Annotated in this window: 78 protein-coding genes and 1 tRNA gene (1 of these 79 cut by a window edge); 14 read left to right on the top strand and 65 right to left on the bottom strand. The window is 69.1% G+C overall.

Annotated features, from left to right (window positions below; translation table 11 throughout):
* Window positions 1–543: the 3' portion of a DICT sensory domain-containing protein gene (locus IR170_RS15205; RefSeq protein ID WP_193665442.1), read on the top strand. Its footprint begins 405 nt before the window's first position; the window shows 543 of its 948 coding nt (coding positions 406–948); its start codon lies off the left edge, out of view; the stop codon is at window positions 541–543.
* A gap of 94 nt (window positions 544–637) precedes the next feature.
* Window positions 638–1813: a glycosyltransferase 87 family protein gene (locus tag IR170_RS15200; protein WP_193665439.1), complete on the top strand. Its 1176-nt coding sequence runs from the start codon at window positions 638–640 to the stop codon at window positions 1811–1813.
* 16 nt (window positions 1814–1829) lie between these two features.
* Here IR170_RS15200 and IR170_RS15195 read toward each other — a convergent pair.
* Window positions 1830–1902 (bottom strand) — tRNA-Lys (locus IR170_RS15195).
* Between the two features lie 224 nt (window positions 1903–2126).
* Here IR170_RS15195 and IR170_RS15190 point away from each other — a divergent pair.
* The gene (locus IR170_RS15190; protein ID WP_193665437.1) at window positions 2127–3194 is read left to right on the top strand and encodes a tyrosine-type recombinase/integrase; all 1068 of its coding nucleotides are present in this window, start codon (window positions 2127–2129) and stop codon (window positions 3192–3194) included.
* Here the strand turns inward: IR170_RS15190 and IR170_RS20535 are convergent.
* Window positions 3118–3378, bottom strand: a complete 261-nt coding sequence (locus IR170_RS20535) for a DUF3263 domain-containing protein (protein ID WP_193665435.1) — start codon at window positions 3376–3378, stop codon at window positions 3118–3120. The genes IR170_RS15190 and IR170_RS20535 overlap by 77 nt on opposite strands.
* Before the next feature lie 390 nt (window positions 3379–3768).
* Between IR170_RS20535 and IR170_RS15180 the strand changes: the two genes are divergently transcribed.
* Entirely contained in the window at window positions 3769–4209 is a 441-nt protein-coding gene (locus IR170_RS15180; protein WP_193665433.1) for a DUF6221 family protein, read from the top strand.
* A 190-nt stretch (window positions 4210–4399) separates the two neighbouring features.
* On the opposite strand, the gene IR170_RS15175 is transcribed toward IR170_RS15180, so the two are convergent.
* The 15 genes from IR170_RS15175 to IR170_RS15105 form a co-directional block, all read right to left on the bottom strand.
* Complete coding sequence (locus tag IR170_RS15175; protein WP_193665431.1) at window positions 4400–4660, bottom strand: hypothetical protein; 261 nt, start codon at window positions 4658–4660, stop codon at window positions 4400–4402.
* Window positions 4657–4812 carry a hypothetical protein gene (locus IR170_RS15170; protein ID WP_193665429.1) on the bottom strand — a complete coding sequence of 52 codons (156 nt, stop codon included), beginning with the start codon at window positions 4810–4812 and terminating at the stop codon, window positions 4657–4659. Before IR170_RS15170 ends, IR170_RS15175 begins: the two co-directional genes overlap by 4 nt.
* Before the next feature lie 227 nt (window positions 4813–5039).
* Window positions 5040–5243: a hypothetical protein gene (locus IR170_RS15165; protein ID WP_193665427.1), complete on the bottom strand. Its 204-nt coding sequence runs from the start codon at window positions 5241–5243 to the stop codon at window positions 5040–5042.
* Window positions 5244–5394: 151 nt separating this feature from the next.
* Window positions 5395–6132 (bottom strand): hypothetical protein, encoded by a 738-nt coding sequence (locus tag IR170_RS15160; RefSeq protein WP_193665425.1) that lies wholly within the window; start codon window positions 6130–6132, stop codon window positions 5395–5397.
* Complete coding sequence (locus IR170_RS15155) at window positions 6129–6878, bottom strand: peptidoglycan recognition protein family protein (RefSeq protein WP_193665423.1); 750 nt, start codon at window positions 6876–6878, stop codon at window positions 6129–6131. Before IR170_RS15155 ends, IR170_RS15160 begins: the two co-directional genes overlap by 4 nt.
* A gap of 63 nt (window positions 6879–6941) precedes the next feature.
* Window positions 6942–7244 (bottom strand): hypothetical protein, encoded by a 303-nt coding sequence (locus tag IR170_RS15150; protein WP_193665421.1) that lies wholly within the window; start codon window positions 7242–7244, stop codon window positions 6942–6944.
* A complete protein-coding gene (locus IR170_RS15145; protein ID WP_193665419.1) occupies window positions 7241–7504 on the bottom strand; it encodes a hypothetical protein in 264 nt (87 codons plus the stop codon). The genes IR170_RS15150 and IR170_RS15145 overlap by 4 nt, the downstream gene beginning before the upstream one ends.
* The gene (locus IR170_RS15140; RefSeq protein WP_193665417.1) at window positions 7505–7831 is read right to left on the bottom strand and encodes a hypothetical protein; all 327 of its coding nucleotides are present in this window, start codon (window positions 7829–7831) and stop codon (window positions 7505–7507) included. It lies immediately after the preceding gene.
* Between the two features lie 133 nt (window positions 7832–7964).
* Complete coding sequence (locus IR170_RS15135) at window positions 7965–8159, bottom strand: hypothetical protein (protein WP_193665415.1); 195 nt, start codon at window positions 8157–8159, stop codon at window positions 7965–7967.
* Between the two features lie 10 nt (window positions 8160–8169).
* The gene (locus IR170_RS15130; protein ID WP_193665413.1) at window positions 8170–8424 is read right to left on the bottom strand and encodes a hypothetical protein; all 255 of its coding nucleotides are present in this window, start codon (window positions 8422–8424) and stop codon (window positions 8170–8172) included.
* Complete coding sequence (locus IR170_RS15125) at window positions 8421–9461, bottom strand: hypothetical protein (RefSeq protein ID WP_193665411.1); 1041 nt, start codon at window positions 9459–9461, stop codon at window positions 8421–8423. Before IR170_RS15125 ends, IR170_RS15130 begins: the two co-directional genes overlap by 4 nt.
* A 52-nt stretch (window positions 9462–9513) precedes the next feature.
* Window positions 9514–9834 carry an LtfC-like domain-containing protein gene (locus IR170_RS15120; protein ID WP_193665409.1) on the bottom strand — a complete coding sequence of 107 codons (321 nt, stop codon included), beginning with the start codon at window positions 9832–9834 and terminating at the stop codon, window positions 9514–9516.
* Window positions 9835–9847: 13 nt separating this feature from the next.
* Window positions 9848–10891 carry a hypothetical protein gene (locus IR170_RS15115; RefSeq protein ID WP_193665407.1) on the bottom strand — a complete coding sequence of 348 codons (1044 nt, stop codon included), beginning with the start codon at window positions 10889–10891 and terminating at the stop codon, window positions 9848–9850.
* A gap of 23 nt (window positions 10892–10914) precedes the next feature.
* The gene (locus tag IR170_RS15110; RefSeq protein WP_193665405.1) at window positions 10915–12642 is read right to left on the bottom strand and encodes a hypothetical protein; all 1728 of its coding nucleotides are present in this window, start codon (window positions 12640–12642) and stop codon (window positions 10915–10917) included.
* Complete coding sequence (locus IR170_RS15105; protein WP_193665403.1) at window positions 12639–16403, bottom strand: hypothetical protein; 3765 nt, start codon at window positions 16401–16403, stop codon at window positions 12639–12641. The genes IR170_RS15110 and IR170_RS15105 overlap by 4 nt, the downstream gene beginning before the upstream one ends.
* A gap of 46 nt (window positions 16404–16449) precedes the next feature.
* Between IR170_RS15105 and IR170_RS15100 the strand changes: the two genes are divergently transcribed.
* Window positions 16450–16740 carry a DUF2510 domain-containing protein gene (locus tag IR170_RS15100; RefSeq protein WP_193665401.1) on the top strand — a complete coding sequence of 97 codons (291 nt, stop codon included), beginning with the start codon at window positions 16450–16452 and terminating at the stop codon, window positions 16738–16740.
* Here the strand turns inward: IR170_RS15100 and IR170_RS15095 are convergent.
* From IR170_RS15095 to IR170_RS14865, 47 genes are all read right to left on the bottom strand, one after another.
* Window positions 16723–17103: a hypothetical protein gene (locus tag IR170_RS15095; protein ID WP_193665399.1), complete on the bottom strand. Its 381-nt coding sequence runs from the start codon at window positions 17101–17103 to the stop codon at window positions 16723–16725. The two genes, IR170_RS15100 and IR170_RS15095, sit on opposite strands and share 18 nt — an antisense overlap.
* 20 nt (window positions 17104–17123) lie before the next feature.
* Complete coding sequence (locus IR170_RS15090) at window positions 17124–17720, bottom strand: hypothetical protein (RefSeq protein ID WP_193665397.1); 597 nt, start codon at window positions 17718–17720, stop codon at window positions 17124–17126.
* Between the two features lie 85 nt (window positions 17721–17805).
* Window positions 17806–18336 carry a phage tail tube protein gene (locus IR170_RS15085; protein ID WP_193665395.1) on the bottom strand — a complete coding sequence of 177 codons (531 nt, stop codon included), beginning with the start codon at window positions 18334–18336 and terminating at the stop codon, window positions 17806–17808.
* On the bottom strand, window positions 18329–18523 hold the full coding sequence (locus IR170_RS15080; protein WP_193665393.1) for a hypothetical protein: 195 nt from the start codon (window positions 18521–18523) through the stop codon (window positions 18329–18331). The genes IR170_RS15085 and IR170_RS15080 overlap by 8 nt, the downstream gene beginning before the upstream one ends.
* A gap of 19 nt (window positions 18524–18542) precedes the next feature.
* The gene (locus IR170_RS15075; protein WP_193665391.1) at window positions 18543–18953 is read right to left on the bottom strand and encodes a hypothetical protein; all 411 of its coding nucleotides are present in this window, start codon (window positions 18951–18953) and stop codon (window positions 18543–18545) included.
* Window positions 18950–19270 (bottom strand): hypothetical protein, encoded by a 321-nt coding sequence (locus IR170_RS15070; protein WP_193665389.1) that lies wholly within the window; start codon window positions 19268–19270, stop codon window positions 18950–18952. Before IR170_RS15070 ends, IR170_RS15075 begins: the two co-directional genes overlap by 4 nt.
* A gap of 44 nt (window positions 19271–19314) precedes the next feature.
* Window positions 19315–19470: a hypothetical protein gene (locus IR170_RS15065; protein ID WP_193665387.1), complete on the bottom strand. Its 156-nt coding sequence runs from the start codon at window positions 19468–19470 to the stop codon at window positions 19315–19317.
* Window positions 19467–19883 carry a DUF6093 family protein gene (locus tag IR170_RS15060; protein ID WP_193665384.1) on the bottom strand — a complete coding sequence of 139 codons (417 nt, stop codon included), beginning with the start codon at window positions 19881–19883 and terminating at the stop codon, window positions 19467–19469. The genes IR170_RS15065 and IR170_RS15060 overlap by 4 nt, the downstream gene beginning before the upstream one ends.
* Window positions 19880–20293, bottom strand: a complete 414-nt coding sequence (locus IR170_RS15055; protein ID WP_193665381.1) for a hypothetical protein — start codon at window positions 20291–20293, stop codon at window positions 19880–19882. Before IR170_RS15055 ends, IR170_RS15060 begins: the two co-directional genes overlap by 4 nt.
* 30 nt (window positions 20294–20323) lie before the next feature.
* Window positions 20324–21541 carry a phage major capsid protein gene (locus IR170_RS20035; protein ID WP_264674837.1) on the bottom strand — a complete coding sequence of 406 codons (1218 nt, stop codon included), beginning with the start codon at window positions 21539–21541 and terminating at the stop codon, window positions 20324–20326.
* A gap of 21 nt (window positions 21542–21562) precedes the next feature.
* Window positions 21563–22060, bottom strand: coding sequence for a hypothetical protein (locus IR170_RS15040; protein WP_193665379.1), 498 nt, complete (start codon window positions 22058–22060; stop codon window positions 21563–21565).
* 49 nt (window positions 22061–22109) lie between these two features.
* Window positions 22110–22874: a hypothetical protein gene (locus IR170_RS15035; protein WP_193665377.1), complete on the bottom strand. Its 765-nt coding sequence runs from the start codon at window positions 22872–22874 to the stop codon at window positions 22110–22112.
* On the bottom strand, window positions 22846–24210 hold the full coding sequence (locus IR170_RS15030) for a phage portal protein (RefSeq protein WP_193665374.1): 1365 nt from the start codon (window positions 24208–24210) through the stop codon (window positions 22846–22848). The genes IR170_RS15035 and IR170_RS15030 overlap by 29 nt, the downstream gene beginning before the upstream one ends.
* Before the next feature lie 16 nt (window positions 24211–24226).
* Window positions 24227–24844 carry a terminase gene (locus tag IR170_RS19620; protein WP_227489393.1) on the bottom strand — a complete coding sequence of 206 codons (618 nt, stop codon included), beginning with the start codon at window positions 24842–24844 and terminating at the stop codon, window positions 24227–24229.
* On the bottom strand, window positions 24810–25802 hold the full coding sequence (locus IR170_RS19615; RefSeq protein WP_227489392.1) for a terminase: 993 nt from the start codon (window positions 25800–25802) through the stop codon (window positions 24810–24812). The genes IR170_RS19620 and IR170_RS19615 overlap by 35 nt, the downstream gene beginning before the upstream one ends.
* Window positions 25783–26220: a phage terminase small subunit gene (locus IR170_RS15020; protein WP_454557341.1), complete on the bottom strand. Its 438-nt coding sequence runs from the start codon at window positions 26218–26220 to the stop codon at window positions 25783–25785. Before IR170_RS15020 ends, IR170_RS19615 begins: the two co-directional genes overlap by 20 nt.
* A 452-nt stretch (window positions 26221–26672) precedes the next feature.
* Complete coding sequence (locus IR170_RS15015) at window positions 26673–27212, bottom strand: hypothetical protein (RefSeq protein ID WP_193665370.1); 540 nt, start codon at window positions 27210–27212, stop codon at window positions 26673–26675.
* Window positions 27212–27505, bottom strand: coding sequence for a hypothetical protein (locus tag IR170_RS15010; RefSeq protein ID WP_193665369.1), 294 nt, complete (start codon window positions 27503–27505; stop codon window positions 27212–27214). Before IR170_RS15010 ends, IR170_RS15015 begins: the two co-directional genes overlap by 1 nt.
* A 59-nt stretch (window positions 27506–27564) precedes the next feature.
* The gene (locus IR170_RS15005; protein ID WP_193665367.1) at window positions 27565–27732 is read right to left on the bottom strand and encodes a hypothetical protein; all 168 of its coding nucleotides are present in this window, start codon (window positions 27730–27732) and stop codon (window positions 27565–27567) included.
* A gap of 183 nt (window positions 27733–27915) precedes the next feature.
* Window positions 27916–28767, bottom strand: a complete 852-nt coding sequence (locus tag IR170_RS15000) for a hypothetical protein (protein WP_193665365.1) — start codon at window positions 28765–28767, stop codon at window positions 27916–27918.
* A complete protein-coding gene (locus IR170_RS14995) occupies window positions 28764–29150 on the bottom strand; it encodes an ead/Ea22-like family protein (protein WP_193665363.1) in 387 nt (128 codons plus the stop codon). Before IR170_RS14995 ends, IR170_RS15000 begins: the two co-directional genes overlap by 4 nt.
* 374 nt (window positions 29151–29524) lie before the next feature.
* The gene (locus IR170_RS14990; RefSeq protein ID WP_193665360.1) at window positions 29525–30127 is read right to left on the bottom strand and encodes an HNH endonuclease; all 603 of its coding nucleotides are present in this window, start codon (window positions 30125–30127) and stop codon (window positions 29525–29527) included.
* Complete coding sequence (locus IR170_RS14985; protein WP_193665358.1) at window positions 30124–31416, bottom strand: replicative DNA helicase; 1293 nt, start codon at window positions 31414–31416, stop codon at window positions 30124–30126. The genes IR170_RS14990 and IR170_RS14985 overlap by 4 nt, the downstream gene beginning before the upstream one ends.
* On the bottom strand, window positions 31413–32180 hold the full coding sequence (locus IR170_RS14980) for a hypothetical protein (protein ID WP_193665355.1): 768 nt from the start codon (window positions 32178–32180) through the stop codon (window positions 31413–31415). The genes IR170_RS14985 and IR170_RS14980 overlap by 4 nt, the downstream gene beginning before the upstream one ends.
* A 330-nt stretch (window positions 32181–32510) precedes the next feature.
* On the bottom strand, window positions 32511–32933 hold the full coding sequence (gene ssb, locus IR170_RS14975) for a single-stranded DNA-binding protein (protein WP_193665353.1): 423 nt from the start codon (window positions 32931–32933) through the stop codon (window positions 32511–32513).
* A 91-nt stretch (window positions 32934–33024) separates the two neighbouring features.
* Window positions 33025–33408: a hypothetical protein gene (locus IR170_RS14970; RefSeq protein ID WP_193665351.1), complete on the bottom strand. Its 384-nt coding sequence runs from the start codon at window positions 33406–33408 to the stop codon at window positions 33025–33027.
* A gap of 262 nt (window positions 33409–33670) precedes the next feature.
* Window positions 33671–33820 carry a hypothetical protein gene (locus IR170_RS14965; protein ID WP_193665349.1) on the bottom strand — a complete coding sequence of 50 codons (150 nt, stop codon included), beginning with the start codon at window positions 33818–33820 and terminating at the stop codon, window positions 33671–33673.
* Window positions 33817–34221: a hypothetical protein gene (locus tag IR170_RS14960; protein ID WP_193665347.1), complete on the bottom strand. Its 405-nt coding sequence runs from the start codon at window positions 34219–34221 to the stop codon at window positions 33817–33819. The genes IR170_RS14965 and IR170_RS14960 overlap by 4 nt, the downstream gene beginning before the upstream one ends.
* Entirely contained in the window at window positions 34218–34898 is a 681-nt protein-coding gene (locus IR170_RS14955; RefSeq protein ID WP_193665345.1) for a DNA cytosine methyltransferase, read from the bottom strand. The genes IR170_RS14960 and IR170_RS14955 overlap by 4 nt, the downstream gene beginning before the upstream one ends.
* Window positions 34895–35032, bottom strand: a complete 138-nt coding sequence (locus IR170_RS14950; RefSeq protein ID WP_193665343.1) for a hypothetical protein — start codon at window positions 35030–35032, stop codon at window positions 34895–34897. The genes IR170_RS14955 and IR170_RS14950 overlap by 4 nt, the downstream gene beginning before the upstream one ends.
* Before the next feature lie 520 nt (window positions 35033–35552).
* Entirely contained in the window at window positions 35553–36167 is a 615-nt protein-coding gene (locus IR170_RS14945) for a hypothetical protein (RefSeq protein WP_193665341.1), read from the bottom strand.
* A complete protein-coding gene (locus tag IR170_RS14940; protein ID WP_193665339.1) occupies window positions 36168–36989 on the bottom strand; it encodes a lambda exonuclease family protein in 822 nt (273 codons plus the stop codon).
* Complete coding sequence (locus IR170_RS14935) at window positions 36986–37165, bottom strand: hypothetical protein (RefSeq protein ID WP_193665337.1); 180 nt, start codon at window positions 37163–37165, stop codon at window positions 36986–36988. The genes IR170_RS14940 and IR170_RS14935 overlap by 4 nt, the downstream gene beginning before the upstream one ends.
* 189 nt (window positions 37166–37354) lie before the next feature.
* Window positions 37355–37519 (bottom strand): hypothetical protein, encoded by a 165-nt coding sequence (locus IR170_RS14930; protein ID WP_193665335.1) that lies wholly within the window; start codon window positions 37517–37519, stop codon window positions 37355–37357.
* Window positions 37519–37767: a hypothetical protein gene (locus IR170_RS14925; protein ID WP_193665333.1), complete on the bottom strand. Its 249-nt coding sequence runs from the start codon at window positions 37765–37767 to the stop codon at window positions 37519–37521. The genes IR170_RS14930 and IR170_RS14925 overlap by 1 nt, the downstream gene beginning before the upstream one ends.
* Before the next feature lie 145 nt (window positions 37768–37912).
* Window positions 37913–38071 (bottom strand): hypothetical protein, encoded by a 159-nt coding sequence (locus IR170_RS14920; protein ID WP_193665331.1) that lies wholly within the window; start codon window positions 38069–38071, stop codon window positions 37913–37915.
* A complete protein-coding gene (locus tag IR170_RS14915; RefSeq protein ID WP_193665329.1) occupies window positions 38068–38523 on the bottom strand; it encodes a hypothetical protein in 456 nt (151 codons plus the stop codon). Before IR170_RS14915 ends, IR170_RS14920 begins: the two co-directional genes overlap by 4 nt.
* The gene (locus IR170_RS14910) at window positions 38520–38681 is read right to left on the bottom strand and encodes a hypothetical protein (RefSeq protein ID WP_193665327.1); all 162 of its coding nucleotides are present in this window, start codon (window positions 38679–38681) and stop codon (window positions 38520–38522) included. Before IR170_RS14910 ends, IR170_RS14915 begins: the two co-directional genes overlap by 4 nt.
* The gene (locus IR170_RS14905) at window positions 38678–38953 is read right to left on the bottom strand and encodes a hypothetical protein (protein ID WP_193665325.1); all 276 of its coding nucleotides are present in this window, start codon (window positions 38951–38953) and stop codon (window positions 38678–38680) included. The genes IR170_RS14910 and IR170_RS14905 overlap by 4 nt, the downstream gene beginning before the upstream one ends.
* Before the next feature lie 90 nt (window positions 38954–39043).
* Window positions 39044–39307 (bottom strand): hypothetical protein, encoded by a 264-nt coding sequence (locus IR170_RS14900; RefSeq protein ID WP_193665323.1) that lies wholly within the window; start codon window positions 39305–39307, stop codon window positions 39044–39046.
* A gap of 103 nt (window positions 39308–39410) precedes the next feature.
* Window positions 39411–39713 (bottom strand): hypothetical protein, encoded by a 303-nt coding sequence (locus tag IR170_RS14895; RefSeq protein WP_193665321.1) that lies wholly within the window; start codon window positions 39711–39713, stop codon window positions 39411–39413.
* A complete protein-coding gene (locus IR170_RS14890; RefSeq protein ID WP_193665319.1) occupies window positions 39710–40060 on the bottom strand; it encodes a hypothetical protein in 351 nt (116 codons plus the stop codon). Before IR170_RS14890 ends, IR170_RS14895 begins: the two co-directional genes overlap by 4 nt.
* Window positions 40057–40245 (bottom strand): hypothetical protein, encoded by a 189-nt coding sequence (locus tag IR170_RS14885; protein WP_193665317.1) that lies wholly within the window; start codon window positions 40243–40245, stop codon window positions 40057–40059. Before IR170_RS14885 ends, IR170_RS14890 begins: the two co-directional genes overlap by 4 nt.
* Window positions 40242–40748 carry a hypothetical protein gene (locus IR170_RS14880; RefSeq protein WP_193665315.1) on the bottom strand — a complete coding sequence of 169 codons (507 nt, stop codon included), beginning with the start codon at window positions 40746–40748 and terminating at the stop codon, window positions 40242–40244. Before IR170_RS14880 ends, IR170_RS14885 begins: the two co-directional genes overlap by 4 nt.
* Complete coding sequence (locus IR170_RS14875) at window positions 40745–41545, bottom strand: helix-turn-helix domain-containing protein (RefSeq protein WP_193665313.1); 801 nt, start codon at window positions 41543–41545, stop codon at window positions 40745–40747. The genes IR170_RS14880 and IR170_RS14875 overlap by 4 nt, the downstream gene beginning before the upstream one ends.
* Complete coding sequence (locus IR170_RS14870; RefSeq protein WP_193665311.1) at window positions 41542–41736, bottom strand: helix-turn-helix domain-containing protein; 195 nt, start codon at window positions 41734–41736, stop codon at window positions 41542–41544. Before IR170_RS14870 ends, IR170_RS14875 begins: the two co-directional genes overlap by 4 nt.
* Window positions 41733–41954 (bottom strand): helix-turn-helix domain-containing protein, encoded by a 222-nt coding sequence (locus IR170_RS14865; protein ID WP_193665308.1) that lies wholly within the window; start codon window positions 41952–41954, stop codon window positions 41733–41735. The genes IR170_RS14870 and IR170_RS14865 overlap by 4 nt, the downstream gene beginning before the upstream one ends.
* 206 nt (window positions 41955–42160) lie before the next feature.
* Here IR170_RS14865 and IR170_RS14860 point away from each other — a divergent pair, with 206 nt between their 5' ends.
* From IR170_RS14860 to IR170_RS14830, 7 genes are all read left to right on the top strand, one after another.
* On the top strand, window positions 42161–42703 hold the full coding sequence (locus IR170_RS14860; RefSeq protein WP_193665306.1) for a helix-turn-helix domain-containing protein: 543 nt from the start codon (window positions 42161–42163) through the stop codon (window positions 42701–42703).
* A 30-nt stretch (window positions 42704–42733) separates the two neighbouring features.
* Entirely contained in the window at window positions 42734–43168 is a 435-nt protein-coding gene (locus IR170_RS14855) for an ImmA/IrrE family metallo-endopeptidase (protein WP_193665304.1), read from the top strand.
* A 441-nt stretch (window positions 43169–43609) separates the two neighbouring features.
* Window positions 43610–43813, top strand: coding sequence for a cold-shock protein (locus IR170_RS14850; protein WP_056863399.1), 204 nt, complete (start codon window positions 43610–43612; stop codon window positions 43811–43813).
* 221 nt (window positions 43814–44034) lie between these two features.
* Window positions 44035–44241 carry a hypothetical protein gene (locus IR170_RS14845; protein ID WP_193665765.1) on the top strand — a complete coding sequence of 69 codons (207 nt, stop codon included), beginning with the start codon at window positions 44035–44037 and terminating at the stop codon, window positions 44239–44241.
* Window positions 44242–44355: 114 nt separating this feature from the next.
* Complete coding sequence (locus tag IR170_RS14840; protein WP_193665297.1) at window positions 44356–44658, top strand: metal-sensitive transcriptional regulator; 303 nt, start codon at window positions 44356–44358, stop codon at window positions 44656–44658.
* On the top strand, window positions 44655–44909 hold the full coding sequence (locus IR170_RS14835) for a heavy-metal-associated domain-containing protein (protein ID WP_319805108.1): 255 nt from the start codon (window positions 44655–44657) through the stop codon (window positions 44907–44909). The genes IR170_RS14840 and IR170_RS14835 overlap by 4 nt, the downstream gene beginning before the upstream one ends.
* Before the next feature lie 84 nt (window positions 44910–44993).
* A complete protein-coding gene (locus IR170_RS14830; RefSeq protein ID WP_193665295.1) occupies window positions 44994–47291 on the top strand; it encodes a heavy metal translocating P-type ATPase in 2298 nt (765 codons plus the stop codon).
* Between the two features lie 37 nt (window positions 47292–47328).
* Here the strand turns inward: IR170_RS14830 and IR170_RS14825 are convergent, their stop codons facing one another.
* Window positions 47329–48429, bottom strand: a complete 1101-nt coding sequence (locus tag IR170_RS14825) for a hypothetical protein (RefSeq protein ID WP_193665293.1) — start codon at window positions 48427–48429, stop codon at window positions 47329–47331.
* A gap of 43 nt (window positions 48430–48472) precedes the next feature.
* Here IR170_RS14825 and IR170_RS14820 point away from each other — a divergent pair, with 43 nt between their 5' ends.
* Window positions 48473–49429 (top strand): NUDIX hydrolase, encoded by a 957-nt coding sequence (locus tag IR170_RS14820; RefSeq protein ID WP_193665291.1) that lies wholly within the window; start codon window positions 48473–48475, stop codon window positions 49427–49429.
* 211 nt (window positions 49430–49640) lie between these two features.
* The gene (gene pstS, locus IR170_RS14815; protein ID WP_193665289.1) at window positions 49641–50774 is read left to right on the top strand and encodes a phosphate ABC transporter substrate-binding protein PstS; all 1134 of its coding nucleotides are present in this window, start codon (window positions 49641–49643) and stop codon (window positions 50772–50774) included.
* Window positions 50775–50824 lie beyond the last annotated feature (50 nt).

Here is a 50824-nt window from a genome sequence, read left to right as displayed (position 1 = left end):
GCCATCGAGGACGAGTTCTGCGCCGTCGCCGACCGCCCGCACCTCTTCGCCGCCTTCCAGCAGGCCCAGCACTACCGCGCCGCCGAGCGTCGCTGGGGCGAGCTGGCCCGGCTCTCGCGCTCGGCGTGGGTCTACGCCGACTTCCCCGACCACGGCGCCGAGCCGGACGGTCCCGACGTACGCCTGCTCGACGGGCCGACGCGGGTCACGCTCGACCAGCGCTCGCCGCTGCTGCGGGAGTGGGCGCTCGTGTGCGACTCCCAGGAGCTGCCCGCGCTGCTCAGCGCCTGGGAGCTGCCCGGCCAGGACCGTGTGCCCGACCGGCAGCGGATGTTCGAGTGCGTGCTGTCCTTCGAGCCCTCCGCGGTGCGCGCGGCGTCACGCTGCTTCCTCGACGCCGCCGGCGACGCCGGCGTCGGATCGGCGGCCCCCGTGCTCCGCGAGCTCGACTCGACGGCGCTGGCCGACCCCACCGACCTGGCCTCGGTCAGCACCCTGGTGGCCCGGCTCCTCGGCTACGTCGACCGTCTCTCCTCCCGCTGACCGCCGACTGACCGCCCGGTCTCGTCGCGCCCCGTTCACGACGGGGTCGTGGCGGGGTCGGCGCCGCGTCCTCGGGCGCTCCTAGCGTCGCGGGATGACCCGCCTCGAGCCCACCCCCGCCACCCGGGACCACCTGCTCACGCCCGGGGTCGTGCTCGCCGCCACCGGTGGCCTGGTGCTGGTGGTCGTGGCGGCGGCGCTCCTGCAGGTGCACCGGGGCTTCCTCGACCTCGAGGTCTACGCCTTCGGTGCGCGGACCCTGCTCGACGGGGGCCATCTCTACGCCGCGGACGACCCGGCCACCGGCCTGCCGTTCACCTACCCGCCCTTCGCGGCGCTGCTGATGGCCGGGCTCGCGCTGCTGCCCCTGCCGGTCTCGGCCGCGCTGTGGGCGGCGACCGGTGTGCTCGCGCTGGCCCTGGTGGTGCACGTCGTGAGGCCCGACCTCGCGCCGTGGGCCGTGCTCGGCGGGTGCGTCGCGGCGCTGGCCCTCGAGCCGGTGCGCGAGACGCTGACCTTCGGGCAGGTCAACCTCCTGCTCATGGCGCTGGTCGTCGTCGACCTGCTCGGCCCGCGCCGCCGGTGGAGCGGCGCACTCGTCGGGCTGGCCGCCGCGGTCAAGCTGACCCCGCTCGTCTTCGTGGTCCTGCTGCTCGGCACCGGGAGGCGGGGCGACGCCGCCCGCGCCGTGGTGGCGGTGGTGGGGGCGGGGGTGGTCGGGGCGCTCGTGGCCCCGCGGTCCTCGTGGGACTACTGGACCTCGGTGCTCGCCGATCCCGAGCGGCCGGGCAGCCCGGCCTTCGCCACCAACCAGTCGGTGAGCGGCGTGCTGGCCCGCGCGCTCGGCGGGCCGGCGCCGACCCTGCTGTGGCTGGTCGTCGCCGGCGCGGTCTCCCTCGGCGTGCTCGCCCTCGGCTGCGCCTGGTGGCGTCGTGGCGACCCCGCGCTCGGGGTCGGCCTGGCCGCCGTGGCCATGCTGCTCGCCTCGCCGATCTCGTGGTCGCACCACTGGGTGTGGGCGCTGCCGGTCGCGCTGGTGCTGCTCGAGCGCGGGCCGCGGTGGGCCGCCGCGGGCTGGGCGGCGGTGTTCGTGCTCGCCCCCTTCTGGCTGCTGCCCCACCGCGACGACGCGGAGTACGCCTGGAGCCCGGCCCAGCAGGTGGTCGGCAGCGCCTACGTCGTGGCCGGCCTGCTGCTCGCGGCGGGGGCGGCGCTCGCGCTGGGCCTCGCGCGTCCCGCGCGCCCACCCTCTCCGTCCGCCGACGACTGAGGCGGCACGGTCGCGGTAGGCCCCGTGGGACTCGAACCCACAACCAAGAGATTAAAAGTCTCCTGCTCTGCCCATTGAGCTAGGGGCCCGTATCACGTTTCCGCAGGTCAGACGCGGTTCGCGGTACGATGTCATATGGCTAGATATGGCCACTTAGGCTGCCACATTGGCTACACGACAGGAGTAAGTCTAGATGGGTGAGCGACGCCTGCGGGGCGAGGGTGCGATCTACCAGCGCCACGACCACGCGACCTGCCCTCCGCTGGTCGATGGGCAGCGTGCGCCACACAACTGTCGGGGCCGATGGGTGGGCGTGGCTGACCTGGGCCAGCGCAACGGAAAACGGGTCCGCAAGACCGTGACCGGTCAGACACTCCGCGAGGTGCGCGCGAAGTTCAAGGAGTTGAAGCGGACGACCGCGAAGGGCGTCGACTCCGAGAGCTGGACCGTCGAGAAGTGGATGAACCACTGGATGAGGACCCACGTCGACGGGACGCTGCGGGAGACCACAGCCAACACCTACCGGCGCAACATCAATCGCTGGATCATCCCGAGCTTGGGCAAGGTCAAGCTCGAGCGCCTACGTCCCGAGCAGGTCGAGGAGCTGTACGCCGACATGCGTGACGCCGGGCTGTCGGATGGCAGCCGGCGACAGGTTCACGCAATCCTCCGGCGCGCCCTGCGCATCGCTGAGGAGCAGCGGAAGATCGACTGGAACCCTGCGGCCAAGGCCAAGGCTCCGGCCGTCAGCAAGAACACCCACGGCAAGTTCACCCTCCAGGAAGCGCGCACACTTCTCGCTGCGCTTGACCATCCCGAGGTCCGCGCCTCGCGGTGGGCGTGCGCGCTGCTCGCTGGGCTTAGGCAGGGCGAGGCGCTGGGTCTGAGGTGGGAAGACATTGCCTGGGACCGCGGGGAGTTCGGCTACCTACTCGTCCAACGGTCGGTGCAGCAGGTCCCCGGCCAAGGATTGAAGGTGCTGCCGCTCAAGTCGGAGGCGAGCTACCGGGGCGTGCCGCTCGTGCGACCGGTGCGGCTGCTGCTCGAGCAGGAGCGTCAGGAGTCTGGCTACGTGTGGGGCGAGGGCGAGAAGCCCAGAGCGCCGCGGCGAGACTGGGGCGACTGGAAAGCGCTGATTGCGCTGGCTGGCGTCCCCGATCGCCCCCTGCACTCCGCCCGCGCCACCTGTGGAAGTCTGCTGATGGAAGCCAACGTCTCGGACAAGATCATTGCCGAGATCCTCGGTCACTCGCAGGTGCAGGTCACTCAGCGGCATTACCTGTCCGGCGACGACTCGATGCACGCTACGGCGATGGGAAGGCTTGGAGATCTGATCGACTGGAACCCCGCGCAGCATCTCGAGCCTCCGCGAGCGACGTAAGTCTGCGGCACTCCCCAGCCCGCACCGCCACCACATCCCCCCGCACCCTCAGCGCGTGCACCTTCTGCCAGAACCGCGTGGGACTGAGCCCGAACCGGTCGGCCATCGCAGCCTCCCGAGCCCCCGCGTACCGGTACGTCGCAGCGGCCAGGTCGATCAGGGCGAGCTCCTCGTCAGTCGGCATGGTCCGAGTCTCCCCGCGGCCACCGACAGTTCCTTGCGCTGGTGTATGACACCGCGTAGAGTGGGGGCATGGGCCATTCGGACGAGAATGATGCGACCGAAACACTCGGGTGCATCTATTGCCAGCGCACGATCACATGGCCGGTGGCGGAGGTCTACCCGGGCGCGTGTCTCCATTGCGGGCGCTGGCCCGGGGCCTACACCGCCCGCGTCATTCGGTCCGACAAGCCCTGATGCCCAACAAACCCCGCCCCGAGAATCCAGCCCGAGCCATCCGCATCGAGGACGAACTCTGGGAGCGCGCGAAGGCAGGAGCCCGACGCCTCGACATCACCGTCAGCGAGTTCGCCCGCCAAGCCATAGCCGAGCACGTCCAGCGACAGGAGAAGCCATGACGCTCATCGAGTTCCTGACCGCGCGGCTGGATGAGGATGAGACGGTGGCGCGGGAGTGTGCCGAGGTGTTCCCGACGCCGTGGGAGATTGCTGACCGAGGTTGGCGCGTGCGGATCTACAGCGCGCCCGTGCCGGATCTTGGCGACCACGCCGAACCCGGTTGGGAGCGCGTTCCTGTCGTGATGGAGGTCGAGCCGGACCGCAACCTAGAGGATCCCAAGTGGCTCTCGGAGAGGGTTGAGCACATCGCCCGCCACGACCCCGCCCGCGTCCTGGCCGAAGTAGCAGCCAAGCGCGCGATCGTGGAGGGAGCGGTCAACTACTCCCCGGAACTCGAGCACGGAGACAATGGAGAGTGGGCGCTGGAAATGACGCTTCAAGCCCTCGCCAGCGTCTACGTCGACCACCCCGACTACCGAGACGAGTGGAAGCCGTGACTGAGCCAGTCCGCAAGCCGCTGCTCGAGATCCTTGCTGCACTCGGGCCGGAGCAACTCACTGAGGGGACGGTGCTGGAGTTCGAGGACGGTCTGCGCGTCACCATGGGACCGTCGCAGGAGCTCCCTCGGGACGACGGTCGCTGGACGATCACGCCGCAGCCTTAACTCCCCCCGAATCCAGCTCACCCCTAAACCGGCCCCAACCTCCCCGCTGGCAACCACCCCTGCATGATCGCCTGCCCGCCGCGCGTGGGGTCGGGGCAGACAACGAGCCCTTCCCAGCCAGCCTCGCCCTTGCGCCACTGCCACAAGAGCCCCGGCAGCCGCGATCCGTCCTCCTGCTTCACCCACACGTGCTTCACCGGCCCGACGTCACTGGGCGCGATGTTGCTGCCTCCTGGTGGGCGCCGGGTCATGTCCTGGTTGGTGCCGTGGCCGAGGTCGCTCACCGCTCCATCCGCACCGACAGCAGCACGTGACCCTCGGGCGTGCGCTCACGGAGCTGGAGCAGCAGCGCGTCGTAGTCGTCACCCTCGACGGTCACCTCGTCAGCGGGGGCCATCGTGTCGTCGGCGGGGCGGTAGGAGCCGGTCATCTTCACCGGGGAGACGGTACTTGCGGGCTCAACGCCAGAAACCGCCGGTCGCTCCTTGCGTGAGGCTGACGCTGCAACCAATTCGGGGGTTCGTTAGCAGGTTCGCGTTCACGGTGCAACGCTGCGTTGAGCGTATAAAACCGCCGGCCACCCCTGCGTGAGGGGCGACCGGCGGTCGTGTGGTGCGGATAACCGGCCCTTGTCAGCGACAGCGGGGCGCGGTGTTCATGTGGTCAGTCTACGGCGCGGTGCTCCCCGACGGGCGGATTGCTGGTGACGTAGACCCCGGCGGTCGTGACCACCGCGGAGCCGACGACGATCAGCCACTCGAGGACGGTCAGCTCCGAGAACTCCTTGCGGCCCTGGATGCTGGCCAGGAGCGTGGCGAGGAGCGTCAGCACGAATGCAGCGATGGCCTTGTTGGGCGCGGTCTTCATCGGTTCTCCTTCTGCCAGTCGCGCTTCTCTCGGGCACGCTGGGCCTTCTTGGTGGACTGGATGTGGCACTCGGCGCAGGGGCACCGACGCGCGTTGCCGCTACGCACGCCGACGTAGACACGTCGCGTTCCTGCGCGGCCAAGCAGGCGACTCATCGGTTCTCCTTCGCGGTGAACACCGTCGCCCCGATCAGGCAGCGGTGCAGGTTGGGTTCGACGTAGAGCGGGATCGAGTCGCGGTCGACGATGCTCACCGTCCGCCGGCCCCTCTTGAACCAGGCATTGCCGGGGATCGCGATGCCGTAGTCAGGCGCGTCGGTGAAGATGGCGACCTGGCGACGGTGCAGCTTCATCCCGCCGCGCTTATTGGCGTCGAAGGCGGTGCGCACGTCGTGACCGCGGCGGACGTGGTGACGGATGCGGGCCCGGTGCTTGCGGCGTGTGTTGAGCCACCCGGCCATCAGCAGTGCCTTGACGTGGGGCGCGCGGCTGCCGTTCTTCGCGCCGGCGGGGTAGTGCACGGTCATGTCGACGCGCTTGGTCCCGTCGGCGCGCACGGTGATGACTTCCTGCAGGTGCCGCGGCGGTGACTGGCGGGGGATGCCGCGCATGGTCCGTCGTCGCCACGGGTCGCCACGCAGCACACGGGCGTCAATCGCGGCGACGTCGAGCAGGATCGGCTCGCGGGTGTCGCCGTGGACGATGCGCCACCCGGAGAACGTGCGCTGGACCAGGGCGTGCTCGTCGTAGCCGCGGTCACCCTCGCCGATCTCGGCCAGCACCAGCACGCAGCCCTCAGGGAGTCCGCGCTCGATGGCCTGGAGCGAGCGCACGACGTCGGACTTGTTGGTGCGGCCGATGTTGGCGAAGGCGATGGGCTCGATGGTCACTCGGCCAGCGCTTCCTCGAGAGCCGCGATGTCGTCCTGGGTCGCCTTGCCGTTGCGCTTGATGGTGGCGACGATGCGGCTGGCGGTCTTGATCTGGCGGGCGCGGGTCTTCTCGCCCTGGTTGGTGACGGCCTCGAGGATCTTGGCGGTCTGGGCGTCGGCGAGGGTCTTGTACTGCTCAGGGGTCATGTCGGGCTCCAAGAGGTTGCGGGTGGCGGTGAGGATGTCGGGAAGCTGAGCGATGCGGGCGTCGGTCGGGCAGACCTTCCCGTAGGCCTCGGTCCAGACCTCGCCGCCCGAGACGCGGCCCTGGAATCGGTAGCCGGCGAAGTTCCCGTCGATGCCCTGGCGGTGGTAGCCGAGGCCGCGTGAGGATGGTCGAGAGTCGGGGTTCATCTGGAGCGGGATGTCATGGGTCTCGTGCAGCCAGGCGTAGATCTCAGCGTTGGCCGCGACCTGCTCGGGCGTCAGCGGCACCCAGGCGGGAAGACGGGGTGTGCCGCCGAAGCGCGCTCCGTGGTCCTCATTCTCGGAGGCGATGATGCGGTGGTTGCCGTTGAGGTTGGCGGCCGAGGTGTAGAGGGTGTCGCGCGACTGGTAGATGTCACCGTCTGCGAAGACGGAGAAGTGCGCGGCGTGCGCGGGCGCGTAGCCGACGATCGTGTGGATGCAGAACACGTCGTAGCGCTCCATGCGCCGCTTGCTGGACTGGTCGCCCTTCCAGATGACTCCGGGCATGACGGGCATGTGTGCCTCCTGGGCGCGATGGTGAGCCCGCTCTCCAGATGAGGCGGGCTAGCGTGCGGCGGATCAGCGGTCGCGGTTGTCGCGCACGGCGAGCAGGACGGCGAAGATGCCGCCCAGGGCCACGGGTGCGAGCGCGAAGCAGAGGGCGCGGACTCCGGGGGTTGGCGCGACGGGGCTCATCACGTTGACCACGATCGCCACCGCGACGGCTGCGAAGACGTAGAGCACGCCCCAGCCGGCGAGGTAGGTGGTGCGCGGCAGGACCGAGCGCGACCCGAAGTGCAGGGCGATGAAGCAGGAGATGAGTGCCCCGATCTCGGCCAGCGCGACGTAGCGCGGCCACTCGGTGACGAGGTGGTGGATCATCGGTTGAGCCCTTCCGGCCAAGCGGGGGGCGGCGGGGGGTTGCCGTCGACGATGTGCTGGCGTAGTTCGTGGACGTAGTCGATGGTGATGCGCTGGGCGGACTCGAGCCGGTCGATGCGGCGGCGGTCCTCGGTGCGCTCCTCCTGCACTTCCTGGAGGATCTCCAGCGGCGTGGCCTTGGGGCGCACGTAGCGGGAGACGACGGTGCCGACGATCCCGGAGACCCCGAGCAGCCCGAGGATGGCGATAGTGATTTCCACTCAGGCGCCCCGCTTCTTCGTCGAGATCAGCCGCCGGACGACCCACGCGTAGATGAGCGCGGAGACGAGCGAGCGTGGCTGTCCGTTGAAGCAGACGATCCCGACGACGAAGACGGCGGACCAGAAGAAGCAGCCCGCGACGAGGACCCCGTAGCCGAACGAGATCCAGCGGGGGATGTAGGCGCAGACCCCGGCGACGATCGCGCAGGTCGCCAGGACCATGCCCCACAGGTTGAGCGAGAGGACTTGGTCGACGAAGCTCAGCGTCTCCTGCTGGGCTGGCTGCGGGTTCTCGATGACGTAGCCGACGGTGACGATGATCGCCACGAAGACGGCGCAGTCCCAGAGCTCATACGCAGCGCCGGACGGGGGGAACAGTCTGCGGATGCGGCTGGGTGGTGTGCTCAACGCTCGACCCCTTCTCGCGGGACGTTGGCGCCCGAGAGGGGCGGGGGGAGGGTCAGACCTCGGCGCTGTCGGCGGCGGCCTGAAACATCTGGGGCGGGATGTAGCCGACGGGGGGCTCGCCGGTCAGGGCGCGGTCGTACTCGCCCTGGTTGATCCAGGTGAGCTGGAGGGCGCGGTCGAGTGACGCCTCCCCGGTGCGACCCTCGTAGTACATGACGAGGATGCGGTAGCCGTAGGTGTTCGCCATCGGGGTCTCCTTAGAACTGGGGCGGGAAGTCGCCGAACATGGCGTCGACGATGAGTTGGTCGAGGTCGAGTCGCAGTTGCCGGGTCTCGCTGGGGGGCGGCTCGACGGGCACGTGCTTGTCGATTGCGGCCTGGAGGGCGGCCTGCGGGACGTCGGCGGTCACGGTGACCTCGTCGCCGACACGGAGGCTGGTGACGCCGACGTCGCCGAGTTCGGCGTTGAGCTGGCCCTCGTCGATGGGGCGGGTGGTCGTCACGGTGCTCATGCCGCGTAGACCTCCATCGTGGCGGGGCCGTAGTAGGTCCCGGTGTTGCCGCCGTAAGCGGTGCGACCGGTGGCGACGGAGCCTGCGAATCGGTGACCCCAGTAGAGAGTGATCGTGGCTCCCGCCGTGAGGCCGGTGACGATGATGTCGGCGTCATAGCGGGTGTAGGTGGTGCTCGGGGCGAGGACGCGCAAGGTGTTGGCGATCTCGGTGCTGGTGCTGCTCATGATCGACCAGCCGTAGGCGCCACCGGCCGCCGAGGCGTTGGCTTGTGCCCCGAGGTGGACCCGGACCCTGCCGGTGGAGGGAACCACGATGCCCGAGACGAGGAGGTTGGCGGAGTCCACGGCGCTTGCCGTGGTGCTGTTCGATGAGGAGACGCTGGCAGAGCTTGGGTTGTAGTTGACGGCGGATCCGAGCAGCGCACCTCCGCCAGACCCCGCCGCAGCGTCTGCACCCTTGGCTGCCCACAGCTCCCACGTCGCACCGTCAACGGGGGCCGTGGTGCCCGCCCCGGCTGTCTTGCGGCGGTAGGTCGAGCCTGCGCTGGTGACGATGTCGTCGACGGCGTAGGTGGTGCCGGAGACCCAGGCGCCGCGGGGGGTGAATCCGCGACCGTCTGCACCGTTGGCTCCGTTGGTGACGGTGAAGGTCGTCGTGGTGGCGTCAGTGAAGGTGACGGTGTAGGTGTCGGTCGTGCCCGCGGCGCCACTTCCGGCCGTGCGGGCGATGGAGGTGATGCCGCGCCCCGCTGCTCCGTTGGCTCCGTTGCGGACCTGGAAGGTCGATGGCGAGCCGGTGGAGTAGGTGATGGTGTAGGTGTCGAGGCTGCCGGCGGAGCCATCGCCGGAGGTGCGGGCGACGTTGGTGATGGATCGGCCGTCGGTGCCGTTGGTGACCGTGAAGGTGCTGGTCGTGGCGTCGTTGTAGGTGACGGTGTACGTGTCAGTGGTGCCGGGTGCTCCGGTGCCGGAGGTGCGAGCCAGCGACGTGATGCCGCGGCCTGGTGCACCCGCGAGGCCCTCGACGAGCGCCATCTCGAAGGTGATGCTGGGCTGCTGGACCCGCAGCGTCGTGTTCTGGGCGAGATCAACCACGGCGCGACACCACCCCGGAGAACAGGACGCGGTCAGTGGTGCCGTTGACGTAGATCAGCCGGACCTTGCTGCGTGCGGCGATGAGCGCGGTGTCGGCCTTGTCGACCGACCACGACGCAGTGGCCCCGGCAATGACGGCAGGCCAGGCGTAGGTGGCCGCGTCCCCGGTGATCGACAGGGTCAGGCTGGTCCCGGCGGGCCAGTTGGTGTCGACGCCGCCCTCCTCCTTGATGATGTCGGCGCGGAAGTCTGCGCCGTCGGTGAGGATGAGCTCCATGTCGCCGGGGTCGACCCCGAGCTTGAGCGTGGTCATGCGTCCTCCTGGCTCAGCCCGCGAGGAGTGCGGGCGGCTCGGTGATGTCGGCGATGAGGTCGGTGAAGTTGCGCGTCACGAGCCCGGCGGGGGCGATGGTGATGGAGTCCTCGCCGTCGGTATAGGACACCTGCGCGATGGTGATGGTGATGCTCGACGCGGCCGAAGTGGCGCCCTCGTCGTAGATCCCGTCGAGGCGGATGAGATCGCCCGCCTGGATCTGGGCAGGGTGCGCAGGGATGGCGTCGAGGGTGGTGAGGTCCCGCAGCGCCACCGTCAGGGTCTCGGTGAACCCCAGCCGCGGGAGGATCTGAGCGAGCAGGTTGTTGGCCCAGAAGCCGGCCGTGGCATCGGAGGCGCTGCCGAGTCCCGTCCAGTCGACGAGGATCTCGCGGCGACCCCATCGAGCGGCGGGGCCGGTGGGGGAGTCGTCGCCTACCCATGTGACGCGCGGGCTGCCGCTGGCATTGAGCGTGCGTAGGCCGACGTGGGTGGCGTAGTCGTCGTCAGCAAGTCCGAGTCTGCCGACGTCGACCCGCGCGACCCACTTGACCTCGGTGCTGGCGGTCTCGAAGCGCAGCACCTTGTCCTCGCGCACCGTCCACCGCACGCCCTGGGTCTTGGTGCCCTCGGTCAGCACGTTCTCGGTGGTGTTGAGACGCGCGGTGTCGACGCCGGCCACTGGAGTCGCCGCCCAGGTAGGGAAGGCCGCGACGGTGACGGGCCAGCCGCGGGAGATGGCCCCGTTGACGGCGTAGTCGACGCGGGTGGTCGGAGTGCTGCCGTCGCGGGCGCCGTAGTCGGTGGCGAAGCGCGAGTAGCCGTAGGCGGTGACCGTGATGCCCGAGTCGGACTCGTCGGTGGAGATGACCGCTCCAGCCCACACGATCCCCGGCCCCAGGCGCACCTCGACGGGCGAGGCTCGCATCAGCTCGGGGAAGGATGCCGTGGGGTCGCAGGCCACGGTCCACGACGCCTCATCGCAGCCCGAGGGCCCCTCGCCGAAGTTGTGCGACCACTTGAGGTCGCCCACGACGCCGAGGCTGTCGACGGGCACGCCGCCTGCCCAGACTTCCGCCATTACTTCACCGCGTTCGTGTGGTAGCTGGCCATGTAGGAGCCGGTGATGTCGACCGGCGTGGTAGGGCCCGATGCGGCGACGTAGATCAGCGTCTGCGCCGGGTAGAACCACCGCCGCTGATCCGAGGACAGCAGCCGCATCGCCGCGAATGCATCCGACCCGTCCGCAGCATCCCCGACCCACGACGCGCCGCCGGGATAGTCCAGCGACGGCGAGGCCAGCGTCAGGCGCCGGTTGGTCAGGGCTGTCGAGGTGAGGGTTAGCGCCGAGTCCTTGACCGGGATCACCCATACGTCATCGACCGTCGCGCTGGTCGAGCCGGTGAGCGAGATGTCGAACTGTCCGGCGTTCATCGGTCCGTAGTTGCGCGGCGGCAGATGGATGCGCCCGACCGTGACCCACTGGTAGATGCTGGAGGTGTTCGGCAGGATGCACGTCGCCGTGCTTGAGGCTGGCGCCAGTGAGCCATCCTTCGCGGTGACGGTGGCTGTCCCGACGCCCGTGGTCCTGATGCGCGCGACGACCGTGTAGAGGCCGGGCTCGTACATCGCGTAGGGCACGCGGGCGGTGAAGGGCGTGCCGGACAGCGGCTCGCTGGATCCCGAGATCGCAGCCGAGTCTGACGAGATCGAACCGCCCGAGGTGCGGAACCGACGCAGGTCGGGGATGTAGCCGCGCGCCAGGTCAGGGCATGACAGGGCCAGCACGTCACTCAGCGCGGTCGAGGCGTGGGAGATCGTCAGCGTCCCCGGCGTGCGAACACTGCCCTCGATGTCGACCGAACGCAGCGACGTCCGCGTGGCCAGGGCCGGCACCGCAGCCTGGGTGGCGAACTCATCGACGTAGTACACGATCGGCGGCGTGCCGGCGTCGGCGTGCTCGACATAGAGCCGTAGCCGGAAGGCGGTGGTGATGTCGGCAGTGTTGAAGTGGTAGCGCGTGAAGCCCTCGGTTGAGACCTGAGTCAGCGCCGGAGTCCGCAGCCGGTCGCCGGTCGGGGTGACGATGTAGAACGACACCGTGTCGTTGAGCGAGCGGCGGCGATAATCGATCGACACCGACGGCACGGGACCCACTGACGGCGACACGGCCCCCGACTCGGATCGGTTCGGAGTGCCAACGGTCCACGCCAGGCCTGTCACCTTGAGCGCCGTGCGACCCGAGTCCGTCGAAGGCGCCAACGCCGTCGTCGATGGGTTGAAAGTCCAGCCCGAAACGCTGCTGCCATCACTGACGACCGTGCGGGCCGGGTTGACCACGGCGCTGGCAGTGAAGGTCTGAAGCAGTGCCGAGTGACCGAACGCCGTACACCGCAACGTGACCGTGTAGTACCGATCGCCGCGCATCTCGTCGAGGTCCCAGTCGTCGGGCTCGGCGAACTCGATGTCGCCCCACTGCACGTCGAACACCGTGGTCGCGCCGACGCCGTCGTTCGGGGTCCAGTAGAGCGTGTTCTCGCCCTTCTGGATCTCGCGGAACACTTCCTGCTCACCCCGAGCCAGCGCATCCGAGTTGGGCGCCGAGATGCCGATCAGGAAGGTGATCGTGCGGTTCTCGTAGCCCGTCTTGGTTTCGATCGCACCGTCAGCCAGCAGCGACGACACGATGTTGATGCGCGGCTCGGGACGACTGCGCTGGAAGGCGTAGACGCTGTACTCGTAGTCACCGGAGCCCTGAGACTTCGGAGACAGGTCCAGGTCGCCCAGGATGAGGCTGTAGTCGCTCACGGGCGCCCCTTTCGTGCGCCAGCCGACGCGTTCTTGTTGACGCCGTCCTTGACCTTCTCCGCAGCCTTGTCAGCAGCCCGCTCCATCGCCTTCTCCAACTGAGCCAGACGCCGGTTGGTCTCGCGCTGCTGCTGCTTCACCTCGCGCACCTCCGCGGTCTGCTCCTGGTAGTCCTTGCGGGCCAGGCGCAGCTCACGACCAAAGACGGCCGATGCAGCCAGCGCGCCCGTCTCGTCGGCAACTCGCTCGCTCCTGTTGTAGAGGCGATTGAACTGCCGCAACTCCGCCTCCGACATCTGCGAGGCAGCGCCGATGTTCCCGGTAGACGAGAGGTACTCCAGCGCGCGGTTGCCGAGGATCTCGTCAAGGCGGGCAGTCTGCTGCTGCTCAAGCTCGCCCGCCTTGATGTTCTGGCGAAGGATGTCGAGCGGGCTGGCCGCACGATTCAGGGACGCCTCGAGCATCGCGTAGGACTGCTGCTGCTGAATTGACCACTGGTCGTAGCCCTCGGGGCGGTCGAGCGTGATGTTGCTAGTAGCCCCAGGGAAGAGGTCAGGACGGAAGCGCGACGCCACCGAATCCCGCAGCGACTGCGATTCCTGCCGGATTGCGTCCAACTTCTCCTTGCTGGCAGCCTGCTCTTTCTCCTCACGAGCGAGCGCCTTCTCGAGCAGCTTCTGACGCGCGACCAGCTCAGCCTTGAGACCCTTCTCGCCGCGCTCCACGCCCTGGCCGAACTCGCGCATCTTGCGGCCGGCGAAGTCTGCGTCGGCTGCGAGGCGGGCGGACGATGAAGTCCGCGCGTAGGTGTCGGCAGCAGTGAAGCGACTGCTGGGCGTGCGCTCGACCCTGCCGCCCTCGGCATACTTCCGCGCGTTGAGGCCGTGGAAGAAGTCTGCGCCGTAATGCTCGACCGACTTGGCCTGGATGACAAACTCGCCGTTGGACAGCCACGCGGGGATGGAATCCGACGTACCGGTGCCAGGTCCCTGGATGTGGCCGCCCGTCGCACTCGTAAGGGCGCCGGGAAGCGGGATGTCGGCGCGACCCGTGGTGGTCCGCAGGGTCGTGGTCTTGACCGTGTTGATGTAGGTCGTCGCAGTGTTGCCATCGAGGTCGGTCAGGGCTCGGAAGACGCCCTGGATGGAGGAGAGTGCGTTCCCGGTGTTGGCCTTGACCGTCGGAACCGCCGTCTGACGATCGAGGCCGTCCAGGTCGTTCTTGACGCCGCGGTAGAGGGACTCGAACGGGTTGGTGTTGAGGTCGGCCTTGGGGCGAGGGTTCTTGCGACCGAGCTCGTCCATCAGGTCGAACAGGTTGCGACCCTTGTTCTCGGCCTGCTTGGTGTCGAGGTCGACCTTGGGCTTGATCTTCACCTTGTCGATGAGGCCAAGGCGGTCAGCAAGGCGCTCGGCGGCCGCTCGCGTCTTGCCCATGTCCATCGCCGCATCGACGAAGTTCTGTCGGGCGCGGGCGAGGAAGTTGCCACGATCCGCGCCCTTGAGGGTGTCGGCCACGCGGAGCGCGGTGGCCGCGATGTTGTCGAGCGCCTCGTTGTTCGCACGTCCGGCGGCGGTGTTGTTGTTGAGGGTCCGGCCGTTCTCCTTGAGCGCGGCCGAGGCGTCGTCGATGGACGCCTTGAAGTCGCGCCAGTTGGAGCGCCCGGTCAGCACCTCGTTGAGGCGCTGCACCTCGCGGGAGAAGTCGGCCGCAGAGGAGGCGGCATCATCCAGCGCGCCGGCAGACGAGTGGAGCCCCTGGGCGAAGATGTCGGACAGTCCGCCCGTGTTCTCCATCGAGAACTTGAGCTCGTCGAGCTTTTGCGTGCCGCGCTCGGACTCGTTGGAGATGATTGAGCCGAGCCCCTGAAAGGCGCCGCCGAGGTTCGCCAGGTACGACTCGCCGTCGCTGTCGCTGAGGCGGAACAAGTCCTTGAAGTCGTTGACGTTGTTCTTGGTCTCGGCGAGCTGGGTCGACAGATCCTTGTAGCGCGCCCGCATCTCAGGGACGGTGCCGCTGCGCATGGCTCGGTCGGCGGCGTCGATGGCGGCGGTCAGGTCGTCATTCGACTTGGCGAGGTCGCGGACGAGGCCGATGCTGCCGCCGATGGCAGCGCCCCACGGGCCAGCCATCGTCCCGATCAAGGCGCCCGACATGGTGTTGGTCAGGCCGATGGAGTCGGCGGCCCCGGACGAGGCCAGGGTGAGGCCGGCGATGACTGCGGACGCCTTGCCGATGCCCGCGACCGTGGAGTCCTTGCCCAGACCCGCCAGGCGAGCCTGCGTGGCCGCGATGCTGCTCTGGACGGTCTTCTGCCCAGTGACGAACTGGCCGACGCTGGTCCGGCTGGCGGCGCCCCAGATGTCGGTAGCGCGCGACAGGGCGGACATGGCACCCACTGCGACGAAGAGGGGGGTGCCGAGGTCGGAGTCGGCAACCGCGGCGAGCGCGTCCGCGAAGGCCGAGATGCCCTTGAGTACGGGGCCACCCAAGGGGGCGGCGGCCTGCACGATCTGCGTGACGGCGTTGACGATCGAGACGAACGCGTCAGACACGGCGGGCCCGGTCTCGCGGACGTAGTCGAGGAAGCCGGCGATGTCGTCGCGGCCCTCGGCGGAAGAGGCCCAGCGGTCGAACCCGTCGGCCACGCCCTCGAGCCACTGGGTGAAGTCGTTGTTGCCGGGCTGGAACGACATCCACATCTCAGCGAGTCCGTGCGCCAGGTCGCCGACGATGCGGGACAGGCTGGTGACCGCGATCGGCGCCTCGACCTCGAGGAACTTGAAGAACTCGCGCCACCGACCAGAGGCCAGCGACTCGGCGCCGTCGGCTACGGCCTGACCGCCAGCGCGACCCACGGCCTCGAAGAGCGCCTCAACTCGGGGAGCCAGGCGAGCGAAGTCGTCGAGCGACTCCGTCAGGCCGGGGAACCATCCGCGTGCCGCAGCGTCGCGGATGTCGTCGAGCACGGGGCGGAAGTCCTGGAACGACCGGACGAACTCCTGCGCCTCGGGGCCGATGCCAGCCATCGCGGCCTGCATCTTCTGGAGGTTCGCGGCGGTCGGCTCGAGGTCGTACTCCTGCATGGCCTTGACCGCGTCCCCGACGCCCTGGAAGGCGACGATCGCCGACCCGCCAGCGATGGCAGCGGCGCCAAGCTGAGAGGCCAGTCCGGCGATCGCGGGGACGCCGACAGCGCCGATCGGGATGAGGCCGGGGCCCAGGATCGCGGCCGTGTCGGCAAGCACCTTGAGCCGGCCGGAAAGGCGGTCAATCTCCGGCCCAGTAGACCGAGCCTCGGTCTCGACCTCACGGATCCCATCAGCCAGATCCAGTTGAGTCTTGGCCTGGTCACGAAGCGCCGCCTTGGAGCGGCTTGCCATCTCCTCGTAGAGGGCCATCTCAAGCGTGTAGGCCTTTGTCGACTTCTTCGTCCGGTCAATGCCGTTCGCCAAGTCGACCTGCGCCCGAGCCTGGTCGCGCAACTCCTTCCGGAGTCGCGCCGAGCGCTCCTCGGCAAGCGCCATCTCAAGGGTGAACTCTTTGGTGGTCTTGGTCGTCTTACGCTGCGACTTGCCGAGATCCTCGGTCTCGTCGCCAAGTCCCTCGGTCGACGACTGCGTGTCGACCTGCGTGCCGTCGAGCCCCTTGACGGCGTTCTCCATGGCCTTGGTGGCCGCAATGGCTCGCACGAGCTTCTGCGAGTAGCGGTCTTCTAGGTCCAGCACGACCTTCTCGACGCGAGTAGCGATAGCGGCCACCTCCAGAAGTCGTGACGGGCCAGCCGATCGGCTTTACCCTGGGTTGGTGAGCGAGAAGGCGGCCCCCGGCTGGTATGTGCCGAGCAGCAACCCGAACACCCGCCGCTACTGGGACGGGACTCGATGGACGGACCAGTACGCACCACTTGACGCGCCGAAGGCTGAGTCGTCGCAGGAGGGGCTCATCGCCGCGGGGTGGATCGGCCTATTCCTACTGCCCATTGCCGCGACTGTGATCGGCCTCGTGCTCGCCAATCGCCGGCCGGTCATGGGGCTGACGATGTTCGGGCTGTCGTTCGTGAGCGCGTTGGCCTGGGCGCTACTGCTGTTCGGCTGACGGAGGCGCGTAAGCGTCGGTCAAGAACTTGTCGCCCGGCGTCATGTCGACCGGAGCGACCCAGACGTTGACGCCCTCATCGAAGCGGTAGGGAAAGAGCGCAGACCGCTCCTCGGCCCAGTTGGCGAAGGTTCCATCGTGAAACGGAAGTTCTTCGTGGAGAGCCTGGTAGCGCGCATGGGCAGCCGCGCGCTCCATCGTCGGGAAGCAGATCGAACGCTGCGGGAACCATGACTGGGTCGAGTCTCCGCAGGTCTCAGGATCGCCGCCGCACTGGGCGCAGGCGGCCCGATCGAGCTCCCAGTCGGCAATCCAGAACTCGCGCTCACCTTGGGGCAGGTCGTACCACTGGTCCGTTGTCATCCCCAGGCGGGCGGCTAGTTCTAGGTCGCGTCGGAACTCTTGGCGGCGAGATAGAAGGTCCCTCGTTTTGGGTCCGCGATCACCCCGCGGTTGGCCTCGAAGGCAAGCACCCAGAGCGACGCGAACTCGCCCTCAGACATCCGGTTGAGCCGACGACGAAGGGCCGCCTCGGACTCGAACTCCGGCGCCACGACGGTGCGCACCTCGGGGTCCTCGGGATCAGAGAACAGGAGGAGCGCGTAGGGCAGCGTCTCGACGTTGACGCCCCACGGGGAGTCCTCCTCCTCCACGACTTCCTTGCCGTCGTCGCCCTTGACCTTGCGGGGTGGGTGGTCACGAAGGAGGTTGCGGAAGTCGCGGTGGCCGATGGTCTCCACGGTCCAGACCTCGGCGCGCTCGGCGGCTTCGTCGACGAACGCCTTGTAGGTGTCGCGGGCCTCTTCAACCGCGGCACTGGTCGCGGTGGTGGGCAGGTCGTCACCCATCCGCGGGCTCGCGTGCGCCTCGGCCTCCTGAGCGACCTCGTGGTGCCGCTCGGCAATGGCGATGCGCCGCCGAAGATCGGACAGCGTCTCGAGATCGTCGTCGTGGTAGAAGGGGAGGCTGTGCTTGCTCATGGGTTCCTCTCGACAGGTCGACAGAGGGTGCGGCTGGAGCCGCGAGCGGGAGGCTGTCGAACCCTCCCGCTCGCGGCGGTCAGGGTCAGGCCGCGATGGCGACGTTGATCGCGACCTCGTTGGGAATCGAGAACTCCACGGTCATCGCGGACTCGGCCGACTCTTCCGCGCCAGAATCGGTCGGGAACGAGGGGCCGAACTCGACCGGGTAGACGTTCACGAACTGGCCGGCGGCAGGGGCGGTGGCGCGGGCGATGCCCTTGCGCTCGATGAGGAAGCCAGAGGCCCCCTCGGGGATCTTCTCAAACCACTTCTTGCCATCAGAACCCGAAGCTGCCTGCGGATCGAAGGCATAGGTCATGGTCCCGCCGGTCACGTTGCTGACGCCGATGCGCTCGTAGACCTTCGTGTCGCCCAGGCGTCGCTCATTGGTGACGCGGTTCGTGGACTGCGAGGGCTTGCCGCTGGAGGCGAAAATGATGCGTGAGATGTCGAGGCCGCTGGTGGCATTCACCTCCGCAACGCTGGGGGCGGACTTGTTCGCGAGCGTGGTCACGAAGATCCAGTTGGTCTTGCCGAAAGTTCCGACAGAGTTGGGACGAAGCGGCTCAGCCATTGCTGTTCTCCTTCTTGGGGTCGGCCGACTGGCCGCTAGGGGTGTTGAACTCCGGGGGCAGGGGGTTGCCGGCCACGTCGACCGCGTCCTGCTTGAGCTTGGTCATCGCCGAGTCGTCGAAGGCCGACGCGATGACGCTGTAGTGGTGGCCGGTGGACTTGTCCTTGACGCGGACGTACTCGGGCATGGCGAAGCTCCCTTACGGGCTAGGTGGCGAAGGTGTACGTCGCTACAGCGGAGTAGCGACCGTCGTCCGACTCGGGGGCTTGGTCCGACTCGAACTGCATGGGGGTCGTGAAGGTCTCGGCGACGGGGAGTGACTGCTCGTTGAGCGCCGCGGCGACCTTGAAGAGGGCCCAGCGAGCCTCGTCGACCGTGGAGCCCACGACGCGGACCGACAGGCGCCAGGCGACGACGTCGGTCTCGGCGCTGAATCGGAGGGCCGGGTTGAATCGGCGCTCGATCGACGGCAGGGCGAAGATCCTGGGCAGCGAGCCGGGGTTGTTGTCCGCGCCGGGGACGTCGCCGTACTCGAAGACTCGGTCGGCGCCGAGGGTGACAGTCAGTGCCGCCTTGACCGCGGTGACGATCGGGCGGGAGTCGAAAAGCGCGCTCACCAGAGGCGGCTGTCTGCGAGGTCAGCGGCGTCCTTGAAGAACTTGACCGCCTGGAGGTCGCCCGACTTGGGGATATCAGTGTTCGGCGGGCCGTTGCGCCACCCACCGCCGACCGCGACGCCAGCAACGGGACCCTCGGGACCCCACTCGCCGGTCGTCGCGCCGGTCATCTCGGAGGTGTAGCGCTTGTAGAAGAGCGCGCCGTGGGGACCGGATGCGGCTCGGGCGATGCGCTGGGCCGCGGAGAGCCCTTGGTCGACATTGCGCTTGACGACCGCAGCGGCCTGGACCGGGGTGGCGCCGACGTCGCGGGCCATGATCGGGATGACATCGCCAATGGTCGTGCTGGCCCTGACGCGCATCAGTCGTCGCCCCAGTCGTGCGGCTCCCAGGTGGCGCGGTCGAGCTCGTCGCGCAGGTGCCACTCGCGGACAGCCTGAGCGGCGGCGCGCATCCGACCGGAGGAGCCGTCACCGAGCGCGAGGTGAACGCGCTCGCTTCGCCCGCCAGTCGTCATGTCCACTCCCTCGGTCGGTCCTCTTTGGTCACATTGACCCGGTACGCGGTCGATTGATCCGCCGGCGCAGATGCCTCCACGAGCCGCCACACAGCCCCTGTGGAGCGTCCGGCGGTGACGAGGGCGTAGTCACCCGTGGCGAGGTTCTCGGTGGCCCAGGGGACGTGCATCTCGCGCAGGGCCAGGGTCACCTCAGCGCCGCCGATGTCGACGGTGCGGGACTTGCCTGCCCCGCCGCGCTCAGGGGGAAAGCGGGCGGGGAGGTCGGTGTGGATCGTGTCCCAGACGGGGACCTCGTAGCCGGTGGTCTCGTCCTGGGTGGTGCGGCCGGTCTTGCGGCGGATCTCGACGCGGCTTGTCATGCGGGACTCGGCTGCGCGGCGGCCGGCGGTGGTGACGCTGTCGACGCTCACCGGAGGCGGTCCCACTCGGGGTCGAAGTAGGGCGGGACGGCGGCTGCCCATCCAACGCGGTCGGGCTCGAAGCCTGGGCGGATGGATGCCGAGGGGGCGCTGCTGTCGGGGTCGAGCAGCTGCCACCACTCGTCGAGGATGGTGACGCGGCGGGTCTCGGTGCCGAAGCGGTAGGTGTAGTCGTCGATGGTCTCGGACTGGTAGCCGTTCGGGTTCTGCATCTTGGTCGCGACTGCCTCGACCTCGACGTACTTGAGCACGTCTTGGTCGAGGTCAGCCACGTCGCCGAGGCGGGCCTTGATCTGGAGTTCTACTGCGTCGAGCCAGTAGGTGACCTGGGCCTGCTCGGTGGTGTCGGAGATGGGGCGGCCGATGGCTACGGCCACGTCTTCGTAGGTCGCGACGGCCATGACCGCCCCACCTCCTTACTTGCTCGTGGGTCAGTTGGCGTCGGTGTATGCGACCCAGGCGCCCGCGGCGTCGCTCTTGACGAAGCCGTAGTAGGCCTCGACCAGCAGGAGGACGAGGTTCTCCTGGAAGGCCGAGTGGGTGACGCCGGCCTCGTCGACGTAGGACGCGGAGTCGGAGACCTTGATGGAGATGTCCATGCCGACGCCGTAGGCGGCCTGCGACCAGTCGCCGCCGATCGCGCGGAGCTTGGTGTCGCGCGAGGGGGTGGCGCCGACGATCACGGCGGGGTTGGTGCCGCCGGTGAGGCCGGAGCCGTTGGCGGTGATGGGGCCGGTGGCGACGCCGACGGCTCCGAGGGTGACGGTGTAGGGGCCGCCGGCCGAGCCGGAGACGGTGGCCGTCGAGAGGCCGGGCAGGGCGCGGAGGGCGCTCTGCACGGTGGAGGAGGCGGCGTTGTAGGCCAGCGGAGCGGTGGTGGCGCCGCCGTAGGTGAGGGTGAAGGTGCCGCCGGTGGGGGTGCCGGTGATGGTGACGGCCTGGACACCGTTGCCGTTGCGGCGGTAGGTGCCCGAGACGCCCCGGTTGTAGGCGGCGGGGTAGCCGATGAGGTTGCCGGCGATGCTGCCGTCGGTGGGGGAGTCGACCCACAGCGGGCGGCCCTGGGTGTCGGTCGTCAGCTTGAGGGTGGGCTTGAGGCGGGGGTCGGCGGCGAAGCCGGAGAAGTCGTAGCCGGCGTCGGTGACGAGCTTCTCGCCCTGGACGAGGTCGGCGAACATGCCGCCGGTGCCCTGGGAGGCGGTGCCGAGCTCGACGGCCGAGGCGCCCTTCTTGAGGTAGTCCGAGAAGGGGCCGGCTCCGCCGGTGCGCAGGTCGAGGCCGTGGATGGCGGCATAGTCGAAGGCGCGGGCGATGGCGGTGGGGAGGTCCTGGCGCAGCTGGGCGTAGAGGCCGGCGGCGTTGGTCATGGCGATCTCCTGGGAGACCGGAACGAGCAGCGCGACCTTCTTGCCGACCATGGTCTTGACGCTCATGGCGCCGGAGCCGACGGGCTTCTGTCCGCCCTCGGAGACCCAGCCGGCGGCGGGGATGTCCATGGAGACGGGGATGGCGGTCTGGGCGTTGACCGACAGCGGCACACGGCGGGCCAGCGACATGACGGCCGAGGACTCGATGGCCTGGTCGAAGATGGGGCCGGTGATGGTCGGCGGGAGGAGGGTGTTGTTGATGGAGGAGAGGCTGGTAGCCATGTGTCTGACTCCTAAGTCAGGTCAGCCCCGAGTGCTCATCTGAGCGCCCAGGAAGTTGGCGAAGTCCTGCTCCGGGTTTCCGGAGGAGGTGGTGCCCCGCGAGCCCTGACTGAGGTCGGGCTTGGGGCCGGTCGATGTCCGAGCTGCGAGCGCCTTGGCCTGTCGCTCGACGGTCTCGAGGTCGGCGCCGGTGAGGAACAGGTCGGCGTCCTCGTCGCTGATCCCGTGCTTGGCGGCCACTCGGAGGCGCAGTGCCTCGGCGGTGGCTGCGGCTGCGGCGGCCTCTGCGTCCTGGGCGGCCTTCTGGGCGCGCTCAAGGTCGCTGAGGTTGGCAGCGGCGATCTCGTCGAGCTGCTTCTGGAGCGCGGCGGCCGACTTCTCGGCAGCCGATCGGGCCTCCCGCTCGGCCTTGAGCGCCTTGACGCCGCTCTCGCCGAGCTGCTGGTCGTCGCCGGCAGGGTCGCCCTGCGTCTGTGCGACGTCAGGCTCGTTGGTGGACTCGGGGGTGTTCTCGGACATGCATCCTCCATCGCGGAGTTGACCTGGCGACCTCGCGTCGTCAGGAAGATCAGGTGGTGATGTAGCCGTAGCGGCGCAGGAGCTCGATGGCCTGCGCGCGGTCGCTAGCCAGGCGGTAAATGCCTGCCGGGGTGGGCCGCCCGCCGCGGGCCAGTGCTCGGCCGGACTCGTTGAGGCCGGCGGCTCGGCGGCGGATGTTGACGACTTGGCCGAGATCGGCGCCGTCTGCGAGCGCTTTCATGTCGGCCTTGGAGAGGCCGCGCACCTGGCCGTCGGCGACGAGCTGGTCGGGGTTCTGGGCGTAGGGGCTGGCGATGGTCGTGGGGATCATCGAGCAGTCGCAGCCGGGGTGTCGCTCAAAGCCGGTCGACCAGCGGTAGACGCGGCCCGCGAGAATGGCGCAGCGGGCGCAGCAGGGCGGGTTGACGTAGCGGACGTGGTAGATGTCCGGGCGGACCGCGATTGACACGCTTTCGGCGGCTCGCGCGGCCTCTTGGACGATGGATTCGACCAGGCGCTCGAACTCGAAGTCAGTGTCGGTGGCCTCGATCATCTGCGTCAGGGTCGACGGCTCGGTGGCGAAGGCTGCGATGTTCAGCAGGGCCTCGGCGATGGAGTCGATCTCTTGCTCGGCAAGCATTTCCTCGACCGCGACCTGGGAGGCTTGGGCCTGGGTGATCTGGTGGGCTGCCACGACTCCCACGACGGCCGCTGTGCCGCCGCTGCGGGCCTTCTTGGCCTCACGTACCGCCCGCCGCGCGATGAGGGCGGAAAGGCGGTAGTGCTTACGCGCCGACCGCAGCGTTGGCGGCATCGTTGCTCAGGCCATCCATGACTGCTCGAGTGACGGGGTCGAGCGCTTCGGCCTCGAAGTAGGCGCGCTCCTTGGCCTTGCGAGCCTCGGACCATCCCAGTTCGTCCCAGTAGCCCTCGCGGGACAGGACGCCCTCCGCGTGACGCTTGGCCAGAGCGTCCTCGCGCTGGGAGACGGTGGGGGTCGCAGGGTCGAACCAGTCGGTCCGGACCTGGTTTCCCTCGACGACGCGGCCGGTGGCGAAGCGGTAGGCGAGTGCGCCGACCCATCCGAGGGTGGTGCCGACCTCGACGTTCTGAGACTCCACTGAGCGCACCAGGCGGGCCTCGTCGGCGCGGATGGATCCTTCGGTGGGCGGGTTGGCGGCGAGGAGCCCGAAGTAGCGGGCGGGGAAGCCGGTCTCAATGGATGCCTGGACGCCGTAGATGTTGAGTGCGGTCTCGAAGTTCTTGAGGTCCGCGGCGGTGAGCTGGCCGACCTTGCCGGCGGCGTCGGTGATGGTGTGGATGGCGTCGAAGTAGGCCTCGAACTGGGGGACAGGCTTGCCGTCGGCGTCGAGGAAGTCCTCCTTCTTGACGCCGGCCATCCACATGCGCGGCACGCCGTGGGCCTCTTGGGCGAACTGGAGGTTCGTCAGCGAGCGCGCAGCGGCGTCGACCAGCGGGATGACGTCGGTGAACTGCGACTCTCCGACCCAGCCGCCGGACATGCGGCGGTTGAGGTGCATGACGACGGGGACGACGCCGAGGTTGTGAGGATCGCGGTCGACCTCGTACCAGCGGCCGTCACCCTGGGAGCGCTCGACCCAGACGGTGACGTTCGGCAGGTAGAGGGTGACGTTGGTCGGCCCGTAGCCATTGTCCGCAGTGCCGTAGAACCGTGCGGCGGCCGTCACGATCTCGCGGCGGTAGTCGACGCGAGCGACCATCTCGCGCGGAGATTCCACGCGCACCAGGGGGAGCTCGCTGTTGTCCTCGTTGGCGCCGACCGACATGAAGCCGCGGCCGTAGATCATGCGGTCGCGGTTGAACATGGCGACGTGCGCGGAGAGGTTGTTGGAGTCCCAGATGGCGCGCAGCTGCGGGTCGGCGGTCTCCTGGCCCGGGAGGATTAGGGACCGGACTTGCTGGCGGTCGTTAATGGTGTCGACGACCGTGCGGCACCAGTTGGTGACGACGAGGAAGCGGCGCATTGCGGGCGGGATCGCCATCCCGAGCTGCTCGACGCGCTGACGGCCGCGGTAGTAGCGCAGCAGCAACTCGTCATCGAGGGACCGGGCATCTAGGTCCCGCTTGAGCGAGTCGATCAGTTCCAGCTCGGAGGGAGTGAGCGCCACGTTTCCCTCCTTCGGGTTATCGCGGTAGGCGGAAGTACGTCGGTCCGGTCTGCTGCCCCCAGCCGGCCGTGCGTGCGTCGCAGGCGGCTTCGTGGGTGACGACGCTGGTCACGCCGGCGTCGATCTTCTGGAGCCGTGACGCCTTGGCGATGCCGTACTGGTCTCGCCCGCCGCGGCCGACCTTGACGGCGGCTGCGATGTGGGTGGCGGTGTCGGGACAGCCGTCGTGGGTCAACAGGCCCGTCTTGAGGTCGATGACGAAACGCTCGAGGGCTGCGTGCATCGCGGTGGTGCGGTAGGTCTCCCACGGCAGCACGATCTTGTCGCCGTACTTGACCTGCCACGCCTCGCCCTCGCTGGTCCACAGGGGCGGGTCGTAGTAGAAGCGCAGGACGGTGAAGCGGTCGAAGATCTCGTCGACGGCCGCGTGGACTTCGCTGCGGGGGATGCGGTGGTCGTGGTGGGATGCCGGGTTCCAGATAGCTGGCTTCCCACCCTGGATGCGCGGGGTGAACTGGAAGCCCTCGAAGGTCTCGGCGCGGATGGCAGACCAGTCGTCCACGTCGCTGCCGTCGAAGCCCAGGCAGATCTCGGTGCCGTCAGGCGGGTTGGGCAGCCAGGGCATGTCCGGCATATGCGCCCTCCCAGAGGCCCGTGGGCAGCCAGGCGTCCGAGCCTGCGACGACGCGGTTGCCGAAGAAGCGTTCGGCGTCGCCGGGGTCGGTCTCCATGATCTCGGCAGCCTCGGCCTCGATGGCGTCGAGGTCGACCCACCAGGAGTCGCCGTAGACGATCTTGTGGATCCTGCGACGGTCCGCCTTGTTCTTGTACGACAGGCGGGCCGGCGACTGGCGGTAGTCCTTGTAGATGTCGCTGACCTTGGACTCGAACCCCATCTGCGCCACCGAGAGCTCGGCGGGGTTCCACGCGTTCGTGGTCTCGATCGAGCGACCGGACATGCCGGCCAGGCCGCGACGCTGAGTCTTGGCCAGCGAGTGGCCGCCGTTGGTCTTGAGCCACAGGCCGGTCTCGTCCTGGATGGCTAGCGTGATCGGCTGTCCGAGGCGAGAGGTGGCCTTGCTGGTGACCGGCTCAATCCACCCGCCATTGGGCAGGTTGATCCGGGTGACGCCGGCGTCCGGGATCTCGTCGGCAAGGGGGCCGCGCTGGATCATGGGCAGCAAGTGCTTGTAGACGTTGTCGGTCTGGTCGTCGGTGGTCGCGGCGATCTGGATACGCGGGGTGGCCTGCGGGCGGCCGATGGGCTCACCCTCGGCTGACCAGCCGTCGAAGATCGTGGGGCCCAGCGCCTCGGCGCAGATGATGGCCGCAGTGAGCGGGCCCTTGCCCCACTTCTGCGGGCGGACCAGGATCGAGCGGCGGTAAGTGAAGGCGGTGGAGAGCTGACCGATCCGGGCGTCGAGGTTCAGCCGGTAGTGGTGGGCCAGGAAGACCCACATCTCGTCGGTGAGCTTGTACGGCTCGCCCCCGTGCTCACGGTCGGGGATGACGCAGTTGGCCTCGATCCACTCGCCAACGTCCCACCCGAGGGTCGGAAACTCGCCGTCGTACTCAGGAGCCCGCCACGGCATTGTCTGCCACCTTCAACCGGCCGCGCGCCGTGGTCTTGGGCGCCTTGGTGACGCGCTGCTCGGCAACCTCGTCGCTGGCGACCTCCCAGCGCAGGCGAAGCATCGCCATCGGAGTCAGGCCCAGTCGGTCCTCGAGCTGACGAGCCTCGGCGAGGAAGCCGACCGACATGGCCTCGGGGTTCTCGCACATGCGGACGACCTCGGCGTAACGGGCAACCACGCGGGTCCAGCCAAGTCGCTCCCAGGCGACGGCCTGCGGGGTTGTCCAGAGCTCGGCCCAGGTCGGGGGCTCGCTGGTGCTCAGCGGCCACAAGGGAGTCTCGCCGTCGCGGCCTTCGCTGGGCAGCTTGACGGTGTTGGCCATCGGGGCATTGCGACGCCGGCGCGCGTCGTCACTCTTGGGTGCCGGACCGGGCATGTCGCACCTCCCTCGATATGCGCGTGGTGACATAGTGGGGCCTCGCGAACCCGTACACAGGAAAGTTGGCCTCCCCAGCGGCGACCTTGAGGGCCTCGTCCCGCCCCCACCCCCTGGGTCTTACCCGCGTGGTGAGATACGACCCGCTGCGGAGAGGTTCCCGGTCGCACACTCAGGCCCGCGGTAGATGCTGCGGTCGTGGTCGTCGTGGCCAAGATGCCACGCGCGGGGATCAACCTCGTGTGGCCGCCCCTCGGCGGCGCAGCGCCAGCAAGTGAACCGCTCGCCAGCATCCATGCGCCGCTGGTAGCCGGCACGCAGGCGACGGTGGTCAGCGCCGTACCCACGAGCAGCAGCGTTACCTCGCGCCTGCTCACGCTCACGTCGATGCTCAGCGCACCGCGTCTTGTCGCCAAGCACGGGACAGCCAGGCTCAGCACACACCCGCATCGTCACGACGTCGCAACCACAGCCACGCTCGAGCCAGTGCTCACGATCAGCGTGGCCTTGATGGTGAGCACGACCTGCGCAGTGGTCTTGGTCTTGACCGTGACGTCGGTGCGCCCGATGAGTGCAGCACCACGCAGCACGTCGACTCGGTAGCCAGCGTTCGGCATCGGGCGAGACAGCGTGACGGTCACGTCCACGCTCGCAGCCAGCGCGATGGTGGGCGTGCCAGCCTCGCCAGTAGCGAAGCCCTGTGCATCCAGCCTGGCCTTGAGTGCAGCGGTGGCTGCATCCATCTCGGCATGCTTGGCCTCGCTCGCCGGGATGGCAGCGCTCAACGTGGCAGCCACCTGCTCGAGCGTGACGGCCTTGCTGTCCGCATCGACAGCGATCTGGTGAGCGGTGCTCCCGGTCTGCGCGGCAGTAGCAGCCGCATCAGCAGCAGCGTTGGCCTTGGTCATCGCGCGGTCGGCCTTGTCCTGCGCAGCCTGGAGCTTGGCGGTCAGGCCGGACAGGTCAACGGATCCCAGCGGTCGCAGCGGCATCAGTGACCTCGCTGGATCCACACCTTGGGCGTGCCGGCGCTGATGACCTTGACCACCGTGCCGTCTGCCGTGGGCGGGTAGAACGTGTCGGCACCGAAGCCAGCAGGGATGCACCACGAGCCGTCACCACCCACGACCGGAGTGCTGCCGTCCACGGTGAGGTAGAGGTCGGCGGTTCCATCGTGGGCGATCTCGACTGAGTCCAGGTCGTCATTGAAGGTGACGCTCAGGACGGTGTTGGCGACGAGGGTCTGCGCGTGCTTGCCGACTCGGCCGGCTGCTACGTCAGCCATGACGCCTCCCGCTCACTCGTCGGCTAAGGTATCCGCCCGGCTCGCTCAGCTCGGGGCCGTCAGGCGTTGGTTGTGTCTGAGGGCCGGGCAAGTTCGTTGTACTCGTCGAGCAGCAGGTCGATCATCGTCAGCTCGTCGTCGCGGTCACGCCGCGAGTCCCAGCCGCGAGCCTTGGGCAGCACGGCCATCGCGCGTCGGCAGCGGGCCTCGAGGTCGTCGGCGCTCATCGCTGCCCCCAGATCCCGCCGCACCAACAGCGGCCAAGTCGATGCGGCGGGCGGGGGGTCCGGAGTTCACGTACCCGCGGGCCCACTCCGTCAGGCTGACCCGAGACATGGCAAACGCCCCGTCCGACCAGCGGGCGAGGCGTTCAGGGGACGACTGTTAGACGTCCAACTACCACAAGAGTATCAGGCCGCGGGCTCGTCTGTCGCCTGCTTCGGCTGGAGCAGGTCGAACACCTCCCCGAGCTTGTAGACCCGGCGCGGTCTGCCGTCGAGCACGCGCACCCCGACGTCGAGCAGCTTCTCACGGTCGATCCACCGCTCGATGCGCTTGGTCAGCCGCTCCTCAGACATCTCGCCGTCGATCAGGCCGACCGCGATTCGAGCGATCACGCGCACCGGAGCAACCTCCTCGCGCGCCTCGGCGATCATCACGTCACGGCGCTGACCGGCGTCCCAGGTTCGGCCGCACTCGGGGCAGCGGACCCACTTGGTGCCCTGCGATCCGTAGAGGCCGCGCGGACAGTAGACCGCGTCAACCTCGCCGTCGTCCATGACCTGCCGCCCGAGCTCATTGCCGCAGACTCCGGCGTACCAGCCTGTGTCGGAGCGGTCGAGGATCCGCTGGAGGCGACGCTCGCAGTCGAGCATCTCGGTCAGCATCTCGCCCGCCCACTCCAGCGTGGCGATGGACGACAGGTGCCGCTCCAGCCAGGCGCAGCGCTTGCCGGTGTCGAGCGGGGCTGGGTCGATCCCTGGTCGGTCATCCTCCAGGTTGCGCACCCAGCCGAACACGATGGAGCTGACCCAGTCGGCGGCCTCGCTGATCCTGTCGGCGCTGGACTCAAGTGCCGGCGGGGGAGTCGACTGGTAGGCGCCGCGGACCTTGACGCGTTCGCCGGGCTTGATGCGCAGCACGTCGGCGTGGAAGGCGGCAACGTTCACCAGCGCGACCGTCGCGGTCTGCTGGCAGGTGGGGCAGAGTGCGAGTCCGTTGGTGACCTCGCCGTTGCAGAACAAGCATCGGCACTCGCTCATCGCTCGCTCCCGTCCATTGCGTGGTCAAGGATGCCCACAACGCCCGAGGTGAACAGGGAATCGCCCTGACCGCGCTGGGCCGCCTCGTCTCGCCACTTCTCGACCCAAACCCGCACCCGCTCCACCGCAGCCTCGGCCCTCTCCAGCCTGTCGAGCAGCTCCAGCACTGTGGGCGGGTCGAAGGTGGCGATGTGCTCGGCGTCGGGTCCGTAGTCGCTGTCAAGCGCGACGTGGGAGTACTCGCGGGGCCCGACGGTGTGAATCAGCCGCCCTTCACTGCCGCCCAGGCGCCAGTCGTCGCCATACTCGTCGAACCGGTGCTCCCACGGGCCCTCCGTCGCCGCCTCGGCCACTTCCCGCAGCCGCTGGATCTGGTCACTCATCGGTCCTCCTCGCTAAACCCGCCGTGCATGTTTGTGAATCCGACCGACATGGGCGAAGCGATGCAGTCTCCGCTAGGCGGCTGCTCGTCTACGCCCGTCTCGATTGAGAGGACCTCGCACCCGAAGAGGCTCAGTGCCAGCCTCATGCGTCGCCCCCAACGAAACCGTGCACCTCGATGATGTACTCGAGCCGCGCGCCTCGGCAGATCGCTCGCCAATGCCCCGCGCAAACCGGAACCCAACAGCTCGCAGGATCGTCGCTGGGCGAATGCAGGAGATCGAAGGAAGCAGAGCAATCGCACCGCTCCGCAGCGCAGATCGTCCACCAGCCCGAATCGCGCAAGATCCCGGCGTCTCGGAATGCCTTCTCGTGCTCACTCATCGCTGCCTCGCTCGTCGGTCTGGGTGGGGGTGGTCATGGCGATCAACTCCTGCTGCTGGGAGGCCGTGAATGCGCGGTCGGTGTAGCCGTAGCCGGTGCACCAGGCGCAGTAGGCCAAGGTCTCCATCTCGCGGACCCAGGGCACGGCGCTGAGGTACGTGCCGTCTCGCCAGCGGGGTCGGTGCTTTCTCTGCCCGGGACCGTCGAGCGGCTCGGCGGGGTCCTCAAGGTCGGGAGCCAACCAGCAGGTCTGGCACCACCAGGTCGTCGGGACCATCTCGCGCTCGTGGTCGCCGTCGTTCCAGTTGCTGCGCTCCTGGTTGCAGCGCTTGCAGAGGGTGCGCAGGTTGCTGGAGTGGTCGCCTCCGCCGGCTGACCACGGAAGGATGTGGTCGAGCTCAAGCTGGCCGTAGTGACCCTCAAGGTTCACTCCGCAGCGGCGGCAGTTGTAGCCGTCGCGCAGGTAGACGCTCAGCCTGACCACCGTGGGGATCGGGGCGCGCTCGCCGAACCGGATCCGCTCGTGGCGACCCTTGGGCCGGCCGGCTTCATCGAGGTACTCGTCCACGATCTCGTCGATGCGCTTTGCGGTCATGCCGCACCCCCGCTCGGGGACCAGGCGCGAGAGGCCAGGTGCGCGTAGTGGCCTTGGACCTCGAGGGTCGCGATGCCCTTGGGTCCGTGTCGGTTCTTATCCACGATGACCTCCAGTTCGGGGAGTTGGTCGTCCGGTTGGTGCAGCAGGATCACCACGTCGGCGTCTGCTTCGATTGAGCCCGACTCGCGCAGGTCAGCCATGCGGGGTCGTCCGTCGGCGTGACGCGTCCCCTCGCGGTTGACCTGGGCCATCGCCACGACACAGGCGCCGGTCTCGCGGGCAAGCAGCTTGAGGCCGCGGGAGATCTCCCCGAGCTGCTCGGATCGGTTGGTGCCGCGGCCACTGGTCTGCATCAGTTGCAGGTAGTCCACGACGATCAGGGCCAGGTCATCTCGGACCCGCTGGAAGTTGCGGGCCTCGCGTCGGATGCTGGTGACGGTCTGATTCGGGGCGTCTAGCACGCGGATCGGCATCTCGTTGAGCTCGGTCGAGCGAGGTGCGATCCGGTTCCACTCAGCCTCGGTGGTCTTGCCGTCCATGAGCGCCGTCAGGTTGACCCGTGCGTGACGAGCGAGCATCCGCTGGAGCACTTCCTCGGCATCCATCTCCAGCGACGCGAACAGCACGGCGTGCTGGTGTCGGTGGGCGAAGTGGACGGCGAGGTTGGTGCCCATGAGTGACTTGCCCACGCCGGGCCGGGCGCCGACGATGACGAGCCGCCCGGGAGCGAGTCCGCCGATCATGCGGTCGAGGTCGTCCCACCCGGTCTCCAGCGCCTTGGCCCTGCCATTCTCGGCGACGTCGAGCACTGAGGGCAGGATCTCGGCGAGGGTGCGGGCTGCAGTCACGGCTCGACCGCGGGTGGCGTCGTCGACTGCGGCACGAGCCTCCTCGCGCAGGATCTCGAGGTCGCTGGACTCGTTGCTGCCGAGCTCGTGGATCACGGTCCCAGCCTGCTGGAGACGACGGCGTCCGGCCGCAGCGATGACCTGCTGGGCGTAGTACGGGGCCTGAGCGATCACCGGGGCGAGCTGGGCCATGTCGAACAGCCGGATCGGGTCGTGCTTGACCGCAGCGGAGTCGAGGGCCAGTCGCACCGAGATCGGGTCGGGCTGATTGCCGGCGCCGTGGACCCGACCGATCGCGGCCCAAACCTCCTCGTGGAACGGGGAGTAGAAATCGGACGGCTCGAGCATCTCGAGCAGGTCGTCGATGTCGCGGTAGCCCGACATTGCAGCGCCCAGGACAGCGACCTCCGCATCCTTCGCTGAGGCGAGGTTGCTCATGCTCCCCGCCTCTCACGCTGGCGGCGCATCCACTCGCTGTACTCGGCCTCGGACAGGCCGTCCGGCGGGGTCTCGATCTCCGAGGCGTGCTGGAGGTGGCGGGGGCGAGTCACGGCCTGCCCCGGACGCTCCCGACGCAGCCACGTGTTGAGCGCCAGGTGCCAGTCCTTCATGGTCGAGCCCTTGGCGCGGTGGTGGTCGGCAAACTGCGCGACGACGGAGTCGAGATTCAGTCCCCGCTCCTCGGCGATCTCCCGGTTGCGCTGGTTGGGCTCGAAGTCGTCGGGGAGCTGGGTGGCGCGCTTCGGCGCGCTGCTAGTTCCGTTAGGAACTAGGGACGGGTCGGGTCGGGTCGGGTCGGGGTTGCCGAACGCGTTCTGACCCGTTCGCGGAACTTCGGGCGAACCCAGGTCGCTGACCTGCGGTTCCGTCTTTTTTGTGCCCTTCTTTGCAGCACGAATGGACTTCATTCGTGCCCTAGCTGCATCCCTTTCCGCATCCACTTCGCCCCTAAGTGGCTGTCGAATGGACCACTGATGGAACTCAATTCCACCTTCTTTGCGCTCCCAGAGGCCCACCGCGACCAGCTTGGAGACCTGCGATGAAGTGCCCATCCGGGCGAGCATGTGGTCCGGCACGAAGCCGTCGGTGAGGTTCTGGGCACACCAGGATCCGGCGCGGACCCACAGGCCCATCGCCGCATTTCCGGCGGCGACGGTCTTGTGGTGAAAGGAGAGGTTGTCGTCGACCTTGAACCACACCATCAGGCGCTCACCATCCAGCGCACGATCCAGATGTGGCCGCGGCGGTCGGTGCAGTGGTTGGTGGCGATGCCGCGGTCTACCGAGACGCCGTCACTGAGGGCGACGTCTCCGCAGGTTGGGCAGGTGGATGGCGATGGTGGTGGTGGCGCGTCGCTGTAGGGCAAACTGGTCACAGTCGGTCGCTTCCTTTCGATCTGGCGAGGCCCTCGAGCACACGGAGCTGCAACTCCGCTCGGGGGCCGACTTGTTGTCGCTTCCTTGGCGGACATGCTGCCCCGTCGCCCCGACAGCAGCGGGGGCTCGTAGGCGCAGAACTGGGTCATTCGGGCGTCAGAACGGGGGCTCGTCCGCAGCCGGCGAGGTGCTCCACGGGTCATTGTTCGACCGCGGCGCAGCACTCGCCTGACCGCCGGACCGCTCACCTCGGGGCGCCTCGACGACCTTGGCGACGGTGGGGAACTTGAGCTCGAGCGAGGTGCGCTTCTCGCCGGCGGAAGTCTCGTACTCGCGCTGGAACAGACGGCCGGTCACGAGCACCTTGTCGCCCTTGCGCAGCGCCTCAGCAGCCGCCTCACCTGCGCTTTCCCAGATGGAAGCGCCCAGAAACAGCTTGTCGCCGTCCTCCCATCCGGTGTCGGTCTTCTTGGACTCGGAGGCTGCGATGCGGATGGAGCAGACCGCCTTGCCGGCGCTCGTATAGCGGAGCTCGGGGTCCGCGACGAGGCGGCCGTTGATGGTGATGGTGGGGAGCATGTGTGGTCCTAGTGGTCTCTGGGGTTGGGCGAGGTCTGGTTGGCGACCGTGTCGACGCCATGGATCTGGTAGAAGCTGTGGAACGTCGCCATCACGCGGCCGAGGAGTTGCCGATCTTTCGGTCGGCGTAGTCGACGTTCTTCTGCTCGCGCGCTCGACGGCGCTCCTCGGTGCGGGCGAGGTTGTGCAGGCGACGGGCCTCATTGCACGGCTCGCACGGCTCCTCGCGGTGGTAGCGGTGGCCGTCGTAGCCGTTGCGGGTGCCGCATTTCCAGCGGCGGTCGACCTGATGGCCGATGCCGGCCCAGGTGCCCTCGGGCATGATTCCGCCGGTCAGCCGCAGGCTGCCGCGCAGTTCGCGGCACTCGGCGAGGAAGGGGCAGGTCTCGCAGATCGACTTGGCGAGCAGGTGGTCCTCGGGCTCGGTGGAGTCGAAGAGCTGCCACTCACCGGCACAGGGGGCGTTGAGGATCATGCCGCCGCCTTCTTCGCAGCCAGTCGCCTTGCGGCGGTCCGGTCACGCTCGTACTCACGCTGAGCGGACTGGCAGGGGACGCAGGGTCGCTCGCCGTGACGACGGTGGCAACGCCATGCTGCGGGAGTGCCGCACGGCATGGGACCGGTGCGCTTCTGCTTCGGCGCCTCAATCTCGTTGAGGTGTACGGCGTAGGCGGATCGAGCGAGCGCCTGGCGGGCGTTCCACTCGGCGAACACTCGAGCGGTGCTGGGCAGGATCTTCATGCCGCACCGCCCAGGATCATCTTGACCAGCTCAGCCTCGTCCGGCTCGCCAGCCAGCAGCGACAGCACGGTGGCGCGCTGCTGGGGCGTTGGTGGGATGACGGGGCCGAGGACGTCGAGCGGCGGGATGCTGTCGTTGGGCTTCATGCTGGTGGCTCCTGACTGGTGAGCGCATCCCACGGGAGGGCCTGCGCGGTGAGGTGGAGGCGGACGGTGTGGACGCCGGGCGTGCCACTGGTGACGTCTCGCAGGTAGGTGGGGCCGATGACGTAGGTGCTGTCGTCGTCGGGCCATGCGCCGGCATCGACGTAGCCGTCAATCAGCGCCTTGACGGTGGGCGCGGCGTTGGCGGGGTCCGCCTTGCCGCCGCGGGGGTAGCCGATGAAGGCGGCGACGTGAGTGGTGCCGAGGTCGCGGATGCCGTGCTGCTTGGCGAACGCGGCCCCGAGCTGACGCAGAGCCTTGGTCCGCTTCGACTTCTGCGCCCAGTGCATCCGGTCGTTGGCCGACATCCACAGCGACTTGGGGATCTTGATGCGCTCGGTCATGCCGCGACCTCCCCGCGCATCTGGGCGAGCAGCTGCGTCCCGACCCACTCGGTGTAGGCCGGCGGGATCGCTTCGGCGAGGCAGACCTTGTCGGCGGTCCAGTCGATGCCCATCGCGGCCTGCCAATCGGCCACCGAGCCCTTGCCGCCACCGTCGCCGTAGACCGCGACCATGTCGCCTTCGTGCTTGACTCCGTGGCGCCAGCCCGCGACTCGGTGCCCCTTGTGGCTCGGGTGCTCGGGCGCGGTGAGCAGCACATTCGACTCGAACAGCCGGTGCCGGAAGACGCGTAGGCCGAATGACAGCCCGCAGAGCATGATTGGGTCCACGAGCTGCGACCGGGCGCCCATGACGTTCTCGATGACGTAGGGCCGGTCGGCCTCGATCATCGCGTCTCTGGTGGCGGCGATCAGGTCGACGTGCTCATCACTCCAGCCGCGGCCGCGATTGCCCTTAGTCAGCGTCGTGTGGGCCTGGCAGGGCGGCGAGCCGACGATGACGTCGTACTCGTGGCCGTGCTCGCGGATGAAGGCGACCGCGTCTCCCTCGTACTGCTTGAAGGGATAGTCGGGTCGAGGATTGAGCTCGACGCCTTCGACATCGAAGCCGGCCCTCTCGTAGCCGACCGAAGCGCCGCCAGCGCAACAGTAAGCGTCCAGCAGTCTCGGCCGCCTCACCCCTCATCACCCCCAGCCGTCCGGTTCGCCCACTCGCATGCGGGGTCGTCGGTCAGCCACTCCCACACGCGCACGAGCGGGTCGCCGAGGGTTGCGATGAGGCCGCCGGCGAGGATCTTGGCGAGGGCGGTCATGAGGCGGCCTCGGGGTGGTTCCGGCAACCGCGGACGTGAGCCATTGACCCCGCACCCGGGCAGCACGGGCTCTCACTGCGTGAGGGCTTTCCGGGCCGAGTGTGGTCGCCGTAGACCTGCTCTGAGCACGGTTCGCAGTAGGCCGCCGAACCCGCGTAGAGGCCCCGCTCGGGGTCGAGCGGCTCACCGCACCCGCCGCAGCCAATCTCGGGCTCACCGGGCGAAGTGTCCAGTGCGGCCCGTAGGGCGGCAGCGGTCGCGGACCACAGTTCCCCGCCATAGTCCTCGGACTCCGCGTCACGCTCGTACTGCTCGGCCAGGGCCTCGACGCGGTGGACGACGGTCCGCAGCAGGTCGGGGGAAGGTAGCCACCGCGCCCTGGTCAAGGCGTTACCCACCACGTCCTCGGCGGTGAGGTCGTGGTCAGGGTGAGCGGCGAGGTACTCCTGCATCGCCGTCGCCCACTCCGTCAGCGAGTTCTGCGCCTTCTCGTCCGAAAGCCCCGAACTCCCCGCCCCACTCACGATGCACCCCCACCGAGCGCGGCGATGACCTGGCTGGCCTCGTCGGGGGTCATCTGCTTGGTCTCGTCGACGTCGCGGCTGATGACGTTGCTGATCCAGACCATGACCTCGGCTTGCGGGATGTCGCTGGCCTTGATGGCGGTGTACATCTGCTTGGCGAGGGGGCTGCTGGTGTCGAGCAGGTTGGGGTCGAGCTTCGGGGGAGTGGGGGCGTCGGGGAGGGGTTCGACGCTCCAGTAGGCGCCCTTGCCTCCGCGCGGGTTGACCAGCGTCGACTTGCGGCTGCGGATGTGCGACAGGCGGCTGATGCGAGTTCCGCCCCGCTTCTCCTTGCCGAAGTAGACGTTCGGGTCGCCGTAGAGCTCGACCCTGCGCCCGATCCAGACGCTGACGTCCTTGCCCCAGTTATCGGCGAGGACGCGCAGCATGGACTTCGCTGGTCGCCAGACGCGGGGGAACTCCTCCAGGGTGATGTTGACCGGCTGCTGGTCGGCGAGTTCGGAGCCGTTCTCGGCGACCTTGCTGATGGTGAAGATCTGCGGGGCCGAACCTTCGAGGTCGGCGAAGTCGAGCTGATCGCTCTTCGGTGCGAGCGCTTTGGTGAGGTCCATTCAGAACACCAGTCCTAGTTCACGATCGAGCCGCTCGGTGGCGGGAAGATTGGCTGTTGCGGTGAGGTAGGCGTGAGTCATCTCGGCGGCCTGCTCCTCGAAGCGGGAGACGGCGGCCTTGATGGCGCCTTGCCAGTTGGGGTCGGGGTAGACGCGCTTCACCCACAGCGGCAGACCGCCGACGTAGGGGATGAAGTCGAGCCATTCGCGGCCGGAGACCAGAAGTCCGGCCTGGCACTGCGCCATGTTGTGAGCGGGGACGTCGCCACCGAGGACGGCAGTGACGTGGCCTTTTGTCGTCGGGGCCTTGATCTCGATCAGGCCGTCATCTCCGACCAGTCCGTCTGGGGAGTAGCCGAGCGTTCCCCACGACTCGTCAAGGCGCATGAACCCGACCTCAGTCACCTTGGCGTGGTGAGCTGAGTAGAGGTCGCGGGCAACGGGCTCGCACTCGACGCCGCGGATCATGTGAGAGTTCATCGGCGTCTCGTCGGTGAACCCAGAGATTCGCTCGGCGACGAGGATGGCCGTCAGGGTTCGCGCCCCCTCACTGTCCGAGGGGCCGTAGATCGGCGGCAGGCTGGAGGCGACCGCGGCACGAGCGTCGTGCAGCGTCTTGATCGGCGTCGGCTCCTTCTTGGCGGCCATGCTGAGGCACGGACCGCCAGCGCTCGCCCCGCAGGCCGGGCAGTCGACGGAGGTGGCATTGGGGGCGGCGCTGCTGATGAGCCGGCCGACGACGGAAGCGGTGACGATCCCGCGCCGAGCCTCGTGCCACTCCTCGGTGCCCTGCTCCAGGTCGTTGAGGATGGTCAGGGTCATGCCGCACCCCGCATCTCATCCATCCCGAGCTCCTCGGCCCGGTCCAGCGCGCACGGGCACCACTGGGCGCAGTGCTCGCAGGTCCGATGAAGCTCGCAGGGTGACGGGAACAGGTCGGCGTCGATCGTCAGGCCGCACTCGCGGCAGTCGTAGGTGCCGTGGTCGATGTCAGGCATCGGCGCGTACCTCGATTAGCAGTGACCGGTGAAGTCGCACGGCCGACGCTCCGGAGGCGCTCAGGCATGCGAACTCGAAGTAGTCCGCCCTAGCGGGATCCGACAACTGCGCAATGACCTGAATGAAGCGCTTCCGTCCCGGCGGAAGGATCCAATTCCCTACGACAATCAAATCTGGGTGCACCGTCGTCATTGGCTCCCCTCCTTCGCCAAACATTCGAAAAGCAACTTCGCGGCGGCAATTTCCTGGGCCCACTTGTGAGGCTCTTCAATCGCGAAAATGACTTCGCGCAACGTCGCGCCCTCAGCCTCAAGCCACCGCGCAAGCAGCACTTCGTCGCTCGTCTCACCCATCACGACGCCTCCAACTTCTCGATCTCGGCACGGAACTTCTCGTCATCCATCAGCACGTCCAGCAGCCGCTCGAGCCCGCTCTGGTCCGGCTCGCACAGCGCCACCGCCTCAGCCACGTGGTCGTCCCACGAGGTGTCGAGCGCGGCAGCCACGGCGTTGTCGACGAAGCGGCAGGCGGCGCGGTGGAGCTCGACCAGCAACCAGGCGCCGGCGATGGGCAGGACGCCGAGGAGGAGGAAGGTGGTCATGCCGCACCGCCAGCCTGGAATGCCGCCAAGTGCTCGGCGCAGACATGCCAGTCCTGGTCGTCCCACTGGACCGTCTTCACGGCCTCGGCGGGACAGGTCTGGGAGAACCACGCGAAGTCGGCAACGACCGCCTGACAGGACGCGCTCACGCCGCCCACCACCCGTCGCGCTCCCGCTCGTACCGGTCCGCAGCCTCGTCGGCCATCTGCCCGCTCGGGTCGCAGTCGGGCTCGGCGCGCAGCTCGGCGAGGTGTTCGGCCCAGGGCTCGATGTCGTGGGGGGTGGTCTGGTTGGGGTAGGTCATGCCACCCACCTCGCGGCCTGAGCAACACACTCAGGGCACTTGCCGACGACCGTGACGTGCTCGGACGGCTCCCAGACCTTGCCGCAGATCGCGGACTGAGGTCCGCGAGGCCCGGACACCACGATGTGCTCGTAGACTTCGGGCTTCAGCGGGGTCGGGTTGGCGAACTCGCGGAGGGCGGCCTGGAGGTCGCTGACGTACCCCGGATACCGACGTGCGTCTCCCGGGTCCTCGGGGTTGCGCTCAACCCAGTAGGCGGACAGCAGTCGCTCGACCTGCTCGCGGTCCTCGGGGTCGATGACGACGAGGGGACGAACGTCGCTGAATTCCCTGACCCCCCTCACGCCCGGCATGTCGCTGATCGCCCATCCATCCGTGGTGAACATGGCGCGCACGTCGGCCGAACCGAGCGGAATCAGCGCCACGTCACCCGGCTTCCACTCCCGCTTCACGCCGCCACCTCCCCGGCACGGAACCGCGCGGCCAGGAGGGAAGGATCGTTGCGCTCCAGCAGGTCGGCGAGGATCACGACGGGCGCGACCTTGCCGAGGGTGCCGGCAGCCTCTCGCTCGGCGCGGATCCGGTCGGCCTGGACCTGTGCGGCGTTCACGCGGCAGCCCTGGCGTTCTGCACGGCGCGCTGATTGCCAGCGTCGAGCTCGGCCTCCAGGTCGCTGTCGGAGGGCAGGTCGGCCTGGCCATTCATCCAGCCGAGGACGCGCCACAGGATCTCCTCGCCAGTGGAGAGGGATGGCCAGTTGCGAGCGATGAAGATGCCCTGCTCGTCACTGTCGATGGTCGTGCAGCCACCGAGCGCAGAGGTGGCCCGGAAGTCGAGGACGGCACTCAGCTGTCCTGGTCGAACGCGAATTGCGTCAGTCATGCGATGATCTCCTTGCAGGTTGAGCGGGCCCCTGGTCTTGGACGGGCAGGGGTGCCGCGGTGGGTTAGTTGTGGATCTGGGCGCGGACGGTCACTCGTCCCCCCAGTTGCGGGACCAGCCCGGGAAGAGGTCGCTGCACTCGGCGCGAACCCCGTGAATCTCGACGTGCGGGCCGTAGTAGGAGAGGCCGACGGGGGCCATGACCACCCAGTCGAAGTTGTGGCGCTTTCGGCAGGTGAAGCACCAGCGCTCGCCCATCGACTCGCGGCTGTACTCGGCCATGTGCGTGCCGACGATCGAGACGCTGCCGCTGTCGACGCACCAGTCCGCGCTCTGCTCGCTCAGGCTCACCACGGCACCCCCGCTGACGACAGGGCCTCAAGCAGCGCCAGGACGACGACGAACAGGACCATCGCTGCTGCGAGGGCGGCGAGGGCGAGGCGGGCGGTGGGGTGGGTCATCGCAGACCTGCTTCGCGCTCGGCTTGTGCAATCGCAGACTCCAGCGCAATCCGCGCTCGCTCATCGCGCAGCGTTCGACGCTGCGTTCTGCCAAGTCGTGCCGGACGGCTGGGCATGGCGTCGCTCGACCAAATGGCCATGCACGAGATGGCGACGATGGCGGGGATCAGCGTGATGAGGCCAATGAGTCCACGCGCATCGCTGGTCCAGATTCCCCAGATGGGGAATCCGAGGGTTGCGACAGCCAGGGCGCCCGCGACGGCCCAACCGGCAGTCCAGAGACGGTAGGAGGACGTCATGCCGCACGCACCTGGGACTCGACGGCCAGGCGGTAGATGCGGTCGAGCTTGTCCGCGTTCCGGCCGGCGACGTCATTGCTTGGCTCGCGCTCGCCGGTGTCGACGATGAGACCCTCGGCCTTCGCACGGCGGTAGAACGTGCCGATCGCCTTCGGGGCGACGCGTCCACGGATCAGGCGACGCATGGCCGACTGGTGGATCGTGCCGGTCTGGTCGGCGACGGTTCGCAGGGCGCTGGTGAAGATGACCCAGTCGCCGCCGGGGCAAGTGCAGCCCTGCGTGGCGAGGTGACTGCCGCACGAGGTGCAGCGGCCGGGGAGGTTGCGGAGGTAGTTGTGGAGGCTCACTGGGTCACCTCGAGACGGAACGTCGCCAGCAGCGCCTCGGCCAGGTCGCGGGCCTGGTGCGGGGTCAGGTCGTAGAACTCCGTCGGGTTGGCCTCGACGTCGATGCGAACCAGGGGCGATCCGTCGATGTCACGGACGGCTCGGACCTCCATGCGCTCGCCGTCGCGCGTGCTGATCGCGCTCATGCGGCACCGTCCCCAACGACCAGCACGGTCGGCAGGTCATTCGCGGTCACTGCGTCGCCAATGGTGGAGTGCCGGAACAGCACCTCAATCCACGGCTGGTACTCCTCGCGCCATCGCTTGTAGGCGATGCGCTGGGCCTCGAGGTTCTGGAACCGCAGGGCGTCCATCTCGCGCAGGTCGTCCTGGGTGACGAAGCGCCAGATCTTGCGTCGGCCAGCGCCGAGGGTGGCAACGAGGTCGAGCACGGGGTCGTCGTCGAGCTCCAGCGCGTCTTCGCCGCGAGCGATCGAGCGCAGCACGCCGTCGACTCGACCGCCGTCCCGCTTGTCGATGGCCCGACCGGCAGCGCGGATAGCGTCGTCGATGTCGAGCACGATCGCGCCGGACTCGATGCCGGGGCGAACCTGGAGGACGAGCTCGTCGAGTGCGACCTTGAGGTCAGTCGCCTCGACGCCACTGTCGGCGATGATGGCCCGGTAGATGCGGGCAATGTCGTCGGTCACTGCTGCTCCCATTCGTCGGCGAGGGCCAGCAGGCCGGCGCCGATCGCTCGGATGTTCTGAGGTGTCACGTAGTCCCGCTGGGCGGGGGAGGCGGACTGGTGGCCGGCGCGCCACTGCGCAACGGCCGCCCGTCGCATGTGGTCGTGCTGCATGGACAGCAGCGAGACGACCTGGCCGGCGAACCTGATAGCGAACTCCTCGGAGTTCTGCTGCTGCGGGCTGCGCTCGAACGCGGCCGGGCGGGGCGCAGGGCGGGCGTAGGTCTTCCCGTCGATGCCGACGACCGGGGGGCGAGCAGGCGACGCTTCGGGCGCGCCTTCATCGCTTGCGGGGACGTCGATCGCGTCACGATCGGACTCGCCCTCCGGCTCGTCGTCCGCAGGCGAGGGGTCGACCATCGCGTCCGTCCCTGACGGCGCGGCCTCCCCTGCGGAGGTCTCAGGTGTTGCATCTGCAACACGTCGCACATCACGGGAAACCGTGACGTGGTCAACGCCGACGACGGGAGCGATTGCCCGCGTCGACAGTCCAGCCTGGGTCAGCTCGCGAACAACCTCGCGCCGAAGGTCGACGCCAAGCCGCGCCAGGCGCCCGCCGAAACGATCGGACAAGTAGTCGCCGGGCGACCGGTAACCCAGCGTCAGGTCGTCACGCTTCTCAATCGCCTCGCGCATCCGGCCCATCGCGGTCTCAAACGACTCGGCAGCCATGTCGAGGTCGGAGCAGATGAAGGAGGCCCGCTCCTCGGCGGACTCCACGTCGAGGACTTCGCCAGTCATGGTGTCGACGAGGCTCATCGGTCCTCCTCGCTTCCGACCCGAACGAGGCTGGAGAACCAGTCGTTGAGCTCGTCCGTGCGGATGCGGATGGATCGGCCGACGCGGAACGCCGGGAGGGCCTGGGCGTCAATGGCGGCGCGGACCGTGGTCTCGCTGAGCTCCGTGAGTGCCGCGGCCGTCTTGACCGAAACGGCGATCTGCCCGGTCATGCGGCTCTCGCGGGCGCCTCGGCGAGCAGGGCGCGGTAGTCGTCGATCTGCAACTCGGCAAGCAGCGCGTTGTAGAACGGCGAGCTGACTCGACGCGAGTGGCCGGTCTCGATCTTGGCGATGTAGGAGCGGTCCACGCCGAGGGCGTCAGCAAGGTCTGACGTCTTTCGTCCGCGCGCCTCTCTGATGATGCGCAGGGCGTAACCGTGGATCTCCACGGTTCTGCGCGGTCCTGTTGGGGTCATGTGGGCAATCGTGCCGCACGTTCAGTCACAACGCAACATCTCTGGGCAGAAACCTGCCAAAACCTGCTCGGACCTGCGTAACGACATGCGCGTAATTCTGCGTGGCGCCCAGAACTACATCGGTGTATGTGACTGAACGCGGGTGGATGTTCCTGGGTGTTCCTGCAACGCTCTGCCTCGTGAACGACAAAGAGCGCATGGAGCTGGCTGGCCGCGTAGAGAAGGCCAGGACGGACGCCGGCCTGAGCAAGGAGGCGGCTGCCAAGGAGGCCGAGGTGACGGCTACGACCTGGAGGCGAGTGGAGAACGGCCTTCGGGTTCACGATCACAAGCTGGCCGCGATCCTTGAAGTGGTTGGCATCGACTTGGCAGCGACGTCGAACTCTCCGGAGGTGCGGCCCAATGAGGTCTGGAGCGAGTCGACCTTTGTCCTGCCTCCGGAGATCGAACTCGGCTACCAGGACGTCGTCCGCTACAGCAAAGCGCTCAAGGACTTCGCGCCGCCACTGAGCAGAGATGCCAGCCGCCTGATGCTTGACGCGGCTCGCCTCTTCGCAGAGGCAGGTCAGTGGCTCCTGGCTCACGAGGGAGGTGATGGAAATGCTGACAGCGACAAGCCCGGAGGTTCCGCCCCCATAGGCGGCGCCCACAGGTTCAACTCCGAGATCTACAACGACAGGGCCGCCGACTCCGCGAAGCAGGATCCCGAGGAGACGGAGTGACTGTCGGCGGCTGAGTCTTTACTCACCGTCATGCACATCCCCCACCCGTGGCGCCGGCTGCGAGAGCTGCCGCACATCACGCTCAGGTGGGTCGCCGACCTCGAGCACGTAGGGGAGTGTCGGCACTCGACCCAGGAGATCTTCATACGGACCGGCCTGACTCAGGCTCAGCGCCGGTCCGTCGTTCTCCACGAGATCGAGCACCTCCTGGAGGGCCCATCTGTCCGCGGCCATGAGGACTGGGATGAGCGCGTCGTGACCGAGCGCGCGGCCCGCTGGCTGATACCTCTGGACCTCCTGGCCGATGCGCTGGTGTGGGCCAACGACGACCGCGAACTGGCCCACGAGCTCAACGTCGACCTGGCCACGGTCAGGGCGCGGCTGAGCACCCTGACGGCCGAAGAATCGCAAGTGCTGAGCGACCGCGTGATGGCTGCCGAAGTGGCCTATCCGAAGCGCGCCTGAGCGAGTTTGGCTAAACGGTTGGCTGCGCTGGGGGCATTCCCGCAGGTCAGCGCCGTGCGGCCAAGAGATTAAAAGTCTCCTGCTCTGCCCATTGAGCTAGGGGCCCGCCGTCGCCGAGCGACGGGGCGGCCAGTATCACCCATGCGCTCCCGGACCCTGCTGGTGCGGTGCGGTGCACCCGTCCGTCACGCTCCTGACGCCGAACCTTCACGGGGTCGATCCACAAAGTCTCGTCCGGATCGTTCGGTTCCGGCTCCGGCGGGGTAGGGTCGGTGCTAGCAACAGATGCAAGTTCCAGCTGGTCTGACGCCTGCGGAGTTTGTGATCCAACGGCGTTTCTGCTTTGTGGTGTTCCACTAGGTCGGAGCGACGTGTCACCGCATCAGTTGTGGGGTCGTCGAAGTGACGGCCTCTCGTTCCGATAACAGGAGTAACGAGCACATGGCTCAAGGCACCGTGAAGTGGTTCAACGCTGAGAAGGGCTTCGGCTTCATTGCGCAGGAGGACGGCGGCGACGACGTCTTCGTGCACTACTCGGCGATCCAGACCCAGGGCTACAAGTCCCTCGACGAGAACCAGAAGGTCGAGTTCGACGTCACCCAGGGCCCCAAGGGCCCCCAGGCGGAGAACGTTCGCCCCGTCTGATCCAGACGTGCACCGGTCGGCCCGCTGACCGGTGAAGCACCACCCGAGGCCCCACCCCCGATCCCGGGGGTGGGGCCTCGTGCGTGCGCCGGGTCCCGTGCGCCGGGTCCCGTGCACCGGGCCCCTGCGGCGCACGTGTGGGCCATGTCGCACCACCCGATATGACCAGATCGTCCCCCGCCGGGTTTGATCCTGAGGGTCGTCGGGCACGCTTGGTCCTGATGAACAGGTACGAGGTGAGCGGGGGAGCGGTGCACGATCAGTTCGATGTGTCGCTCGAGGACGCCGACCTGCTCGGCGAGGTCGAGCTGACCACCAACCTCATCATCGCTGCGAGCGAGTCCGACGAGCACCTGCCGCAGACGATGATCGACGAGATCCTCGGGATCGGCCCCGCCGACGCCCAGCCCGGCACCCAGGCCGGCTGACCCGTCCCCCTGCGCCTCCCGCACCCGCGCTCGCGTGCGGGTGCTCCGCTGTGCCCGCGCGCCCCGAGATGCCGGGGCCTTGAGGTAGATACCCTAGGGGGGTATCGTGCAGGTATGGACGAGGCGACCGGCCACCAGCACGGCTACATCCAGCGCAAGGACGACTACCTCAAGCGGCTGCGCCGCATCGAGGGCCAGGCCCGCGGCCTGCAGCGGATGGTCGAGGAGGAGAAGTACTGCATCGACATCCTCACCCAGGTCTCCGCGATGACGAAGGCGCTGCACGCCGTCTCGATCGGGCTGCTGGAGGAGCACATGAACCACTGCGTCGTCGACGCCGCGCGCGCCGGCGACGACGAGGCCCGCGAGAAGGTCACCGAGGCCGTCGAGGCGATCGCCCGGCTGGTCCGGTCGTGACCGCCCACCACCAGCAGCAGCACCACGACAGCGAGGAGCACGAGATGAGCACCACCAGCACCTGGACCGTGACGGGCATGACCTGCGGCCACTGCGTCGCCTCGGTCACCGAGGAGCTCGAGGAGATCGACGGGGTCGAGCAGGTCGAGGTGACCCTCGAGGGCGGCCACGTGGAGGTCACCAGTGGGCGCGAGCTGACCCGTGACGAGGTCGAGGTTGCCGTCGCCGAGGCGGGCTACGCCCTGGCCTGAGCCGCCCCTCGCCTGGGCAGCACCCCACCCCGAATCCCCCTCACCCCACCCACCACGTCGCCCCACGCAGGGGAGGAGCCCGCGATGAGCACGCCCGACCTGGAGCACCCGGCCAGCCGCCCGGCCGACCACGAGGTCGACCTGGAGATCTCCGGGATGACCTGCGCGTCGTGCGCGAACCGGATCGAGCGCAAGCTCAACAAGCTCGAGGGCGTGAGCGCGAGCGTCAACTACGCCACCGAGAAGGCCCACGTCGTGGCGCCCCCCGAGGTCAGCGTCGAGGACCTGCTCGCCACCGTCGCCGCCGCGGGCTACTCCGCCACCCCTCCACCGTCACCTGCTGACCGCAGGACCGACGGGGGCGAGGGCGCCGACGGCCCCGGGAGCCACGAGGAGCGTGCCGACGCCGAGCTCGGGGCGCTGCGCCTGCGGCTCCTGGTCTCCCTGGCGCTGAGCCTGCCGGTGGTGGCGATGGCGATGGTGCCGCCGCTGCAGGTCGACGGCTGGCAGTGGGTCTCGCTGGTCCTGGCCACGCCGGTCGTGCTGTGGGGTGCCTGGCCCTTCCACCGGGCCGCGGTCGTCAACCTGCGCCACGGCGCCACGACCATGGACACCCTGGTCTCGGTCGGGGTCACCGCGGCCTACGCCTGGTCGGTGGTGGCCCTGGTCTTCGGCAGTGCCGGGGAGAGGGGCATGACCCACGGCTTCGAGCTCGGGGTCGGGCGCAGCGACGGTCTGGGCAACATCTACCTCGAGGCCGCCACCGGGGTCACGACCTTCCTGCTGGCCGGGCGCTGGTTCGAGAAGCGCTCCAAGCGGCGCGCCGGCGACGCCCTGCGGGCCCTGCTCGAGCTCGGCGCCAAGGACGTCACCGTGCTGCGCGGCGATGTCGAGACCACCGTGCCGGCGGCGAGCCTCGCGGTCGGGGACGTGTTCGTCGTCCGCCCGGGTGAGAAGGTCGCCACCGACGGCGTCGTCGAGCGCGGCACCTCCGCCGTCGACGCGTCGCTGCTCACCGGCGAGCCGGTGCCGGTGGAGGTCGGTCCGGGCGACGAGGTCACCGGGGCCACGGTCAACGCCGGCGGCCGCCTCGTCGTGCGGGCCACGCGGGTCGGCGCCGACACCCAGCTGGCCCAGATGGCGCGGCTGGTGGAGGAGGCGCAGAGCGGCAAGGCCGAGGTGCAGCGGCTGGCCGACCGGGTCTCGGCGGTCTTCGTGCCGCTGGTGATCGCGCTCAGCCTCGCCACGCTCGCCGCCTGGCTGCTGCTCGGCTTCCCGGCCGCGTCGGCCTTCACGGCCGCGGTCGCGGTGCTGATCATCGCCTGCCCGTGCGCGCTGGGCCTGGCCACGCCGACCGCGCTGCTGGTCGGCACCGGCCGCGGCGCCCAGCTGGGCATCGTCATCCGCGGCCCCGAGATGCTCGAGTCGACGCGTCGGGTCCAGACGGTGCTGCTCGACAAGACCGGCACGGTGACGACCGGCCGCATGGCGCTCGTCGACGTCGTCGCCGCCCCCGGCACCCCCGAGCAGCTCGTACGACGCACCGCCGCGGCCCTCGAGGCCGGCTCCGAGCACCCGATCGCCCGCGCGGTCGTGGCCGGTGCGCAGCAGGGCCACGCCTCGGAGGGGCCGCTCCCGCGGGTCGAGGGCTTCGCCAACCGGGAGGGGCTCGGCGTCGTCGGCACCGTGGCGGGCGAGGCCGCGGTCATCGGGCGTCTCGCGCTGCTGGAGCAGGAGGGCCTGGTCGTGCCCGGGCCCGTGCGCGCCGCGGTCGAGACGGCGGAGGCCTCCGGGCGCACCCCGGTGGTCGTCGGGTGGGCCGGCGAGGCGCGCGGAGTCCTGGTCGTCTCCGACACCGTCAAGCCGGGGGCGGCCCAGGCCGTGGCCGAGCTGCGGGCGCTGGGCCTGGACCCCGTGCTGCTCACCGGCGACCACGAGCGGGCGGCGCGCGCCGTGGCCGCCGAGGTCGGCATCGAGCGCGTTGTCGCCGGGGTGCTGCCCGCGGGCAAGGTGGAGGAGGTGCGGCGGCTGCAGGAGCAGGGGGTGGTCGTCGCCATGGTCGGCGACGGCGTCAACGACGCCGCCGCACTGGCCCGGGCCGACCTCGGCATCGCGCTCGGCACCGGCACCGACGTGGCCATGCAGGCCGCCGACCTGACGCTGGTCAGCGGCGACCTGCGGACCGCGGCGACCGCCGTACGGCTGGCGCGGCGGACCCTGGGCACCATCCGGGTCAACCTCTTCTGGGCCTTCGCCTACAACGTCGCGGCGCTCCCGCTGGCCGCCCTGGGCCTGCTGACCCCGATGATCGCGGGGGCCGCGATGGCGTTGTCGTCGGTCGTGGTGGTCTCCAACAGCCTGCGGCTGCGCGCCTTCCGCTGAGCGACCGGACCCGACCGGCCCGGGCCCGGCGGGCGGGTCAGCAGGTGGCGAAGAGCACCGGCCCGGTCGAGAGGTCCGACAGCACGAAGGAGCCCTCGGCGGGCGTGAGGTCGGCGACGACCAGCGGGCCGTCGGCGGTGACGGAGTCGACGGCGAAGCGGTCGGTGAAGTCGCCGCCCTGGCCCGGCGCCGGCCCCTCCAGGAGGGTGGCGCGCGCGTCGGCGTTGCGGCGGGCGCGGTCGTCGTCGGAGAAGCCCAGCACGAGGCGGGCGCCGAGGCCGGGCTCGAGGGCGAGCGCGAAGACCTCCAGCGGGTCGACCTCGCCGGCTGCGCCGACCAGACGCTCACCCTCGGCCTGCTCGGCGGGGTCGGCCTGACCCATCGCCAGCGACGCGCACGCGAACTCCCCGGGGTAGACGGCGGCGGCCAGGGGGTCGCCCCCGGAGGCGCCGTCGACGAGCGCGTCGACGGCTCGGGACACGTCGTCGTCGGTGCCGTCGTCGCCGAGGCCGTCGACGACCGAGGCGAGGTAGGCGGCGTCGTCGCCGGTCACGACGAGGTCGCGCTCGGCGACGAGGGCGACGTACTGCAGGGTGGGCGAGGCGTTGTAACCGGTCTCGAGCGAGGCCCGGGCGAGGGCGTCGGCGCCCTCCCACACCCCGTCGTCGGACTCCGGGCGGGTGTAGCCGAGGCCCTCGAGCCGCTCGCCGAGCGCCTCGACGTCGGTGCCCTCGGCCAGCCCGACGAGGTCGGCGCCCCCGGTGGTGGACTGGGTGAAGAGCTCCCACTCCACGCTGGCCGGCGACCAGCCGAGCTCCTGCTGCAGCAGCGAGGCCGACTCGGCCTGTGCCGTCGTCGAGGCCAGGTCGAGGTCGTAGGCCTCGGAGAGGAAGTCCTCGACCTGCTCGGGGCTGGAGGAGGCGTCGACGTCGGCGCCGACCTCGGCGCGCACCCCGGCCCAGTCGGTCCAGGAGTAGCGCTGCACGTCGTCGGGCGCCAGCGCGACGGCACGCCGCAGGTCGCTGTCGCCGCCGCCCCACACGCGCAGCGCCACCGCGACGCCGCCGGCGACCAGCACCAGCACGACCGCCACCGCCACGAGGAGCCGCACCGGCACACGGCGGGTGGCACGGGGCACGGCGGTCCTCCTCGGGGGCGGGCGGTGGTGTGAGACTACGGGCATGGCCTCCTCCCCGCCCCAGGGCGTCCGGGCTCCGTCCGGTTCCTCCGCGAGCTCCCTGGCTCGCTCGCTCGCGCGGCGCGCGGAGGTGCCGGCCGGCGACGTCAGGGCCGCCGGGGCGGTGGTCTTCCGCCCGGGGCGGCAGGTCCTGCTGGTGCACCGCGGGCGCTACGACGACTGGTCCTTCCCCAAGGGCAAGCTCGACCGCGGCGAGCACGAGACGACTGCCGCGGTGCGCGAGGTGGCCGAGGAGACCGGGCTGCACGTGCGGCTGGGCCCGCCCCTGCGCGACCAGCGCTACACCGTCGCGCGCGGCACCAAGACCGTGCACTACTGGGCGGGGCGCGTCGTGGGCGACGACGACGTCAGCGGCTACGCCGTCAACGACGAGATCGACGCCGTCGAGTGGGTCGACCGCGACGAGGCCGTCACCCGGCTGACCTACGACCGCGACCGCGCGACGCTGCGGGAGGCCCTCGGCGTGCGTCGCCGCACGCAGGCGCTGGTCGTGCTGCGCCACGCGTCGGCCCGCTCGCGCAAGGCCTGGCGCGGCGACGACCGCGACCGTCCACTCCTCCAGGCCGGTCGCGCCCACGCCCTGCGGCTGGTGCCGGCGCTGGCGGCGTACGACGTGGACCGGGTGGTGAGCTCGCCGGCGCTGCGCTGCCTGGAGACGGTGGCGCCCTTCGCCGAGACCGTCGGGGTCGGGCCCGAGCGCGACGACCGGCTCTCCGAGGAGGACGCGCGCGGCGCCGGGGTGCGCGCGCTCGTGGAGCGGCTCGTCGACGACGGGGGCCGGACCCGGCGCGGGGCCCTGCTGTGCACCCACCGGCCGGTGCTGCCGAAGGTCTTCGCGGCCCTGGGCCTGCCCGACCCGGCGCTGGACCCCGGCGAGCTCATCGTGGTGCACCTGCGCAAGGGCCGGGTGGTGGCCTGCGAGCGCCACCGGGTGCTCTAGACCGGTGAGTTGACAGACCCCCTTAGTTCACCACGAGGGTCAGGATCAAGGGCGGACGGCCGGGTTCACGTGATGTACGCCGCAGTGCCCGCCAGGTGTCACGGAACGGGCGGGACGCGTTCATGCCGCGTTCACCGACGGCCACGGATCCGTCCACCTGCGCTGCCTACCTTCCTGGCGTCCCCACATCTGAGACTTCAGGAGCAACGAAGTGAAGCGCACTTCCATCCGCCGCGTGATCGTGCCCGGCATCGCAGCGATGACCCTCGCTCTGGCCGGCTGCGCCGCCGGCAACGAGACCGACTCCGGCTCCACCGGCTCCGACGGCGACAGCGCCTCGAGCGACGTGACCGTCGAGGGCCAGTACACGATCGGCGGTGCGTCCTCCCAGGAGGCCGCCCAGCTCGCGTGGACCACGGGCTTCAGCGACGTGCAGCCCGGCGCGACGGTGACCTACGAGCCGGTCGGCTCGGGCGGCGGCCGGGAGAACTTCATCTCCGGCGCCTACCTCACCGCGGGCTCCGACGCCTACCTCGTCGACGAGGCTCCCGACAACGAGCTGACCGCCGCCACGGAGCGCTGCGAGGGCGAGGCCCCCATCGAGGTGCCGAACTACGTCAGCCCGATCGCGATCATCTTCAACGTCGACGGCGTCGACGAGCTCAACCTCTCCCCGGAGACCCTCGCCGGCATCTTCGCCGGCGAGATCACCGAGTGGAACGACCCGGCCATCGAGGCCGACAACCCCGACGCCGACCTGCCCTCGGCGACGATCAACCCCGTGCACCGCTCCGACGAGTCGGGCACCACGGAGAACTTCACCAACTACCTCAGCGTCGCCGCCGGCGACACCTGGACCGAGGGTGCGGTCGAGACCTGGCCGCAGGCCTTCGGCGGCGAGGGCGCCCAGGGCACCTCCGGCGTCGTCAGCGCCGTGACCGACGGCCAGAACGCGATCGGCTACGCCGACGCCAGCCAGGCCGGCGACCTGCCCGCCGCCAACATCGGGGTCGGCTCCGACTTCGTCGAGCCCTCCGCCGAGGCGGCCGCCAACATCCTCGCGGTCTCGCCGGCCGCCGAGGACGCCGGTGAGAACCAGCTGATCTTCGACCTCGACTACACCACCGACGAGGCCGACACCTACCCGATCGTGCTGACCTCCTACATGATCGCGTGCCCGACCTACCCCGAGCAGGCCGACGCCGACTTCGTGAAGGCCTACCTCTCCTACGTCCTCAGCGAGGAGGGCCAGCAGTTCGGTGCCGACGAGGCCGGCGTGGCCCCGCTCGCCCCGGAGCTCGAGGAGCAGGCCCTCGCGATCGTCGACACGATCACGGCCGGCTGACACCGACGTGACCCTCGGGGGTGCGGGGCCCGGGGGGGCCCGCCCCCCCC

The sequence above is a fragment of the Nocardioides kribbensis genome, from assembly GCF_015070375.1.
In the GTDB taxonomy this organism is placed as follows: Bacteria; Actinomycetota; Actinomycetes; order Propionibacteriales; family Nocardioidaceae; genus Nocardioides; species Nocardioides kribbensis.
The sequence above is the reverse complement of the archived record's forward strand: the minus strand, read 5'-3'. Positions and strand labels throughout refer to the sequence as shown.

Excerpts from the sequence above, each read along its gene's own strand:
- IR170_RS15000 (WP_193665365.1), bottom strand. The coding sequence starts at position 28,767 with ATGAGCGAGTGCCGATGCTTGTTCTGCAACGGCGAGGTCACCAACGGA.
- IR170_RS14820 (WP_193665291.1), top strand. The coding sequence starts at position 48,473 with ATGGCCTCCTCCCCGCCCCAGGGCGTCCGGGCTCCGTCCGGTTCCTCC.
- IR170_RS14885 (WP_193665317.1), bottom strand. The coding sequence starts at position 40,245 with ATGAGCGCGATCAGCACGCGCGACGGCGAGCGCATGGAGGTCCGAGCC.
- IR170_RS19615 (WP_227489392.1), bottom strand. The coding sequence starts at position 25,802 with ATGCCGTGGCGGGCTCCTGAGTACGACGGCGAGTTTCCGACCCTCGGG.
- IR170_RS14830 (WP_193665295.1), top strand. The coding sequence starts at position 44,994 with ATGAGCACGCCCGACCTGGAGCACCCGGCCAGCCGCCCGGCCGACCAC.
- IR170_RS14875 (WP_193665313.1), bottom strand. The coding sequence starts at position 41,545 with ATGAGCCTCGTCGACACCATGACTGGCGAAGTCCTCGACGTGGAGTCC.
- IR170_RS14935 (WP_193665337.1), bottom strand. The coding sequence starts at position 37,165 with ATGCCTGACATCGACCACGGCACCTACGACTGCCGCGAGTGCGGCCTG.
- IR170_RS14905 (WP_193665325.1), bottom strand. The coding sequence starts at position 38,953 with ATGACTGACGCAATTCGCGTTCGACCAGGACAGCTGAGTGCCGTCCTC.
- IR170_RS15095 (WP_193665399.1), bottom strand. The coding sequence starts at position 17,103 with ATGACAACGGACCAGTGGTACGACCTGCCCCAAGGTGAGCGCGAGTTC.
- IR170_RS15035 (WP_193665377.1), bottom strand. The coding sequence starts at position 22,874 with ATGCCGCCAACGCTGCGGTCGGCGCGTAAGCACTACCGCCTTTCCGCC.
- IR170_RS14840 (WP_193665297.1), top strand. The coding sequence starts at position 44,356 with ATGGACGAGGCGACCGGCCACCAGCACGGCTACATCCAGCGCAAGGAC.
- ssb (WP_193665353.1), bottom strand. The coding sequence starts at position 32,933 with ATGCTCCCCACCATCACCATCAACGGCCGCCTCGTCGCGGACCCCGAG.
- IR170_RS14980 (WP_193665355.1), bottom strand. The coding sequence starts at position 32,180 with ATGGTGTGGTTCAAGGTCGACGACAACCTCTCCTTTCACCACAAGACC.
- IR170_RS14945 (WP_193665341.1), bottom strand. The coding sequence starts at position 36,167 with ATGGACCTCACCAAAGCGCTCGCACCGAAGAGCGATCAGCTCGACTTC.
- IR170_RS15015 (WP_193665370.1), bottom strand. The coding sequence starts at position 27,212 with ATGCCGCTGCGACCGCTGGGATCCGTTGACCTGTCCGGCCTGACCGCC.
- IR170_RS15065 (WP_193665387.1), bottom strand. The coding sequence starts at position 19,470 with ATGACGACTGGCGGGCGAAGCGAGCGCGTTCACCTCGCGCTCGGTGAC.
- IR170_RS14990 (WP_193665360.1), bottom strand. The coding sequence starts at position 30,127 with ATGACCGCAAAGCGCATCGACGAGATCGTGGACGAGTACCTCGATGAA.
- IR170_RS20035 (WP_264674837.1), bottom strand. The coding sequence starts at position 21,541 with ATGGCTACCAGCCTCTCCTCCATCAACAACACCCTCCTCCCGCCGACC.
- IR170_RS15085 (WP_193665395.1), bottom strand. The coding sequence starts at position 18,336 with ATGGCTGAGCCGCTTCGTCCCAACTCTGTCGGAACTTTCGGCAAGACC.
- IR170_RS15040 (WP_193665379.1), bottom strand. The coding sequence starts at position 22,060 with ATGTCCGAGAACACCCCCGAGTCCACCAACGAGCCTGACGTCGCACAG.
- IR170_RS14850 (WP_056863399.1), top strand. The coding sequence starts at position 43,610 with ATGGCTCAAGGCACCGTGAAGTGGTTCAACGCTGAGAAGGGCTTCGGC.
- IR170_RS15150 (WP_193665421.1), bottom strand. The coding sequence starts at position 7,244 with ATGATCCACCACCTCGTCACCGAGTGGCCGCGCTACGTCGCGCTGGCC.
- IR170_RS15070 (WP_193665389.1), bottom strand. The coding sequence starts at position 19,270 with ATGGCCCGCGACGTCGGCGCCACCCCGGTCCAGGCCGCTGCGGTCGTC.
- IR170_RS14845 (WP_193665765.1), top strand. The coding sequence starts at position 44,035 with ATGAACAGGTACGAGGTGAGCGGGGGAGCGGTGCACGATCAGTTCGAT.
- IR170_RS15010 (WP_193665369.1), bottom strand. The coding sequence starts at position 27,505 with ATGGCTGACGTAGCAGCCGGCCGAGTCGGCAAGCACGCGCAGACCCTC.
- IR170_RS14965 (WP_193665349.1), bottom strand. The coding sequence starts at position 33,820 with ATGAAGCCCAACGACAGCATCCCGCCGCTCGACGTCCTCGGCCCCGTC.
- IR170_RS14930 (WP_193665335.1), bottom strand. The coding sequence starts at position 37,519 with ATGGGTGAGACGAGCGACGAAGTGCTGCTTGCGCGGTGGCTTGAGGCT.
- IR170_RS15005 (WP_193665367.1), bottom strand. The coding sequence starts at position 27,732 with ATGAGCGCCGACGACCTCGAGGCCCGCTGCCGACGCGCGATGGCCGTG.
- IR170_RS15180 (WP_193665433.1), top strand. The coding sequence starts at position 3,769 with ATGACGCTCATCGAGTTCCTGACCGCGCGGCTGGATGAGGATGAGACG.
- IR170_RS15130 (WP_193665413.1), bottom strand. The coding sequence starts at position 8,424 with ATGAGCACCGTGACGACCACCCGCCCCATCGACGAGGGCCAGCTCAAC.
- IR170_RS15120 (WP_193665409.1), bottom strand. The coding sequence starts at position 9,834 with ATGACCACGCTCAAGCTCGGGGTCGACCCCGGCGACATGGAGCTCATC.
- IR170_RS15125 (WP_193665411.1), bottom strand. The coding sequence starts at position 9,461 with ATGGCGCTCGTCGAGGGCCTCGCGGGTGCACCAGGCCGCGGCATCACG.
- IR170_RS15155 (WP_193665423.1), bottom strand. The coding sequence starts at position 6,878 with ATGCCCGTCATGCCCGGAGTCATCTGGAAGGGCGACCAGTCCAGCAAG.
- IR170_RS14940 (WP_193665339.1), bottom strand. The coding sequence starts at position 36,989 with ATGACCCTGACCATCCTCAACGACCTGGAGCAGGGCACCGAGGAGTGG.
- IR170_RS14920 (WP_193665331.1), bottom strand. The coding sequence starts at position 38,071 with ATGACCTACCCCAACCAGACCACCCCCCACGACATCGAGCCCTGGGCC.
- IR170_RS14925 (WP_193665333.1), bottom strand. The coding sequence starts at position 37,767 with ATGACCACCTTCCTCCTCCTCGGCGTCCTGCCCATCGCCGGCGCCTGG.
- IR170_RS14995 (WP_193665363.1), bottom strand. The coding sequence starts at position 29,150 with ATGAGTGACCAGATCCAGCGGCTGCGGGAAGTGGCCGAGGCGGCGACG.
- IR170_RS14970 (WP_193665351.1), bottom strand. The coding sequence starts at position 33,408 with ATGATCCTCAACGCCCCCTGTGCCGGTGAGTGGCAGCTCTTCGACTCC.
- IR170_RS20535 (WP_193665435.1), bottom strand. The coding sequence starts at position 3,378 with ATGCCGACTGACGAGGAGCTCGCCCTGATCGACCTGGCCGCTGCGACG.
- IR170_RS14985 (WP_193665358.1), bottom strand. The coding sequence starts at position 31,416 with ATGAGCAACCTCGCCTCAGCGAAGGATGCGGAGGTCGCTGTCCTGGGC.
- IR170_RS15135 (WP_193665415.1), bottom strand. The coding sequence starts at position 8,159 with ATGGCGAACACCTACGGCTACCGCATCCTCGTCATGTACTACGAGGGT.
- IR170_RS14870 (WP_193665311.1), bottom strand. The coding sequence starts at position 41,736 with ATGACCGGGCAGATCGCCGTTTCGGTCAAGACGGCCGCGGCACTCACG.
- IR170_RS19620 (WP_227489393.1), bottom strand. The coding sequence starts at position 24,844 with ATGCCGGACATGCCCTGGCTGCCCAACCCGCCTGACGGCACCGAGATC.
- IR170_RS14960 (WP_193665347.1), bottom strand. The coding sequence starts at position 34,221 with ATGACCGAGCGCATCAAGATCCCCAAGTCGCTGTGGATGTCGGCCAAC.
- IR170_RS15165 (WP_193665427.1), bottom strand. The coding sequence starts at position 5,243 with ATGAAGACCGCGCCCAACAAGGCCATCGCTGCATTCGTGCTGACGCTC.
- IR170_RS15080 (WP_193665393.1), bottom strand. The coding sequence starts at position 18,523 with ATGCCCGAGTACGTCCGCGTCAAGGACAAGTCCACCGGCCACCACTAC.
- IR170_RS15090 (WP_193665397.1), bottom strand. The coding sequence starts at position 17,720 with ATGAGCAAGCACAGCCTCCCCTTCTACCACGACGACGATCTCGAGACG.
- IR170_RS14855 (WP_193665304.1), top strand. The coding sequence starts at position 42,734 with ATGCACATCCCCCACCCGTGGCGCCGGCTGCGAGAGCTGCCGCACATC.
- IR170_RS15020 (WP_454557341.1), bottom strand. The coding sequence starts at position 26,220 with ATGCCCGGTCCGGCACCCAAGAGTGACGACGCGCGCCGGCGTCGCAAT.
- IR170_RS15200 (WP_193665439.1), top strand. The coding sequence starts at position 638 with ATGACCCGCCTCGAGCCCACCCCCGCCACCCGGGACCACCTGCTCACG.
- IR170_RS14950 (WP_193665343.1), bottom strand. The coding sequence starts at position 35,032 with ATGACCGCCCTCGCCAAGATCCTCGCCGGCGGCCTCATCGCAACCCTC.
- IR170_RS14895 (WP_193665321.1), bottom strand. The coding sequence starts at position 39,713 with ATGACGTCCTCCTACCGTCTCTGGACTGCCGGTTGGGCCGTCGCGGGC.
- IR170_RS15055 (WP_193665381.1), bottom strand. The coding sequence starts at position 20,293 with ATGGCCGTCGCGACCTACGAAGACGTGGCCGTAGCCATCGGCCGCCCC.